At 63.0% G+C, this 56650-nt stretch carries 54 protein-coding genes and 1 tRNA gene (1 of these 55 cut by a window edge); 18 read left to right on the forward strand and 37 right to left on the reverse strand.

Annotated features, from left to right (window positions below):
• The 3 genes from BKY26_RS08225 to BKY26_RS08235 form a co-directional block, all read left to right on the forward strand.
• The coding region (locus BKY26_RS08225) for a ferritin-like domain-containing protein (RefSeq protein ID WP_071689921.1) at positions 1–777 on the forward strand (777 nt) is incomplete at its 5' end.
• 180 nt (positions 778–957) lie between these two features.
• Entirely contained in the window at positions 958–2298 is a 1341-nt protein-coding gene (locus BKY26_RS08230) for a M23 family metallopeptidase (RefSeq protein ID WP_071689982.1), read from the forward strand.
• Positions 2288–2824, forward strand: coding sequence for a bactofilin family protein (locus BKY26_RS08235; RefSeq protein WP_071689922.1), 537 nt, complete (start codon positions 2288–2290; stop codon positions 2822–2824). Before BKY26_RS08230 ends, BKY26_RS08235 begins: the two co-directional genes overlap by 11 nt.
• A gap of 66 nt (positions 2825–2890) precedes the next feature.
• Here BKY26_RS08235 and BKY26_RS08240 read toward each other — a convergent pair whose 3' ends face one another.
• The 3 genes from BKY26_RS08240 to BKY26_RS08250 form a co-directional block, all read right to left on the reverse strand.
• Entirely contained in the window at positions 2891–3682 is a 792-nt protein-coding gene (locus BKY26_RS08240) for a DUF2189 domain-containing protein (protein ID WP_071689923.1), read from the reverse strand.
• Between the two features lie 76 nt (positions 3683–3758).
• Positions 3759–4886 carry a peptide chain release factor 2 gene (gene prfB / locus BKY26_RS08245; RefSeq protein WP_071689924.1) on the reverse strand — a complete coding sequence of 376 codons (1128 nt, stop codon included), beginning with the start codon at positions 4884–4886 and terminating at the stop codon, positions 3759–3761.
• Positions 4887–4973: 87 nt separating this feature from the next.
• A complete protein-coding gene (locus BKY26_RS08250; protein WP_071689925.1) occupies positions 4974–7589 on the reverse strand; it encodes a penicillin-binding protein 1A in 2616 nt (871 codons plus the stop codon).
• A gap of 131 nt (positions 7590–7720) precedes the next feature.
• Between BKY26_RS08250 and BKY26_RS08255 the strand changes: the two genes are divergently transcribed.
• Positions 7721–8326, forward strand: coding sequence for a class I SAM-dependent DNA methyltransferase (locus tag BKY26_RS08255; RefSeq protein WP_071689926.1), 606 nt, complete (start codon positions 7721–7723; stop codon positions 8324–8326).
• On the opposite strand, the gene BKY26_RS08260 is transcribed toward BKY26_RS08255, so the two are convergent.
• Positions 8302–8724: a PaaI family thioesterase gene (locus BKY26_RS08260; RefSeq protein ID WP_071689927.1), complete on the reverse strand. Its 423-nt coding sequence runs from the start codon at positions 8722–8724 to the stop codon at positions 8302–8304. The genes BKY26_RS08255 and BKY26_RS08260 overlap by 25 nt on opposite strands.
• 65 nt (positions 8725–8789) lie before the next feature.
• Here BKY26_RS08260 and BKY26_RS08265 point away from each other — a divergent pair, with 65 nt between their 5' ends.
• Entirely contained in the window at positions 8790–9599 is an 810-nt protein-coding gene (locus BKY26_RS08265) for an enoyl-CoA hydratase (RefSeq protein WP_071689928.1), read from the forward strand.
• A 2-nt stretch (positions 9600–9601) separates the two neighbouring features.
• Here BKY26_RS08265 and BKY26_RS08270 read toward each other — a convergent pair whose 3' ends face one another.
• The 4 genes from BKY26_RS08270 to BKY26_RS08285 form a co-directional block, all read right to left on the reverse strand.
• The gene (locus BKY26_RS08270; RefSeq protein WP_071689929.1) at positions 9602–10792 is read right to left on the reverse strand and encodes an MFS transporter; all 1191 of its coding nucleotides are present in this window, start codon (positions 10790–10792) and stop codon (positions 9602–9604) included.
• Position 10793: 1 nt separating this feature from the next.
• Positions 10794–12266, reverse strand: coding sequence for a carboxypeptidase M32 (locus BKY26_RS08275; protein WP_071689930.1), 1473 nt, complete (start codon positions 12264–12266; stop codon positions 10794–10796).
• A 1-nt stretch (position 12267) separates the two neighbouring features.
• On the reverse strand, positions 12268–13401 hold the full coding sequence (ctaA, locus tag BKY26_RS08280) for a heme A synthase (RefSeq protein ID WP_071689931.1): 1134 nt from the start codon (positions 13399–13401) through the stop codon (positions 12268–12270).
• A gap of 81 nt (positions 13402–13482) precedes the next feature.
• The gene (locus tag BKY26_RS08285) at positions 13483–14226 is read right to left on the reverse strand and encodes an RNA methyltransferase (protein WP_071689983.1); all 744 of its coding nucleotides are present in this window, start codon (positions 14224–14226) and stop codon (positions 13483–13485) included.
• Positions 14227–14327: 101 nt separating this feature from the next.
• Between BKY26_RS08285 and BKY26_RS08290 the strand changes: the two genes are divergently transcribed.
• Positions 14328–14954 carry a thiamine phosphate synthase gene (locus BKY26_RS08290; RefSeq protein WP_071689932.1) on the forward strand — a complete coding sequence of 209 codons (627 nt, stop codon included), beginning with the start codon at positions 14328–14330 and terminating at the stop codon, positions 14952–14954.
• Here the strand turns inward: BKY26_RS08290 and olsA are convergent.
• The 3 genes from olsA to BKY26_RS08305 all read right to left on the reverse strand — a co-directional run bounded on the left by olsA (position 14935) and on the right by BKY26_RS08305 (position 16836).
• On the reverse strand, positions 14935–15735 hold the full coding sequence (gene olsA / locus BKY26_RS08295; protein ID WP_071689984.1) for a lyso-ornithine lipid O-acyltransferase: 801 nt from the start codon (positions 15733–15735) through the stop codon (positions 14935–14937). The genes BKY26_RS08290 and olsA overlap by 20 nt on opposite strands.
• 20 nt (positions 15736–15755) lie before the next feature.
• Positions 15756–16526 carry an L-ornithine N(alpha)-acyltransferase gene (olsB, locus tag BKY26_RS08300; RefSeq protein ID WP_071689933.1) on the reverse strand — a complete coding sequence of 257 codons (771 nt, stop codon included), beginning with the start codon at positions 16524–16526 and terminating at the stop codon, positions 15756–15758.
• A 130-nt stretch (positions 16527–16656) separates the two neighbouring features.
• Positions 16657–16836, reverse strand: coding sequence for a DUF3553 domain-containing protein (locus tag BKY26_RS08305; protein WP_071689985.1), 180 nt, complete (start codon positions 16834–16836; stop codon positions 16657–16659).
• A 120-nt stretch (positions 16837–16956) separates the two neighbouring features.
• Between BKY26_RS08305 and BKY26_RS08310 the strand changes: the two genes are divergently transcribed.
• On the forward strand, positions 16957–17484 hold the full coding sequence (locus tag BKY26_RS08310) for a histidine phosphotransferase family protein (RefSeq protein WP_158514317.1): 528 nt from the start codon (positions 16957–16959) through the stop codon (positions 17482–17484).
• Here the strand turns inward: BKY26_RS08310 and BKY26_RS08315 are convergent.
• From BKY26_RS08315 to BKY26_RS08325, 3 genes are read right to left on the reverse strand one after another with little or no spacing between them, the layout of a single operon-like run.
• A complete protein-coding gene (locus BKY26_RS08315; RefSeq protein ID WP_071689935.1) occupies positions 17481–18002 on the reverse strand; it encodes a gamma carbonic anhydrase family protein in 522 nt (173 codons plus the stop codon). The two genes, BKY26_RS08310 and BKY26_RS08315, sit on opposite strands and share 4 nt — an antisense overlap.
• Complete coding sequence (gene gmk / locus BKY26_RS08320) at positions 17999–18652, reverse strand: guanylate kinase (RefSeq protein ID WP_071689936.1); 654 nt, start codon at positions 18650–18652, stop codon at positions 17999–18001. Before gmk ends, BKY26_RS08315 begins: the two co-directional genes overlap by 4 nt.
• A 2-nt stretch (positions 18653–18654) precedes the next feature.
• Positions 18655–19533 carry a YicC/YloC family endoribonuclease gene (locus tag BKY26_RS08325; protein WP_071689937.1) on the reverse strand — a complete coding sequence of 293 codons (879 nt, stop codon included), beginning with the start codon at positions 19531–19533 and terminating at the stop codon, positions 18655–18657.
• Positions 19534–19689: 156 nt separating this feature from the next.
• Between BKY26_RS08325 and BKY26_RS08330 the strand changes: the two genes are divergently transcribed.
• Positions 19690–20343: a PAS domain-containing protein gene (locus tag BKY26_RS08330; RefSeq protein ID WP_071689938.1), complete on the forward strand. Its 654-nt coding sequence runs from the start codon at positions 19690–19692 to the stop codon at positions 20341–20343.
• 115 nt (positions 20344–20458) lie between these two features.
• On the opposite strand, the gene BKY26_RS08335 is transcribed toward BKY26_RS08330, so the two are convergent.
• Positions 20459–21829, reverse strand: coding sequence for a class II 3-deoxy-7-phosphoheptulonate synthase (locus BKY26_RS08335; RefSeq protein ID WP_071689939.1), 1371 nt, complete (start codon positions 21827–21829; stop codon positions 20459–20461).
• Positions 21830–21987: 158 nt separating this feature from the next.
• Here BKY26_RS08335 and BKY26_RS08340 point away from each other — a divergent pair, with 158 nt between their 5' ends.
• Positions 21988–22977 (forward strand): GlxA family transcriptional regulator, encoded by a 990-nt coding sequence (locus BKY26_RS08340; RefSeq protein WP_227434967.1) that lies wholly within the window; start codon positions 21988–21990, stop codon positions 22975–22977.
• Positions 22978–22981: 4 nt separating this feature from the next.
• Here BKY26_RS08340 and BKY26_RS08345 read toward each other — a convergent pair whose 3' ends face one another.
• Both BKY26_RS08345 and BKY26_RS08350 read right to left on the reverse strand, forming a co-directional pair.
• Positions 22982–23248, reverse strand: coding sequence for a hypothetical protein (locus BKY26_RS08345; RefSeq protein ID WP_071689941.1), 267 nt, complete (start codon positions 23246–23248; stop codon positions 22982–22984).
• Positions 23248–26043 (reverse strand): [protein-PII] uridylyltransferase family protein, encoded by a 2796-nt coding sequence (locus tag BKY26_RS08350; protein WP_071689942.1) that lies wholly within the window; start codon positions 26041–26043, stop codon positions 23248–23250. Before BKY26_RS08350 ends, BKY26_RS08345 begins: the two co-directional genes overlap by 1 nt.
• A 94-nt stretch (positions 26044–26137) precedes the next feature.
• Here BKY26_RS08350 and BKY26_RS08355 point away from each other — a divergent pair, with 94 nt between their 5' ends.
• On the forward strand, positions 26138–26608 hold the full coding sequence (locus BKY26_RS08355; RefSeq protein WP_071689987.1) for a YbaK/EbsC family protein: 471 nt from the start codon (positions 26138–26140) through the stop codon (positions 26606–26608).
• Here the strand turns inward: BKY26_RS08355 and lpxB are convergent.
• From lpxB to pyrH, 13 genes are all read right to left on the reverse strand, one after another.
• The gene (lpxB, locus tag BKY26_RS08360) at positions 26605–27768 is read right to left on the reverse strand and encodes a lipid-A-disaccharide synthase (protein WP_071689986.1); all 1164 of its coding nucleotides are present in this window, start codon (positions 27766–27768) and stop codon (positions 26605–26607) included. The genes BKY26_RS08355 and lpxB overlap by 4 nt on opposite strands.
• Before the next feature lie 2 nt (positions 27769–27770).
• On the reverse strand, positions 27771–28553 hold the full coding sequence (locus BKY26_RS08365) for an LpxI family protein (protein WP_071689988.1): 783 nt from the start codon (positions 28551–28553) through the stop codon (positions 27771–27773).
• Between the two features lie 5 nt (positions 28554–28558).
• Complete coding sequence (gene lpxA, locus BKY26_RS08370) at positions 28559–29359, reverse strand: acyl-ACP--UDP-N-acetylglucosamine O-acyltransferase (RefSeq protein WP_071689943.1); 801 nt, start codon at positions 29357–29359, stop codon at positions 28559–28561.
• 11 nt (positions 29360–29370) lie between these two features.
• The gene (gene fabZ, locus BKY26_RS08375) at positions 29371–29835 is read right to left on the reverse strand and encodes a 3-hydroxyacyl-ACP dehydratase FabZ (protein ID WP_071689944.1); all 465 of its coding nucleotides are present in this window, start codon (positions 29833–29835) and stop codon (positions 29371–29373) included.
• Positions 29836–29903: 68 nt separating this feature from the next.
• Positions 29904–30479 carry an OmpH/Skp family outer membrane protein gene (locus tag BKY26_RS08380; RefSeq protein WP_071689945.1) on the reverse strand — a complete coding sequence of 192 codons (576 nt, stop codon included), beginning with the start codon at positions 30477–30479 and terminating at the stop codon, positions 29904–29906.
• Positions 30480–30488: 9 nt separating this feature from the next.
• A complete protein-coding gene (gene bamA, locus BKY26_RS08385) occupies positions 30489–32738 on the reverse strand; it encodes an outer membrane protein assembly factor BamA (RefSeq protein WP_227434968.1) in 2250 nt (749 codons plus the stop codon).
• Between the two features lie 270 nt (positions 32739–33008).
• Positions 33009–33134, reverse strand: a complete 126-nt coding sequence (locus BKY26_RS20775; RefSeq protein ID WP_281249823.1) for a hypothetical protein — start codon at positions 33132–33134, stop codon at positions 33009–33011.
• A gap of 157 nt (positions 33135–33291) precedes the next feature.
• Positions 33292–34623 carry an RIP metalloprotease RseP gene (gene rseP, locus BKY26_RS08390; RefSeq protein ID WP_071689947.1) on the reverse strand — a complete coding sequence of 444 codons (1332 nt, stop codon included), beginning with the start codon at positions 34621–34623 and terminating at the stop codon, positions 33292–33294.
• Entirely contained in the window at positions 34620–35804 is a 1185-nt protein-coding gene (gene dxr / locus BKY26_RS08395; RefSeq protein ID WP_071689948.1) for a 1-deoxy-D-xylulose-5-phosphate reductoisomerase, read from the reverse strand. Before dxr ends, rseP begins: the two co-directional genes overlap by 4 nt.
• Positions 35801–36622, reverse strand: a complete 822-nt coding sequence (locus BKY26_RS08400) for a phosphatidate cytidylyltransferase (RefSeq protein WP_071689949.1) — start codon at positions 36620–36622, stop codon at positions 35801–35803. Before BKY26_RS08400 ends, dxr begins: the two co-directional genes overlap by 4 nt.
• Entirely contained in the window at positions 36619–37344 is a 726-nt protein-coding gene (locus tag BKY26_RS08405; protein ID WP_071689950.1) for an undecaprenyl pyrophosphate synthase, read from the reverse strand. Before BKY26_RS08405 ends, BKY26_RS08400 begins: the two co-directional genes overlap by 4 nt.
• Positions 37345–37376: 32 nt before the next feature.
• Entirely contained in the window at positions 37377–37943 is a 567-nt protein-coding gene (gene frr, locus BKY26_RS08410) for a ribosome recycling factor (RefSeq protein ID WP_071689951.1), read from the reverse strand.
• 47 nt (positions 37944–37990) lie between these two features.
• A complete protein-coding gene (gene pyrH, locus BKY26_RS08415; RefSeq protein ID WP_071689952.1) occupies positions 37991–38719 on the reverse strand; it encodes a UMP kinase in 729 nt (242 codons plus the stop codon).
• Between the two features lie 162 nt (positions 38720–38881).
• Here pyrH and miaA point away from each other — a divergent pair, with 162 nt between their 5' ends.
• The 6 genes from miaA (at position 38882) to BKY26_RS08445 (ending at position 47343) form a co-directional block, all read left to right on the forward strand.
• Complete coding sequence (gene miaA / locus BKY26_RS08420; RefSeq protein ID WP_071689953.1) at positions 38882–39754, forward strand: tRNA (adenosine(37)-N6)-dimethylallyltransferase MiaA; 873 nt, start codon at positions 38882–38884, stop codon at positions 39752–39754.
• Between the two features lie 69 nt (positions 39755–39823).
• Entirely contained in the window at positions 39824–40630 is an 807-nt protein-coding gene (locus tag BKY26_RS08425) for an AraC family transcriptional regulator (protein ID WP_071689954.1), read from the forward strand.
• 227 nt (positions 40631–40857) lie between these two features.
• On the forward strand, positions 40858–42498 hold the full coding sequence (locus BKY26_RS08430) for an ABC transporter substrate-binding protein (RefSeq protein WP_071689955.1): 1641 nt from the start codon (positions 40858–40860) through the stop codon (positions 42496–42498).
• 142 nt (positions 42499–42640) lie between these two features.
• A complete protein-coding gene (locus BKY26_RS08435; protein WP_071689956.1) occupies positions 42641–43726 on the forward strand; it encodes an ABC transporter permease in 1086 nt (361 codons plus the stop codon).
• Between the two features lie 13 nt (positions 43727–43739).
• Positions 43740–45257 carry an ABC transporter permease gene (locus tag BKY26_RS08440; protein ID WP_071689957.1) on the forward strand — a complete coding sequence of 506 codons (1518 nt, stop codon included), beginning with the start codon at positions 43740–43742 and terminating at the stop codon, positions 45255–45257.
• Positions 45258–45261: 4 nt separating this feature from the next.
• Positions 45262–47343: a dipeptide ABC transporter ATP-binding protein gene (locus tag BKY26_RS08445; RefSeq protein ID WP_071689958.1), complete on the forward strand. Its 2082-nt coding sequence runs from the start codon at positions 45262–45264 to the stop codon at positions 47341–47343.
• Between the two features lie 312 nt (positions 47344–47655).
• Here BKY26_RS08445 and BKY26_RS08450 read toward each other — a convergent pair whose 3' ends face one another.
• From BKY26_RS08450 to pdxH, 6 genes are all read right to left on the reverse strand, one after another.
• The gene (locus BKY26_RS08450; protein WP_071689959.1) at positions 47656–51357 is read right to left on the reverse strand and encodes a vitamin B12-dependent ribonucleotide reductase; all 3702 of its coding nucleotides are present in this window, start codon (positions 51355–51357) and stop codon (positions 47656–47658) included.
• A 520-nt stretch (positions 51358–51877) separates the two neighbouring features.
• Complete coding sequence (locus BKY26_RS08455) at positions 51878–52831, reverse strand: glycosyltransferase (protein ID WP_071689960.1); 954 nt, start codon at positions 52829–52831, stop codon at positions 51878–51880.
• A 110-nt stretch (positions 52832–52941) separates the two neighbouring features.
• Positions 52942–53018: transfer RNA gene (locus BKY26_RS08460), tRNA-Pro, on the reverse strand.
• Positions 53019–53063: 45 nt separating this feature from the next.
• On the reverse strand, positions 53064–53528 hold the full coding sequence (locus BKY26_RS08465) for a DUF192 domain-containing protein (RefSeq protein WP_071689961.1): 465 nt from the start codon (positions 53526–53528) through the stop codon (positions 53064–53066).
• A gap of 1 nt (position 53529) precedes the next feature.
• Positions 53530–54048 carry a cold-shock protein gene (locus tag BKY26_RS08470; RefSeq protein ID WP_071689989.1) on the reverse strand — a complete coding sequence of 173 codons (519 nt, stop codon included), beginning with the start codon at positions 54046–54048 and terminating at the stop codon, positions 53530–53532.
• A 187-nt stretch (positions 54049–54235) separates the two neighbouring features.
• The gene (pdxH, locus tag BKY26_RS08475; RefSeq protein ID WP_071689962.1) at positions 54236–54841 is read right to left on the reverse strand and encodes a pyridoxamine 5'-phosphate oxidase; all 606 of its coding nucleotides are present in this window, start codon (positions 54839–54841) and stop codon (positions 54236–54238) included.
• Between the two features lie 145 nt (positions 54842–54986).
• Here pdxH and fabI point away from each other — a divergent pair, with 145 nt between their 5' ends.
• Both fabI and gpt read left to right on the forward strand, forming a co-directional pair.
• Positions 54987–55799: an enoyl-ACP reductase FabI gene (gene fabI / locus BKY26_RS08480; protein ID WP_071689963.1), complete on the forward strand. Its 813-nt coding sequence runs from the start codon at positions 54987–54989 to the stop codon at positions 55797–55799.
• Positions 55800–55802: 3 nt separating this feature from the next.
• Positions 55803–56312 (forward strand): xanthine phosphoribosyltransferase, encoded by a 510-nt coding sequence (gene gpt, locus BKY26_RS08485; RefSeq protein ID WP_071689964.1) that lies wholly within the window; start codon positions 55803–55805, stop codon positions 56310–56312.
• 90 nt (positions 56313–56402) lie between these two features.
• Here the strand turns inward: gpt and aroB are convergent, their stop codons facing one another.
• On the reverse strand, positions 56403–56650 hold the end of the coding sequence (gene aroB, locus BKY26_RS08490; RefSeq protein WP_071689965.1) for a 3-dehydroquinate synthase. Its footprint extends 871 nt past the window's final position; only the last 248 of its 1119 coding nucleotides appear in the window; the start codon falls outside the window, past its right edge; the stop codon is at positions 56403–56405.

A 56650-nucleotide genomic window follows, 5' to 3' on the forward strand; every position in this document is an offset into this window, starting at 1 on the left:
AAAACGACACTCAGCCGCCGCTACGCCGCCCAGTGGTTTGCCGCGCGTCGCGGCGAGGCCCCCGAGATTGCCATCGGCACCGCCAGCCCGCCCCTGCGCCCGGCACGGCCCGCGAAGCCAGAGCTTCTGGACCCGCGCGACGTGCCCCGCCGACGTCCCGGCAGCCCCGAGGGGCGCAAAGCGCTGCTGCATGCGGTGGCGCATATCGAGCTGAATGCCGTCGACCTGCATTGGGACGTTATCGCCCGGTTCGGGGGCCGGGTGCGGATGCCTATGGGGTTCTATGACGATTGGGTCAAATCTGCGGACGAGGAGTCGAAGCATTTCCAACTGGTCAGCGCCTGTCTGGAAACCATGGGCAGCCACTATGGCGACCTTGCCGCCCATGCGGGCATGTGGCGCGCGGCAGAGGATACGGCCGAGGACATCATGGGCCGGCTTGCCGTGGTGCCCATGGTACTGGAGGCACGCGGCCTGGACGTGACACCGGGCATGATCGAGGTCTTCCGCAAGGCGGGCGATGACGCGGCCCGGCAGGCTGTAGAGGCGCTGGAGGTCATCTATGCGGAAGAGGTGCATCACGTGGCCTATGGCTCCAAGTGGTTCCATTTTCTGTGCGGACGTGAAGATATCGACCCGAAGGACGCGTTTCACCGGCTGGTCCGCACCTATTTCCACGGGGCGCTAAAACCCCCGTTCAACGAGGAAAAACGGGCAGAGGCCGGGTTGCCACCCGATTTCTACTGGCCACTGTCCGAGACCGGTTCGGTCGGCTGACCCTGCGGGAATGGGCAAAAACCTGCCAAAAACCGGCGAATAGGCCCGTTTATCCACAGCCGGGCAGAAAAAGGTTTGAGCCTCGCGGGGCTTTCCCCTAATCCCTAGTTTACCGGTGCGGCGGGTTGTGGGGACAGGACGGCGCGCAGGGCAATGACAAGGGTAATGGGGCACAGCGACGTGAAGACACGCCTGACCGACCGTTTCAACGGCGCGCTGGAACGGTATTTGCCGGAACAGCGGCTATTCCTGAAATCAGACCAGGGCATGCGCTATGTGCGGCTGCGGCCTGCGACACAGGCGATCATGCTGACGGGGAGCTCGCTTTTCGTTGGCTGGACGGTAATTGTCACGGCCATCTTCCTGATCGATTCCATCAGCGCGGGCGGGGTCCGCGAACAGGCGGAACGGGCGCAGGTCGCCTATGAACAGCGCCTGAATGCCATGTCCGAGGAACGCGACGCGCGCGCGTCAGAGGCGCAGGCCAGCCAGGAACGGTTCTCGGTCGCCATGGGCGAGGTCTCGGCGATGCAGTCGCGTCTGCTGGCATCAGAGGAACGCCGCCGCGAGCTGGAAACCGCGGTCGAGGTGATCCAGACCACCCTGCGCCGGGTCATGACGGAACGCGACGACGCCCGCGCACAGACCGCCGCCCTGCTGGCCGAGATCGAGGCCGAAAACGGCTCGGTCCAGACCGCCGCCGGCAGGCAGCGGGAACTGGAACGGACGCTGGAATACCTGACCATGGCGCTTGCCCGCGCCGCCGATCAGCGCGACGACGCGGTCGAGATCGCGGAAGATGCCGAAGAAGAAATCGACGAGCTGGAATTCACCCAGGCCCTCGCCGATGAACGTAACGAGCGGATTTTCGCGCAGCTTGAAGACGCCGTGGAAATGTCGATGGCGCCGCTTGACCGGATGTTCTCGGCCGCAGGTCTGTCGACCGAGGATCTGGTGAACCAGATGCGCGCCAGCTACAATGGCCAGGGCGGGCCGCTGATGCCGATCACCATGTCGACGCGCGGCGAAGACCCGGATTCCGCCTCGCTGCGCGCCAACGAGGTTCTGGCACAGCTCGATAACCTCAACCTTCACCGTATGGTCGCGGAAAGACTGCCTTTTTCTCGGCCCGTCTTTGCCAGCTACCGGCTAAGCTCGCCCTTCGGATACCGCCGTGACCCGTTCAATGGTGGCAGCCGCCTGCATACCGGTGTCGATATGGCGGGCCCCACCGGCACCCCGATCCACGCCACCGGCGACGGCGTTGTCAGCTTCGCCGGACGGCAGAGCGGCTATGGCAATATCATCGTCATCCAGCACGCCTTCGGCTTCGAGACCCGCTATGCACATTTGCATCGTATCCGCGTCACCGAGGGCCAAAGGGTCTCGCGCGGGGATCGCATAGGTGATATGGGAAGCACCGGACGGTCGACGGGGCCCCATCTCCACTATGAGGTTCGCACCGGTGATACGCCCCGAAACCCCATGAACTACATCACGGCAGGTAGAGATGTTTTCTAAGTCAAAAATCAATGAACCCGGTCCCAAACAGGCTGGCGCCGCTGATAGCAAACCCGAAACCGGGGCAGATGCCCCCAAGGCAGGATCCTCGGACAAAAGCTCAATGCCCCTTACCTCGAACAAGCCCAAACCGCCCGCATCCTTGCTCAGCTCTGACCTGACGATCACCGGCAATCTGCGCACCACCGGTGACATCCAGGTGGAAGGCACCGTGCATGGCGACATCCGCGCGCATCTGCTGACGGTTGGCGAAGGCGCCACCATCGAGGGCGAAATCGTTGCCGACGACATCGTCGTGACGGGCCGCGTCGTGGGCCGTGTCCGTGGCCTGAAAGTGCGCCTGACCGCGACCGCGAAGGTCGAGGGCGACATCATCCACAAGACCATCGCCATCGAGAGCGGTGCGCATTTCGAAGGCTCTGTTCAGCGCCAGGAAGACCCGCTGTCCAATGGCGGCGCCAAGCGCCCTGCCCCGGCAGCCGCAGCGCCCAAGCCAGCGGCCAGCAACGGCACCGCAGAAGCCTGATCCTTTCCGGCTGACGGCAGTTCATGGCGGCCCCGATCTTTCGGGGCCGTTTTCGTTTGTGAGGGATCAGCCATGCTCCAACGCGCGCCGGTAGATATGCCAGCTGGCATGGCCCAGAACCGGCAGCGCGATGAACAGGCCCAGAAGGGCCGGGATCATCGCCGCAAAGGTCAGCACCGAAATGGTCACGCCCCAGGCGATCATGACCCTGGGATTGCGTTTGACAACCGCGATCGAGGTCAGCATGGCGGTGACGAAATCCAGCTCCTTGTCCAGAAGCAGCGGCAGCGAAATTGCGGTCAGGCAAAACAGGACAAAGGCGAACGCCGCCCCGAATGCGGTGCCGACCAGCAGCATCAACAGACCTTCGGGCTGAAGCAGATAGGCATAGCTGGAGCTGACATTCATCAGAACCGATGGCCCCATGAACAGCGCGAACAGCATATGCGCGAAAAAGGACCAGAACAGGAAATAGACGATGATCACCCAGGACATCAGCGGCAATTGCCGAAGGCGCTGACGCCAGACCACGCCGAAAATGTCATTGCGGCGGAAATCCGTGTCGCCTTGTTCCAGCCGGTGCGAGACCTCGTAAAGCCCCACGGCCAGAAACGGCGCGATCAGGGGGAAGCCCACGGTGATCGGCAGAGACAGCCAGATCTGCTCGGTCACGAAAAAGAGGATATAGAGCAGCCAGCCGCCGATCACGTAGATATGGGCAAAGAACAGCCCCATCATCGGCTTGCGGCGGAAATCCTGCCACCCGGCGCGCAGCGCGTAGCCGATATCGCCCATATCCATCTGCCGGACCTCCGGCACTTTCGACGCTTCGGGCAATGCCTGACTTGTGTCACTCATCACGAAATCCTCCCTCGGGGAAATGCTAAGGGAGGATGCTTGACCGTGCCAAGGGAAATCTGGAGCTGCGTGCCGTTCAGTCCTCGGCCTGCGCCTGTGCGCGGGTCTTGCCAGAGACATCCATGGCCAGCACGCTGGCCATCAGCCCGTCCAGATCGCCATCCAGAACGCCCTGTGTGTCAGAGGTTTCGAACCCGGTGCGCAGGTCCTTTACCATCTGGTAGGGTTGCAGAACATAGGACCGGATCTGGTTGCCCCAGCCCGCATCGCCCTTGTTCTCATGCGCCTCGTTGATGGCTGCGTTCCGGCGGTCAAGCTCCTGCTGGTAGAGCCGCGATTTCAGCGCCTTCATGGCGATATCGCGGTTCTGGTGCTGCGATTTCTCGGAACTGGTCACGACGATGCCCGTGGGAATATGGGTTATCCGAACCGCGGAATCCGTGGTGTTGACGTGCTGACCGCCCGCGCCGGACGACCGATAGGTGTCGATGCGGATGTCAGAGGGGTTCACCTCAATCTCGATATTGTCGTCCACGACCGGATAAACCCAGACCGAGCTGAAGGAGGTGTGCCGCCGGGCGGCGCTGTCATAGGGGCTGATCCGCACCAGGCGGTGCACGCCCGATTCCGATTTCAGCCAGCCATAGGCATTGTGGCCGGAAATCTTGTAGGTGGCGGATTTGATGCCCGCCTCTTCGCCCGCGCTTTCGGACTGAAGCTCCACATCATAGCCCTTTTTCTCGGCCCACCGGACATACATCCGCGCCAAGATGGACGCCCAGTCACAGCTTTCGGTGCCACCGGCGCCGGAGTTGATTTCAAGGAAGGTGTCATTGCTGTCGGCCTCGCCGTCCAGCAGCGCCTCCAGTTCTTTCGCGGCGGCGGTCTTGACCAACTCGGCCAGCGCTTCCTCGGCCTCGGCGATCACCTCCTGATCGTCCTCCATCTCGCCAAGCTCGATCAGTTCCACATTGTCGTTCAGTCCGGTCTCGATGGCCTTGTAGGTGCCCATCTTGTCGACCAGCAACTGACGGTCGCGCATCAGCTTCTGCGCCTTTTCCGGGTCGTTCCACAGGTCCGGGTCCTCGACGCGGGCATTGAATTCCTCCAACCGATGGGGGGCCGTCTCAAGGTCCATCCGCTGGCCCAGAAGGGTCAGGGATTTGCGGATTTTCTCGATATGGCTCTGGGTTTCGGCCCGCATGGTCTGCTCGCTCGGCTCTGGAATGGGTTGTCACAGGGATGTAGACCAGCCCCCGCGCCGCTGCAAGCGGGCAAGGGCCGGTGATGGTCAGTAAAGCCCACCGGAGGTCAGTTCGCCAAAGCCCGTGCCAAGCGGCACTCGCGCGGTTCCACCAGTCGAGGTTTCCACGGTACTGTCCGTGGGCGGTAACGGATCGCCGTCGACGATTTCCCCGCCGCCGGTGCCCGGTTCCTGACCGCGCGCGAACATCGGCAGGTTCGACCCCATGCCGAAGCCCCCGTCGACGATGGACAGCATGCCGAAGAACGGCTCTTCCCCGTCGCGGAAATATTCCATCACCACATCGGGGCCGGAGGCGCCGGATTCGAGACGCTGACCCGAATAGCGGTCGATCGGATAAAAATGGCCGCCCGGCGGCACTTCGAACTCTCCGCCGCCATATTCGGCAATCGCCTCGCGCATGAATTGCGCAAAGACCGGCCCGCACATTCCACCGCCCGAGGCACCCCGGCCAAGGCTGCGCGGCGTGTCGAAGCCGATATAGCACCCCGCAACGATGGTGTTGGAAAAGCCCACGAACCACACATCGCGCGCGTCGTTGGTGGTGCCGGTCTTGCCAGCCAGTGGCACGCCGAGCCCGGCATTGCCGACGCTGCCCGCTGCCGTACCGCGCTGAACCACGCCGCGCATCATCGAGGTGATCTGGTAGGCGGTGATTGCATCAATCACCCGTTCGCGGTTCGAGACGATCCGGGGCGCGCGTCCGCTTTCAAGATCGCTCAGCAGACAGTCCTGACAGATGCGCTGATCATGGCGATAGACGGTAGCACCGAAGCGGTCCTGCACCCGGTCAACCAGCGTGGGTTCCACCCTCTCTCCGCCATTGGCGAACATCGCATAGGCCGCAACGACCCGGTAAAGCGTGGTTTCCTGCGACCCGAGCGAATTGGCCAGATAGGGCTGCAATTCATCATAGACGCCGAAGCGTTCCGCATACCGGGCGACGGTCTCCATCCCGATATCCTGTGCCAGACGCACGGTCATCAGGTTCCGCGACCGTTCGATGCCGGTACGCAGAGGCGCGGGGCCATAGAATTCGTTCGAGGCATTGGTGGGCCGCCAGATTCCCTCGCCCGTATCGACCTCGATCGGGGCGTCGATGACAATGGTGTTGGGGCTGTAGCCGGTATCAAGTGCGGTCGCATAGACGAAGGGCTTGAAGACAGACCCCGGCTGGCGCGTCGCCTGCGTGGCGCGGTTGAAGCTGGAATACTGGTAGGAAAAGCCCCCCTGCATCGCCAGAACCCGGCCCGTGTTCACATCCATCGCCATGAACCCGCCCTGCACCTCGGGGATCTGGCGCAGGGTCCAGCGGATGAAACTGCCGTCACTGTCGCTGGTCATGGCGCGTACATGGATCACGTCGCCCACATCCAGCAGGTCGCCAGCATTGCGCGCGGTATCGCCCCGGTTGCCATCGGCGTCCACGGGCCGCGCCCATGTCACGTCTTCCGGCGGAATCCAATGGCCGTCCTCGTCATCCTCAATGCCTTCGATACCGATCCGGGCATGGGTGTTGCCCACCTCCAGCACCACGGCGGCATGCCAGCCGTCGATATCGCGGGGGAAGGTCACATCAGCCAGCAGGTCGCGCCAGCCCTCGCCCTCGGCTTCGGCCAATAGTTCCGGATCAATCGTCGCCAGCGGGTCGCGCCACAGGCCCCGGTCGCGGTCATAGCGTTCCAACGCCCGGCGCAGGGCCTGAGCAGCGGCATCTTGCAAGCTTTCGTCCATCGTGGCGCGCACGGTGTAGCCGCCCGACAGGAACCCTTCGGTACCGAAATCGCGGCTGAGCTGGCGGCGGATCTCATCGGAGAAGTAGTCACGCGATGGCAGCTGCGCCCGGAACGGTTCGATATGGCCGCCCTGCACGGTTTCCAGCGGCGCGGCCTGCGCGGCCTCCATCTCTTCCAGCGAGAGATAGCCGTTTTCGTACATCTCGCGCAGCACGTAGTTGCGGCGGCTGATCGCGCGGTCATAGTTGCGCACCGGATGCAGCGCGGTGCCCCCTGATTGCGGCAGCGCCGCCAGGTAGGCGGCCTGTTCGGGGCGCAGATCAACAAGGTCGGAGTTGAAATAGGTCTGAGCCGCTGCGGCCACACCGAACGATCGCTGACCAAGCTCGATCTCGTTTAGATAAAGCTCCATGATCCGTTCCTTGGACAGCGTCTGCTCGATCCGCGCGGCCAGGATGATCTCGCGGATCTTGCGTTCGATCCGGCGCGAACCATCGAGCAGGAAGTTCTTCACCACCTGCTGCGTGATCGTGGAGGCCCCGCGCACATCCCGCCCCCGCGACCGGATCGCCTCAACCACCGCGGCCCCGATGGCGCGGGGGTCATAGCCCGAATGGTCAAAGAAATTGCGGTCCTCGGCGCTGACGAAGGCATGCACGACGACCGGCGGAATCTCCTCATAGGACGCATAGATCCGGCGTTCAGCGGCGAACTCGTCCATGATCTCGCCATCGCGGTTGTAAATCCGGCTGATCGTGGCGGGCGAATACTGTTGCAGCGTCTGGTAATCGGGCAGATCGCGGGTGAAGGAGAAGATCACGCCCCCGGCAATCAACGCGCCCATGACGAGCCCATTGGTCACGAGGCTGAATATTGCCCCCAAAAAGGAAAAAATGAATCGGATCATGCCCGCGACTCCTGTGGCGCCTTCGCCTTATAGGCCGCGCGGCAGGGGGGGTCAAAAGCAACGCCACGAAAGCGGCGGGAATTCGCGCCTCAAGGGGTTTTCCGAGAATGGGTAGTGACGCAGGATAAGGCATGGACTTCAACGACATCCTTCCCGCCTATGACCGGGTGGCCGATCACTGGGCCAAAACGCGCAACACGTCCCTGTTCGAGGTCGGAGCTTTGACGGCGGCTCTGGACGGTCAGAAGGACGCGACGGTGCTCGATCTGGGCTGCGGGTCGGGGGTGCCGATTGCGGCATGGTTCACGGATCAGGGTTGTGCCGTGACGGGTGTCGACGGGTCAAAGCGCATGCTGGATCATTTCCGGGGCAATCTTCCCGACGCAAGAGCGGTTCTCGCCGATATGCGCGGACTGTCATTGGGCCAGCAATTTGACGTGATCGTCGCGTGGGACAGTTTCTTTCACCTGTCGCGCGGGGCTCAACGCACCATGTTTCCAGTGTTCAAGGCCCATGCCGCCCCCGGCGCGCGGCTTCTGATGACAACCGGCCCGTCGGACAGCGAAGCCATGGGCCAGGTCGGACCGGAACCGGTGATCCATGCCAGCCTGTCGCCGGACGCCTACCGTGCGCTCTTTGCCGAGCACGGGTTCGAGGTGCTGTGGTTCCGCCCGGAAGACGCGGAATTCCACGGCCATTCCGTCTGGCTCGCTCAGCGGTCGGGCGGGATCGCGTAGGTCATCGAGGCGCGAGCCACCGGGGCCTCCATGCCGTCGGACCGGATCAGGCAATCGCCCACGGCCAGTGTCTTGCCCAGTTTCAGCAACCGGCAATCGCACAGAAGGTCGGTCGCGGCGGCGGGTTTGCGCATGAAATCCATCGAGATATTGGTGGTGACCGCCAGTGCCTTGGGGCCGACCATCGCCAGCACCGCCAGATAGATCGACACATCGGCCAGCGCGAACATCGACGGCCCGGATACGGTGCCGCCGGGGCGCAGGTGCCGCTCATCGACCTTGAGCCGCACGAGGATGCCCATCTCTCTGACCTCTTCGATGGTGAAGTCGTCTGCAACTTGCGCGAATTCCGTTTGCAGGAACGTGGATAGCGCGGATTTGTCCATGGCCAGTGCCATTGCCCCTCCTCCCTCTTTCGGCCTAGCATTCAGCGTCTTGGATGCAATTGGCAAGGGAGGGCCAGATGTCGGACGCTACGTCACAGGATATTCTTATCCGCGAGGACCTTGGCCCCATCACCCGGCTGACGCTGAACATGCCCGGCGCGCTGAATGCGCTGTCGGACGCGATGCTGGCGCGGCTGAAAGCGGAATTCACCGATCTGTTGGGATCGGACACGCAGCGCGTTGTGGTGCTGCGCGGCACAGGCAAGGCGTTCTGCGCGGGCCATGACCTGAAGGAAATGCGCGCCAAGCGGCAGGCCCCCGACAAGGGCGCGGCGGCCCTGCGCGATCTCTTCAACCGCTGTGGAGAGGTCATGCAGATGATCCCGCGTCTTCCGCAGCCGGTGATTGCGCAGGTCCACGGCATCGCCACGGCAGCGGGCTGTCAGCTGGTGGCGTCCTGCGATATGGCCGTTGCCGCAGATGACACGCGGTTCGGGGTGAACGGCGTCAATATCGGGCTCTTTTGTTCCACGCCCATGGTGGCTCTGTCCCGCAATATCCCGCGCAAACAGGCGATGGAGATGCTGACCACGGGCCGGTTCATCAGCGCCGACCGGGCCGAGGCGCTCGGGCTGATCAACCGCTCCGTTCATGCCGACCGGCTGGAGGAGGAGGTGATGGACATGGCGCAGACCGTGGCCGACAAGCTCGGCAGCGCGGTCAGGATCGGCAAACGCGCCTTCTATGACCAGATCCAGATGAGCCTCGCCCAAGCCTATGATTACACGGGCGCGGTGATGGTGGAAAACATGCTCGATGACGACACCGCCGAGGGGATCAACGCATTCATCGAAAAGCGGGCACCGGACTGGACACAGCCGGGCTGAGGTCACCCCAATCGCCTTAGCAAGATGGCCAGCATCCCAAGGCTGGCCATCAGAACCAGAAGCGAGAGGCCAAGCAGGCCGGGCACACCGAACCCTTCCAGCATGAAGGCCCCCAGAACCGGGGCAATTGCCCCTGCCATAATTGCAGGAATCTGGATCGTGCCCGCAATGGCACCATAGCCCGCCGGTCCCATGACCTCGGAGATCAGCACCGGACGCAGGATGGTCATGACCCCGATTGCACCGCCCTGGATGGCGGTAAAGGCGAAAATCAGCCAGGGCTGCACCCCCGCCAGAAACAGTGCCAGCGTGCCCGCGACCATGGCCAGAAAGGTGATGCGGGTGGCTGCCGCGGTGCCGATCCGCGCCTCGTATCGCATCAGGACCAGTCGTCCGGCCACCTGAGCGGGTCCAACGGTAGAGGCCGCGAACACCGCCAGCGGCTGGTTCGCGCCCTGTTCAACGAAGATCGGCACCGCATATTGGATCAGCATCCAGTGATTGAGCGAGACAAGCGACAGGACGACCGCCAGAAGCCAGAAGCTAACTGTGCGCAACGCCCGTCCCAACGCCCCCCTGTCAGCATCTTTCGTATCGGGCGCGCCTTCGACCCGGCGCAGCATCCGGCCCGCGATGGCGAAGAGTGGCGCCAGACCGAATGCCATCACCGCCGCCGCAACCCAGACCGCCCCACGCCAGCCAATCGAAGCGCTGAGCGTCGCGCCCGCCGGAAAGGCAAGCGTCGAGGCGAAGCCCGCGACCAGCGTGACGCGAACGATTGCTGCCCTCGCATGCGGTCCAAGGCGGCGAATGAGAAAGGCAAAACAGGTTTCATAGAGAGTGACGGACTGGGCCAGCCCGATCAGGGCCCATGCGGCCAGATACGCTGTCGGCGTCTGACTGAGCGCCAGCACCACCAACGCCCCGGCCCCGATCAGAGCGCCCGCCACCATCGCCTCGGGCCCTTTGCCAAGATCCACCAGCCGTCCGGCGAACGGGGCCAGCACTGCGGCAATCACGATGGCCAGGAACGGCCCGGTGGCCAGCACGGCCCGGTCCCAACCAAGATCGGCCTCCCAGCTCAGGATGAGTGCAGCAAAGATGTAGTAGAGGCAGGCGTAGCTGAGCGTCTGGCCTACCGCCAGCATCCAGACCGCCGGGCCGCGTGCGGCCTGATCTGGCCGCACCCCCATTCTAAACCCCGTAAATCGCGCCGAACTTGGCGTCGAGATAATCGAGAAGCGGCGCTTCGCTGACCGGTGCACGCGCGGCGCGTTCCACCACCTCGCCCGGCTCGTATAGCCCGCCATGGGTTTGCAGGTTCTGCGCCATCCAGCCGGTTGCGCCGCTCAGATCGCCCTTTGCCATCTGCGCATCCACATGCGGCAGATCCTCCCGCAGGGTCTTGAACAGGCAGCCCGCATAGACATTGCCAAGCGTGTAGGTCGGGAAATAGCCAAAGAGCCCCACCGACCAATGCACATCCTGCAACATCCCGTTCGAAGGCTTATCGACCGCCACACCGAAATCGGCGGCAAAGCGGTCATTCCAGGCGGCTTCCAGATCGGCCACTTGCAGGTCACCGGTGATCAACGCCCGCTCCAGATCGAAGCGCAGCAGGATATGCAGGTTGTAGTGGACCTCGTCGGCCTCGGTGCGGATATAGCCTGACTGGACCCGGTTCACCGCCGCATGGAAGGCATCGGCATCCTTGACGTTCAGATTGCCAAAGGTCTCGGTCATCTTGCCGAAAAGCCAGCCGGTGAAGGCACGGCTGCGGCCCATCTGGTTCTCATAGGACCGGCTCTGGCTTTCATGCACGCCCATGGACACGCCGCCGCCGAGGATGGTCAGCAGGTAGGCATCGTCAATATTGAGCTCATAACAGGCGTGGCCGACCTCGTGGATGGTGGAATAAAGACAGCCGAACGGTTCGCTTTCATCCACCCGCGTCGTGATCCGCGCATCGTGACCGGACCCGGAGCTGAATGGATGCACCGCCTTGTCAATGCGGCCCCGGTCGAAGTCATAGCCGAAGACCGCCGCCAGTTCTGCGGACAAGGCCAGTTGCGCGGCTTCGGGAAAATGGCCCTTCAGCGGTTCAGGGTTGTAGCCTGACGACAGGACACGCCCGCGCAGATCGACCAACCGGGGGCGCATTCGTGAAAAAAGCGCCTCCAGCTCGGCACCGGTGATCCCCGGCTCATAATCCTGAAGGAGCGCATCATAGGGGTCGGCGTCCCCGGCGATGGCAGCGGCTTCCTCGCGCCGGAGACGCAGGATTTCGGCCAGCGTCGGCAGGAAGGCCGCCACGTCTTCATTCGCCCGCGCCTCGGCCCAGATGCCTTGCGCGCGGGAGGTGGCCTTGGCAAGTGCCTTGGCCAGATCGGCGGGCACCTTGGTGGCGCGGTCGTATTCGCGGCGGATCAGACGCAAATTGGCACGCGCCACGTCACCGGAGGCCTCCGCCCGGTCCAGCCAGTCGCCCACACGCGGATCGGTGCGGCGGGCATGGAGCACGCTTTCCATCGCCGCCATTTCCTCGGCCCGCTGATCGGCGGCCCCGCGTGGCATCATCGTTTCCTGATCCCAGCCGAGACGGCCCATCACTTCGGACAGGGCCTGCGTGTCTTTCTGGTGGGCGATCAGATCGTCATAGGCGGACATGTCAGGCCCCTCTCACAGATTGGGCATGGGGATGCATCGCGGTGAAGCGCGCGCGCAGGATCAGCACGATGGTCACGACTGCGCCCAACTGGTGCAGAAGCGCCAGGGCCAACGGCGAGGAATGCATGACCGTGACAATCCCCAGAACCGCCTGAACGAAGATCATCGCCGCCGCTACCTGCGCAGCGCCCCTGACGCTGCGATTGGCGGATTTGCGGGCGGCCATAAGGATACCGATCGCCATCAGCACCAGCACATAGCCCACGATCCGGTGGATGAACTGCACCGTGCCCGCGTTCTCAAAAAAGTTCCGCCATAGCGGCTCGATTTGCCACATATCGGGCGGGAAGAAACCGCCGGACATCAGCGGCCAGTCGGGGAACATGCGGCCCGCGTCTATCCCCGCGACCAGAGCCCCCAGAAGGATCTGAATGAAGGACAGGTGCAACAGCCCCGTCACCATCCCCTTGGTCTTACGGTCCATATTGCGGCGGGCCTGCATCAGCTCCGCCTCGTCACGCATCAGGCGCAGCACATACCATGCAATGAGCGCGAGGATCAGGAAGGCCAGCCCCAGATGTGTCGCCAGCCGGTAAGAGGCCACGTCGAGCATCCCTTCCTGCAGCCCGGAATGCACCATCCACCAGCCAATCGCCCCCTGCGCGCCGCCAAGTGCGCCAAGCAAAAGGAAGCGTCCGGTCCATCCTGTTGGCATCCGTTTCGTCGCCAGCATGAAGGCAAAGCCGAGCGCCCAGACAAGGCCGATGGTCCGGCCAAGCTGCCGGTGGCCCCATTCCCACCAGTAGATGTACTGAAACTCGGCGAGGCTCATCCCTGCATTCTGCAGCCGGTATTCATCGGTTTGCTGATAGGCTTCGAACTCCGACTGCCAGTCAGCCTCGTTCAGGGGCGGCACCGCGCCCGAGATCGGGGCCCATTCGGTGATCGACAGGCCCGAATCCGTCAGCCGGGTCAGTCCGCCCACGGCGATCATCACCACGACCATCGCGAAAAGCACCATCAGCCAGACCCGCGCAAAGCCGCGCCCCCTGCCCCGGCCCGCCGTCAAAGCGCCCGGCGTCGCGGCGGGTTTCTGGGTTTCGGTGACCTCTTCGAAGATACTGCGTCCGCTCATGCCTCGGGCTCCCATTTCCGTCCCGCCAGACCTAGCCCCGCCCCACGGGAGGATCAAGCGCCACGGCAATGCGTCGCGGGGTCAGCCGCGTTCTTTCCAGCGCACCATCTGGCGAAGGACACCGTGGAGCGTCTGCACATCGGCGCGCGTAAGCGGCAGGCGCGACCACATGTTACGAAGGTTGAGGCGCATGCTGTCTGCCTTGGCCTCGGGGAAGAAGAACCCGGCATCGTTCAGGCGTTCCTCGAAATGGTCGCCCAGTTTTTCCACTTCCAGCCCGGTGGCGAACTCGGTCCCGGCCAGTTCCATCACTTCCGCCACGATCTCTTCCGTCGCGCGGCGCCATTCATAGGCGGTCAGCAACACGCATTGGCCAAGATTGAGCGAGGCAAAGTCCGGGTTCACCGGCACCGAGATGATGGCGTTGGCCTGCACGATATCCTCGTTTTCCAACCCCGCCCGCTCGGGACCGAACAGCACCCCCACCTTGCCGCCCTCCGCATGGATCGCACGGGCCTGTTCCATCGCGCGCTCGGGCGTCACAATCGGTTTCGTCAGGCCCCGTTGCCGGGCCGTGGTGGCAAAGACATAGGTGCAATCGCGCAGCGCTTCTGCCGTGGTTTGAAAAAGGCCAGCATTGTCCAGAAGCCGCCCCGCCCCGCTGGCCAGCGCCACGGCGCGTTCATTGGGCCAACCATCGCGCGGGGCGATGACCCGCATATGATCCAGCCCGAAATTCCACATCGCCCGCGCGGCGGCACCGATGTTTTCGCCCATCTGCGGGCGCACGAGGATGAAGGCGGGTTGCGGGTGCTTGCTGTCCATGGGCTGCCGCATAAATCCGGGGGGGCCGCGATGCAAGCGCCCCATTGTTCCCGGCGCGGCGACCGGCTATCACCGCGCCAGAAAAGACGAAGGATATTCCCATGCCGCAGGACGCCCCCGAGCAGCCGCAGATCTACCTGATCACGCCGCCCGCCTTCGAAATCGACGCCTTCGCGCCGAAGCTTGCCGCCGTGCTGGACGGGATGGAGATCGCCTGCCTGCGGCTGGCCCATGCCTCCTCCGATGCCAATGACGTGGCCCGCGCCGCCGATGCGTTGCGCGTCATTGCCCATGAGCGGGACGTGCCGATTGTGATCGAAAAGCATCTGGGAATGGTGGAACGGCTCGGGCTTGACGGGGTTCACCTGACCGATGCCGCACGGTCCGTCCGCAAGGCCCGCAAGGAACTGGGGGCCGATCCCATTGTCGGCGCGTTCTGCGGTGCCTCCACCCATGAGGGGATGACGGCGGGCGAAGTGGGCGCAGACTACATCGCCTTCGGTCCTGTCGGTGACAGCCCGCTTGGGGACGGCACCCGCGCCGAACATGACCTTTTCGCCTGGTGGTCGCAGATGATCGAGCTGCCCGTTGTGGCGGAAGGTGCCTTGACGGTCGATCTGGTGGCGCAGCTGGCCCCGGTCACGGATTTCTTCGCAATCGGGCAGGAGATCTGGAAGGCGGATAATCCGCTGGCCGCGCTGACCGCCCTTACCGCGCCGCTTCGGTGAAGCCCATCCGGACGGCTTGTTCGCACGCTGCCGCCAGAGATTTACGATCGGGGAAGTCCGAGACCCTTAGCGGCGGGTGGTAGGTCACGTCGACGCGGCCCTGTCGCCGGACGGCCAGCACCTTCAGCAGCCCATAGCCGAAACCCATATCGCCCCACCAGCCGTAGAATCTCGGGTCTTCGCCCTCGGGCGCATGATAGCGCAGGGAGATGGGCTGAACGGTCAGGAAGTCGCGCAAGGTCTCGGTGGTGAAGGCCGCGAAAAGGGTCGTCTTGAAGGGCAGAACCCGTTGTCCATCGGTGCTGGTGCCTTCGGGGAAAAACAACAGGTGGTGGCCTGCGCGCAGCCGGTCCTCGAACACGTCCTGCTGCCGCTTCGCTTCGCGCCGGTCGCGGCGGATGAACACCGTGCCGGTGCCCCGCGCCAGCCAGCCGATGCCGGGCCAGCCATGCACCTCGGCCTTGGCAACGAAGTAGATGCGTTTCGACGCGTTCAGCACGAAAATGTCGAGCCAGCTGGAATGATTGGCCACATAGGCCCCACGTTGCGGGCTTGGAACACCACTAACATTCCGCTTCAACCCCATCATCCAACAGGTTGATATACATACGAATTGTGTAATCCAGGGAGTGATGGGGCGACGATAACCCCAGATCCACTTCTCCGGCAGCCGCAGGAGCAGAAGCAGCGGAAAGCAGACAAGCAGGAGCAGGATGACAGGAATACCCCTGCGACCGGCCCTCAGCCACCCGGCAAGGGCAATGGGGCTGTCCACCGGCATCTCGCCATCATCCCAGACCGTCACCGCCGCACGCCCTTGGCATAGAGGCCGAACTGCTTCTGCGACACCCGTTTCACATCCATCAGCAGGCAGATATCGGTGGTGTTGAAAGGCCGGTCTATATAGGCCCCCTCGCCCACGAACCCGCCCATCTTGAGATAGCCCTTGATCAGCGCAGGTATCGCGCGGGCGGCGGCGACCCGGTCCAGATCGGGCTCGGCGATCAGGTCCATGCGCTGAAAACTGTCCTCGCGCGCGCGTACCCGAATCTCCGGCGGAGAAAGGTAACGGTGATGAAGCAATGATAAGGGCGCGGCAAAGGCAGCGGCATCGGTGCCATGGAAGGACGCAACGCCGAACATCAGGTCGATCCCGTGATCCTCCACATAGGCCGCGAGCCCGTTCCAAAGATGCAGCATCGCCGTGCCGCCGCGATAATCGGCGTGCACGCAAGACCGCCCCAGTTCCAGCAGCTTCAGCGGACCCTGTTTCAGAACCGTCAGGTCATATTCATCGTCGCAATAGAACTGTCCTGCGGCGGCGGCCTGGTCTTCTCGCATCACACGGTAGACGCCGACGCATTGATTGCCCTGCCGCGACCGATCCAGCAGCATCAGATGGTCGAAGAACGGATCGAACCTGTCCGCCTCCAGCCCGTTTGCGTGATCGACGAGGTCGCCATCGCCGCCCAGTTCCCGGATGAAAACCTCGTAGCGCAGGGCCTGTGCAAGCCTCAGATCGGCCTCGCCTCGGGCCAGACGCAGTTCAAGCTGGGTGTCGTCAATCACCATGGGTCGCCCGCCAAGAAACCTGCGCGCGAGGTAAGCGATTGACCGGGCCAATGCAACCTCAAGCCCCCACCCGTTAGGAAACTGTTAACCGCAAGCGGGCTAGCGTTACCGGGCAGAAGATCCGAGGAGATCAGAACTCGATGACAAGGCCCACCCGTTCGCCATTGATCACCACCTTTCCGGCATTCTCGAAATTCACCGTGATCCGGCCCGCGATATTCGATTGCACCTGCCCCAGCCCCCAATCAGGCTGGCCGGGGTGCCGCACCAGCATTCCCGGCTCCAGCATCGCGTTGAGATCATTGACCATTTCAGGGGGCCTTTCGTGATGGATGATCGCCATGATTTCCCAGTACCGGATCTTGCCGAGCTGGTTGGATCGCGGCTTTGCCATGACCTTGTAAACCCGCTGTCAGCGATTTCCAACGGGATGGAGCTGATTGGCCTGTCCGGCGCGCCCCGGACACCAGAGCTGGAGCTGATCGGATCGGCCATAGAAGACGCCATGGCCCGCATCCGCTTTTTCCGGGTGGCTTTCGGCGCGGCGCGGGCGGGCGAAACCCTGTCGGAACGCGAATTGCGCGAGATCGTGACCGCGATCTATGGCGGCGGTCGGCTATCGGTGGAGTGGCGGGTAACGGGCGACCTGCCCCGGCAGGACGCGAAGCTCGCTTTCCTGCTGCTCAACTGTGCCGAGACGGCTCTTCCGCTTGGGGGCGTGTTGACGGTTCAGCGCGACGGGGAGGACTGGGACATCTCGGGCGAGGGTCGCAAGCTGACCATCGACGCGGAGATCTGGCAGGTTCTGGATCAGCCGATATCATCTGACCTATTGCCGCCGCCCTCTCGCGTCCAGTTCGCATTGCTGGCCAAGGAAGCTGCAATCAGCGGAAGACGCGCCCGGCTATCGCTGTCCGCGGATAGACAGCAATTCACGCTGAGCCTGACCCGGGCCTAGCCCAAGGCGACCAGCCCATTGCGGAAACGGCGCATGTTCTGCCGGTAATGCTCGGCCGAGGCCAGCAGCCCGGCCTGTGCCGCCTCATCAAGCTGTCGCACCACTTTGCCCGGCGCGCCCATGACCAGCGAGAAATCGGGGATCTCCTTGTTTTCCGTGATCAGCGCCCCGGCCCCGATCAGGCAACCTTTGCCGATCTTCGCCCCGTTCAGCACCGTCGCCCCCATGCCGATCAGGCTGCCATCCCCGATTGTGCAACCGTGCAGCATGACCTTGTGGCCGATGGTGCAATTCGCCCCGATGGTCAGCGGGCAGCCGGGATCGGTGTGGAAGACGCAGTTTTCCTGCACATTCGACCCGGCCCCGACCCGGATTTCTTCATTGTCACCGCGCAGGGTGCTGCCGAACCAGACCGAGGCGCCTGCCTCCAGCACCACCCGGCCGATCACATTCGCATCGGGCGCTATCCAGGTATCCTCTGCGATCTCTGGTGCGATGCCGTCCAGGGCGTAAATCACTGTTCATCCTCCTGAAACTCGGACTGCAGCCCGCGCACGAAGCCCACCAGACCCGGCTGCTGCGGCTGGCGCAGACGTTCGGCACTGACGATGGTTTTCAGCCGCTCGAAGGTCACGTCCAGATCGTCGTTGACCAGCACGTAATCATAACCGTCCCAATGGCTGATCTCGTCCCAGCTTTTTTGCATCCGCTTCTGGATCACCTCCGGCGCATCCTGTCCGCGGCTGACCAATCGACGGCGCAGTTCCGCGATGGATGGCGGCAGAACGAAGATCGACAATACATGGTCGCGCAAGGCACTGGTCTTGATCTGCTGCGCCCCCTGCCAGTCGATGTCGAACAGCACGTCGCAGCCGCTGTCGATGGCCTCTTTCACGGGTGCCATGGGCGAGCCGTAGAAATTGCCGAACACATGGGCGTGTTCCAGCATCGCGCCGTCCCGAACCATGTCCTTGAAGGCGGTTTCTGTCAGAAAGTGGTAGTCCGTGCCGTCCACCTCGCCCGGCCGTGCCGCGCGCGTCGTGGCAGAGACCGAGAAGCTTAGGGACGGGTCCCATTCCATCAGCCGCTTGGCCAGCGTCGATTTTCCCGCGCCCGAGGGCGAGGACAGGATGATAAGAAGGCCACGGCGGCTGTCGGTCTGGGGCATGGTCACTCCACGTTCTGAACCTGCTCGCGCATCTGATCAATCGCAACCTTGAGGTCAAGGCCGGTCTGGGTCAGCGCCGCGTCGCTGGATTTCGAGCAGAGCGTATTGGCCTCTCGATTGAACTCCTGCATCAGGAAATCGAACCGCCGCCCGACCGGGCCGTCAGCCGTCAGCAGGGCCTTTGCAGCGGGGATATGGGCATTGGCCAGCCGGTCAATCTCTTCGGTCACATCCGACTTGACCGCCTGAAGGGCGAGTTCCTGCGCCAGCCGGTCGGGGTCCATACCGTCAGCGGTGTTCAGGATCTTTAGCAAGTTTTCCGCCAACCGGTCCGCTGCCGTGCCTTTTCGGGCTTCGGCCTGCGCGGCGGCCTGTGCAACCAGCGGATCCATGGCGTCGATCTGGTCGCTGAGGGTCTGGCGCAAAGCCGCCCCTTCTTCGGCGCGGGAGGCCAGGAAGGACGCCAGCAAGTCGTCGAACTCCGCCAGCAGGGTTTCGTCTGATGGAAAACTCTCCTCCGCCGCGCCATTGGACATGACACCGGGCAAGGTGAGTATACGGGCGGGATCGACGGGGCCGACGGGCAGGCCCTGCGCCTCGGCGCTGCGCTGCACATGGGCGAGAGCCGATAGAGAGGCCAGCAAAGCCGCTTCATCTATGGAGGCCGCCGCGCCGCTGTCTTCCTTGCTGATCCGCAGATTCAGCGTCACCGATCCGCGCGCGATGGCTTTCTTCAACCGCTCCCGCAGCATGATATCGAGCCGCCCCAGCCGATCCGGCAGGCGCAGCCGCATATCCAGCCCCCGGCCATTGACGCTGCGCAATTCCCAACTGCGCAGAACGCCATCGGAGGCCACATCGCGGGCGGCATATCCCGTCATCGAGTTAACCACTTAAGCTTTTCCCCCCTGCTCGTCGAATTGTTCGGATGTTATTAAGGGTTGGGTAAGGATCTCCGGTTCAGCGTTAACACAAGTCAGGGTGCGACGCCAACGCCGGGCAGGGTCGCTTCGGGGGCGTGAGTGCAGGAGTGCAAGATGAAAACCTGTTCGGAACAGCCGCGAAACGTGGTGCCGCTTTGGCATCGCAAGGATCATCAGATGGGATCGGTTGTCAGCACCGTCATGACCCACTGGACCAGCCTGCGGCGCAATGGCGGGATTCCCCGGCGCGCCGATCTGGACCCGCAGGCACTGGCCCCGGCATTGCCCAATGCCTTCCTGCTGGAACGCCCGCGCCCCGATGCGGTGCGGTTTCGGCTGGCCGGGCAGCATCTGCATCACACGATGGGGATGGATGTTCGGGGCATGCCCTTGCGGGCGTTCTTCGAAATCCCGGACCGTAAGCGATTGATGGAAAAGGTCTCTCAGGTCTTTTCCGACCCCGCTGTTCTGGATCTGGAGCTTGTGTCCGACGCGCAGGGCCGGGCGGTTCTGGAAGGCCGCATGTGCCTCATGCCGCTCACTGGACCGGAGGGGAAGATCAACCGCGCGCTAGGCGTTCTGGTCACCGACGGGCTGGTTGGCCTCCCGCCACGCCGCTTCCGCATTCGTCATCTGAGCCAGACACGTCTGGCCGGCGGCCCTGACAGCACGGGCGCGATCCCGAGCCAACCCGGTCAATCCGCCGAACCAGCCCGCCCGTTTCAGGAGCGCCCGGCCTTGCGGCTGGTCCAGGGTGGGCTGAGCTGAGCCAATACCAGGTTCGTTAACCTCGATCCGAGCCAGCTCCAGGTGACATGGTTAACGACAACGCCCCGGAACCGATCAGGCTCCGGGGCGTTTCAATTCAGGCGTTAACCTTGTCTCAACCCGCCGCTGCGGCTGCCTTGCGGCCATCGCGGCTCAGTTCCTCGGCGACAAGGAAGGCCAGTTCCAGCGATTGCGAGGCGTTGAGACGCGGATCGCAGGCGGTGTGGTAGCGGTCGGACAGATCTTCGTCCGTCACCGCCCGCACACCGCCGGTGCATTCGGTCACGTCCTTGCCAGTCATCTCGAAATGTACGCCGCCCGGAACGGTGCCCTCGGCGCGGTGGATCGCGAAGAACTCCTGCACCTCGCGCAGCACCGAATCGAAGGGCCGGGTCTTGTAGCCAGAGGCCGCCTTGATCGTGTTGCCGTGCATCGGGTCGCAGGACCAGACCACATTCGCGCCCTCGGACTGAACCGTCTTGATCAGGCGCGGCAAGTGATCACCCACATTGCCCGCGCCGAACCGCGCAATCAGGGTCAGGCGACCGGCCTCGTTCTTGGGGTTCAGCTTGGCCATAAGAACCTTGAGGTCGTCCTCGGTCGTGGTGGGGCCGCATTTCAGGCCAATGGGGTTTTGCACGCCGCTGGCAAATTCCACATGCGCGCCTTCGGGCTGGCGGGTGCGGTCCCCGATCCAGATCATGTGACCCGACCCCGCGACCGGCAGGCCAGAGGTCGAATCGATCCGGCACAGCGCCTCTTCGTATTCCAGCAGCAGCGCCTCGTGGCTGGTGTAGAAATCCACCGTGCCAAGCTGATGCGCGGTTTCGGAATTCAGACCGGCGGCGGTCATGAAGTCGAGCGCATCGGAAATCCGGTTCGCCATATCCCGATACCGGTCCGCGTCATCGGCATCGGTAAAACCGAGCGTCCAGCTATGCACCCGGTGGATATCCGCAAACCCGCCCTGGCTGAATGCGCGCAGCAGGTTCAGCGTGGCGGCTGCCTGCGTATAGGCCTGCAGCATCTTCTGCGGGTTCGGCAGGCGGGCGGCTTCGGTGAAGTCCAGCTCGTTGATAATGTCACCGCGGTAGGAGGGCAGCTCCACCCCATCCTTGACCTCGGTCGGCGCGGAACGGGGCTTGGCGAACTGGCCTGCCATGCGGCCCACCTTGACCACGGGCACCTTGGCGCCGAAGGTCAGCACCACGGCCATCTGCAGCATGACCTTGTAGGTGTCGCGGATGGAATCAGCGGAAAATTCGGCAAAGCTTTCGGCACAATCGCCACCTTGCAGCAGAAACGCCTCGCCGCGCGACACGGCGGCCAACTGACTGCGCAGTTTGCGGGCCTCACCGGCAAAGACAAGCGGCGGATAGCTGGCAAGCTGAGCCTCGACCGCTGCCAATGCTTCCGCATCGGGATAGTCGGGCATCTGAATCCGCGGCTTCGCGCGCCAATCCGATTTCGTCCATGCCTGTGCCATAACGCAACTCCTGTCAGTGTCAGACCTTGCTTATAGGGCGGAGAAAAGCGGGGGCCAATGCGAAATTCATCCCCTCGGGGGATTGCGAAACGCAAAAAATGGTGGTTTCGCTAGAAAAAGCGGCAAAACCAATCCGGCCGCAAAGGAGAAATAGCGCAATGGTCACTCTGCTTCATGGCGTCCCCCGCCAACCCCGGCGCTTTATCTTCGTTTTGCTCGATCAATTCACCCTGCTCAGCTTCGCCGGGGCGGTCGATACGTTGCGGATCGCCAACCGGCTTGGGGGGGCTGACCTGTACAAGATCCTCTATGCAGGCGAAGAAGGCGACGAAGTGCAATGCAGTTCCTATGCGCGGATCAAGCTGCATATGAATTTCGAAGAGCTCAACCGCGAGGACACGATTGTCATCTGCGGTGGCATCGACGTGCAGAAGGCCACCACCAAGAAGCTGATCAACTGGCTGCGCCGCGAGGCCCGGCGCGGGGTGACCATCGCAGCGCTTTGCACCGGGGCCTATGCCATGGGCAAGGCCGGGCTGCTCGATGGCAAGCGCGCAACGATCCACTGGGAAAACCAGGACAGCTTTTCCGAGGAATTCGAAGAGGTGAAGCTGACCAAATCGGTCTTCGTGATTGATGGCAACCGGATGACCACGGCGGGCGGGACGGCCTCGATCGACCTTATGCTGACGATCGTGGCCAATGACCATGGCGAGGAATTGGCCAGCCAGATCGCCGACCAGCAGATCTACACCTCGATCCGCACCGACCAGGACTCGCAGCGCTTGTCGATTCCGACCCGGATCGGCGTGCGACATCCCAAACTGAGCCAGGTCATCCGGATGATGGAACAGAATCTGGAGGAACCAATCAGCCCGTCAACGCTGGCCCACGAGGTCGGCATGTCGACGCGGCAGTTGGAACGGCTGTTCCGCCGGTATCTGAACCGCAGCCCCAAGCGCTATTACATGGAACTGCGTCTGCAGAAGGCGCGCAACCTGCTGATGCAGACGGATATGAGCGTGATCAACGTGGCACTGTCCTGCGGCTTTGCCTCGCCCTCGCATTTCTCCAAATGCTACCGGGCGCATTACGACACCACCCCCTACCGCGAACGCGGGGCGCAATCGACGCGGGTGAAGGACTGATCGCTCAGCCCTGCCCGATCCGTCCGGCACGCCCGCCCCTGCGTTTTGCAGCGGGGGGATTGGCCAACCCCAGTTCAAGGACTGCCGTCATCGGATGATCCGGCGCATCGGTCCGGTAGCGGTCCAGCAGCGCCCGGATATGCGGCAGCGGGTCGGGGTCCGCGAGGCTCAGCGCCCAATCCATGAAGATCGAACGGCATTCGCCATCGGTGATTCCCTCGATCCGGTAGGCTTCCCGGATCAGGTTCTTGGGGTCGCTTGCGTCTTTCATCAGGTTTCCTCACTGGATGGCGGATGTGCCAGCGCCGTGTTGATGATAGCCTCACAACGGGTACGCAGGCTCTCGGCTTTCGCGGCCAATTCAGCGCCATCTGCGACACCGGCTTCGCGGGCGATGAAGCTGCGCCCGCCCGATCCGATCTCGTCCAGATCGAGGCGCCGGTCGGTCAAGAGCCGGGTCGCGTGATTCAGGCGGCCATAGAGGTGATGGGCCGCGGCAAGGGTGCGGGCGTCATCCGCACTGATCCAGCCGATGGACACACCGGCCTCCAACTGGCCTTCCACGTCACGGGCGGGCACACCGGCAATCAGCGCGGCGGTTTCTGCCAGCAGTTCCACGTCCTTCATCCGTCCGGGGCCTTCCTTGGCATCCAGCCCCTCGCCCACACGCCCCGCTGCCGCCAGCCGGTCGCGCATGTCCTGTGCATCCGCGACGATCTTCACCGGATCGCGGGGCGTGGTCAGAACCTCCATCCGGATCGCCTCAATATCGGCGCAGAGGCTGGCATCGCCTGCCACGGGCCGCGCGCGGGTCAGCGCCAGATGTTCCCAGGTCCAGGCCTCTGTCATCTGGTAGTGCCGGAAGCCTTCCAGCGCCGTTGCCACCGGCCCCTGACGGCCAGAGGGGCGCAACCGCATATCCACGTCATAGAGCTTGCCCTCACCCGTCGGCGCGGTCAGGGCGGTGATCAGAGTCTTCGTCGCCTTGGCGAACCAGCCGCGCGGGTCCAGTGGGCGGCGGCCCTCGGTAAACTCGACCCCGCCGGGATCGTAGATCACCAGAAGGTCGAGGTCAGACCCCGCCGTCAGCCGCCCCGCGCCAAGGCTGCCCATGGCCACAACCGCGCCACCGCGCCCCGGTGCGGGACCATGACGGCGCGCGACCTCGTCACAGACACGCGGCCAGAGCGCCCGCAGGATCACCTGCGCCAGCATGGAATACTCAGCGCCTGCTTCCTCGGCATGGATCAGCCCGCGCAGATGATGCACGCCAACGCGGAAATGCCATTCCTTCAGCCAGCGGCGGGCAGTGTTCAGGACCCCTTCATAGTCCAGCCCCTCAAGCTGCGCCTCCAGATGCGCAGAGAGGGTGTCCCGATCCGGCCAGCCCGCAAAGAAATCGCCGCCGATCACCGCGTCCAGCACCCCGGAATTGCGCGACAGGTAGCGCGACAGGCCCGGCGCGGTGCCGCAGATATCCACGATCAGATCGACAAGCGGCGGGTTGGCCTCGAACAGCGAGAAGAGCTGCACCCCGGCAGGCAGGCCCCTGAGGAACCCGTCAAAGTTGCCAAGCGCCTCTTCGGGTCGCGGGGTGGCCGCGAAGCGCGCCAGAAGATCGGGTTTGAGCCGCGCAAAAATCGCCTGGCCACGGGCAGAGCGGAGCGCAGGGTAGCCGGGCCAGCGGGCAACGATCTCTTCGGCGGTTTCCGACAGGTCGGGCAGATCGGTTTCGGTCTTCTCGGGCTTGAAAAAGGGCTCGCACAGCCGGTCGACCTCGGCCAGACGGTCGCGCAGCATTGTGCGAAGGGCTGCTGTATCGCCCTCGCCACAGAACCGTGCCAGCCTGTCGAACCCTTCGTCCGAGTTGGGCAGCAAATGGGTTTGCGCATCATTGACCATCTGAACGCGATGCTCGATTTCCCGGTGCAGCCGGTAATGCCGGGTCAGCCGGTCGCGCACATCCGCCTCGATCCAGCCTTTTTCCGCCAAGGCAGCCAAGGCTGGAACCGTGCCACGACAGCGCAAATCCGGGTCGCGCCCGCCCGAGACGATCTGGCGGGTCTGGGCAAAGAACTCTATCTCTCGGATGCCCCCCGCACCGAGCTTCATATTATGACCTTCCAGCGTGATCGGCCCGTGCAACCCCTTGTGACGGCGGATCTTCTCGCGCATCTCGTGGGTGTCCTGAATGGCGGCAAAATCCAGATGCTTGCGCCAGACGAACGGGGTGAGGGTGTTCAGAAACCGCTCCCCCGCCGCGATATCGCCCGCACAGGGCCGCGCCTTGATATAGGCCGCGCGCTCCCAGTTTCGCCCCTCGGCCTCGTAATAGCGTTCGGCGGCCGCCATAGAGATGCAGACCGGCGTGACCGAGGCATCGGGGCGCAACCGCAGATCGGTGCGGAAGACATAGCCATCGCGGGTCACATCGGCGAGGGCCGCCGTCATGCGGCGGGTCACCTTGATGAAGCTCGCCCGTGCCTCCATCTCGTCGCCCGGCTCAAACCGGGTTTCGTCAAACAGCACGATGAGGTCGATGTCGGAGGAATAGTTCAGCTCGCCCGCGCCCATCTTGCCCATGGCCAGCGCCACCATCCCCGCGCCGGTTTCCGCGTCTTCCTCGGTCATGCCGGGGATTTTGCCGCGTTTGGCCTCCGCCGCCACCAATCGACGGATCGCAACATCGACGGCGGCATCCGCGAAATCGGTCAGCAAGCCCGTCACCTGTTCTAGAGGCCAAACGCCCCCCAGATCGGCCAGTGCTGCATAAATCGCCACGCGGCGTTTCAGGCGCCGCAATTCCGGGGCCAGATCGCTCAGGGCAACCGCGCCGGTTTCCAGCAGCAGCCCCCGGCGCACTTCGTCAGGGTCTTGCGTCAGCGCCTCGGCCAGCCAGTCCTTTTCCTTGCCGATAAGGCTCAGCAGGTAAGGGCTGCACCCGCCGGTGCCTTCGATCAGCGGGCGCAGCTCCGGGGCCATATCGGGCAGATGCGCCAGCGCGTCGGCACCGCGATCGGGATCGAAGGGAATGGGATGGCGGGTCAGTCGGGATGCAAAGCTCATGGCTTCCGTGATGGCGGGCGGCTTCGGTTTCGTCAATTGCTTGCACGTCGCAGGGGGACCGGGCAACAAGGGGTCGGAAAACGGAGTGAAGAATATGAGCAAGAGCCTCAAGCGCGTGATCAGGGCATTGCAAGAGGCCGGCCTGCCCGCCGATGTGATGGAAATGGATGGCAGCACCAGAACGGCGGTTGAGGCGGCAGATCAGGCGGGCTGCGAGATCGACCAGATCTGCAAATCGGTGATTTTCCGGGGCGACGACAGCGGCGCGGCGCTGCTCTTCATCACGGCGGGCGGCAATCAGGTGGATGCGGCCAAGGCCAGCGATTTGGCGGGGGAGCCACTGGGCAAAGCGGATGCGGCCTTGATCCGGACGCAGACGGGGTTTGCCATTGGGGGCGTTTCGCCCGTGGGGCACCTGAACCCGATCCGCGCCTGGTTCGATCCGCGTCTCTCTGCCTTTGACAAGGTCTATGCGGCGGCAGGCACCCCGCGCCATATCGTGCCGGTCGCACCGGAGGACCTGCTGCGCCTGACAGGGGCGGTCCCCGCCGATTTCACCGCCTAGAGATGCGCCAGAACCGAACGGGCCGCGCGGAGGCCCGGTGCCTCGCCCCCTGCCCCGATGCGGTCCATGGTCAGGGCCATTGCCTCGATCTGCGCCGCGCGCGTGCCTGTGTCGGTCAACAGCTTTTCCAGAGCCGGAACGATCAGGTCAGGACGGCAGTCCGGTGACAGGAAGTCGGGCACATGGCGGGTGTCGGACACCAGATTGACAAGTGTCACCGTGTCGATCAGCGCTGCCCGCTTCATCAGGAAAAACGACAGCCGGTTCATGTCATAGGCCACGACCATCGGCGTCGCATTGGCGGCCAGTTCCAGCGACACGGTGCCAGAGGCCGCAAGCGCCACGTCGGCGGCGCGGAAGGCCGCGCGCTTGTCGGAGGCGTAGCTGTCGGGGGCGTCGCTCGGGTCCAGCAGGATCGGCCTGATGGGCCAGCTTTCAAGGGCGTCCCGCAAGGCCGGTGCCACATGGGCCACCGTCGGCACTACGGCCTGCACCCCCGGCACACGCGCGGAAAGCTGCGCCAGAACCTCGCCAAAGACCGGGGCCAGCCGCGCCACTTCGCTGCGCCGCGAACCGGGCAGCATCAGCAGCAAGGGCGCGTCGGGGGCAATGTCATACCGGGCGCGGAAGGCGGCGGCCTCGGCCTCGGTCGCCACCGGTTCGTTCACCACCGGATGGCCGACGAAATCGCAGGTCATGCCTGCGGCCTCCATATAGGGCGGCTCGAAGGGCAGCAGGGCCAGTACGTGATCCACATGCCGCGCCATTTTGGCCGCGCGACCGGGACGCCAGGCCCAGACAGAGGGCGCGACGTAATGCATGGTGCGGATAAGCGGTGCGGTTTCTCGCACCTGCCGGGCCACGCGAAGGCAGAAATCGGGGCTGTCGATGGTGATCAGCGCATCGGGGTTCAGCGCCACGACCGCTTCTGCCGCCTGACGTTTCAACGCAAAGAGATGGCGCAGCTTGGGCAGCACCTCTGCAATGCCCATGACCGCCAGTTCCTCCATCGGGAACAGGCTATCGAGCCCTTCGGCCTGCATCAGCGGCCCGCCAACCCCGTGAAAAATCACATCCGGATGAAGCTCCTTGACCCCCCGCATCAGTGCGGCCCCAAGCCTGTCGCCGGACGACTCTCCCGCAATCAGGAAGAGCGTCAGGGTCATGGCGCGGCCCACAGTGCGATGCCGGACGCCTCGCAGGCCGCTTCCACCGCGTCGCGATCCAGGATCAGAACCGATCCGGCGGCGATCTCTATCCCCGACAGCCCGGCCTCTGCGGCCTTCATCACGGTCGCGGGGCCGATCACGGGCGTGTCCATGCGCAGATCCTGCCCCGGCTTCGGCCGTTTGACCAGCACTCCGCCCGAACCGGGCTGCGACATGCCGACAAAGCGCAGCATGGCATCGGTGCCTTGCAGCGTTTCAATGCCGATGACCTGTCCCTTAGCCGCAACAGCGCCCTGCCCCACATCGAGCGGTCCGAGCGCATCCAGCACGGACCGGGCCCGCGCGGCATCGCGCAGGTGCGCGTCCGACGCGTCGCCGCTGATTGGACCCTCTGCCGCAACAAGATCGGGGCGCAGGTCCAGCGCCCCCACCACGCGAAATCCCTGTTCCTCGAAGATTGCTGCAATGGTGCGCAGAAGCGTATCGTCCCCCTGCGCCATCGCCCCGGCCACGCGCGGCATCAGCGCCATGGTTTCCGGGTCCATCAGGGACGGATCGAACGCCGGACGGCTCAGCGCCCCGGCAAAGGCCAGTTCCTCGACGCCCGCCGCGCGCAGATCCGCGAACAGCGCCCCGAACTGTTCGAACCGCGCAGGGATGTCGGGCGCGTCGAGCGGTTCGCTTTCAACGCCTGCCAAGCGCACGACATGGGCAGGCCCCGCCTGTAGCAAAAGCCCCGGAAGCACGCCCGATCCTGCGATGATTGCCCGCGCCAAGCCGATCACCTCGGCGTCAGGAAAGACCGGTCGGTCTGACCCATGATGAAGTCGACGATCTGGGTGACATGGGGCGAATCCGGGTTGTCCTCGGACAGCCGCCGGGCGCGATCCATGAAGGTGCCCTCGCCCTGCGCCAGTTGCTGAAAGGCGGCACGCAGCGCGGTGATCTCGGCCCTATCGACGCCGCGGCGTTTCAGGCCGACAAGGTTCAACCCGTCCAGTTCCCCGCGCGGGCCTTGCACCAGCCCATGGGGGATCACATCATTCGTGACCATGGACAGCGCGCCGATGATGGCGCCCTTGCCGATCCGCACCCACTGATGAATGCCGCACAGCCCGCCGATGATCACATCATCCTCGATCACGCAATGGCCCGCGACGGCAGCAGAGTTCACCACGATCACCCGGTCGCCCACCTGGGCGTCATGGGCGATATGGCAACCCGCCATGAACAGCCCGTCATCCCCGATCCGCGTGACGCCGCCACCGCCTTCGGTGCCGCAATTCATCGTCACATGCTCGCGGATGCGGTTGCGTCGGCCGATGATCAGCCGGGTATTCTCACCCTTGAATTTCAGATCCTGCGGGATCTCTCCGATAACAGCGAAGGAAAAGACGGTGGTCTCATCCCCGATCTCGGTCTGGCCGGTCACGACGACATGGGGTTTCAGCACCACGCCACGCCCCAGAACAGCTTGCGAGCCGACCACGCAGAACGGGCCGATCTGACAATCGGGACCGATACTGGCACCCGGTTCGATCACGGCCGAGCTGTGAATCTCGGCACTGGCATCAATGGCCATGGGGCGCTCTCCTAGGCGGGCAGATCCATCATCGCGGTAAATTCGGCCTCACAGGCCAGTTCGCCCTCAACCTCGGCGCGGCCCGAGAATTTCCAGACCTTGCCGCCGGGCTTGCCGCGAATGACCGAGACATGCAGTTCCAGCACGTCGCCGGGGCCAACCTTGCGGCGAAACTTCACCCCGTCGATGCCCATGAAATAGACCAGCATGTTCTTGTCCGCGAGGTCGGCGGACACACCTACCATGATCGCCGCGGCCTGCGCCATCGCTTCGATGATCGTGACGCCAGGCATGATCGGCACACCAGGAAAATGGCCCTGAAAATGCGGCTCGTTCATGGTGACGTTCTTGATGCCCACGGCGCTTTTGAACGGAACGATGTCGCGCACCTTGTCCACCAGAAGGAACGGGTAGCGATGCGGGATGATCCGCTGGATCAGGTCGATATCGGCGGTGGTGGGCGTGTCGGCCGTCATGGGGCTGCGATCCTTCTTGTTTACCTGACTTGGTGGTAGCAATTCGGGCCGGGGCCGACAAGCAGCGCTTACGGGGCGCTTGAGTTGACCCGGTCGAGGATCGGCTCTTCTCCGCCATCGCCAAGCTCGGCATTGACGCGCTGTAGCGCCATATCCGTGACATCACCGCCTTCGGCCACATAGATGACCACGCGCGAATCGAGAACGGCCGCTGCGCCGATATCGTTGAGCAGACCGCTCAGAATGGGGGTGATCAGCTCGAAGAAGAGTTGCTCTGCCCCGTCGGCCTGCGCCCGAAGGCGGCGCAGACGTTCGGCCTGAACCGCGCGGATTTCCTCGGCCCGCCTGTCGAAATCCTCGGCCAGCGGGCGGAATTCCTCGGCGCTCATGGTGGCGCGCTGTTCGGTCAGGGATTGTTCTTCTTCCAGAAGCGCCGTTTCCAGTTCGCGGTTCTGGCGCGACAGGGCGCTGGAGGCCTCCGCCAGTTCTTCCTGAACGCGCTGCCCAAAGAGAGAGTCCGAGAACAGCCGTTCCTGGTTGAGAATGACGATCGGCGGCCCGTCAACCCTGCCAATGGACAGCGGCTGCGCGAAAACTGGCCCAGAGAGGGCCAGCATCGCAAGACTTATCAGGATCAGGCGCATGGCCTGGCTTCAGAACCGCGCTTCGACGGTAAAGTCAAAGCTGCGGGTCCGGTCGTATTCCTGCGCGTCCAGAACGTGGCTGAAGTTGAAGCGCAGCGGTCCGATCTGGGTGTCCCAGAAGATCGAGACCCCAACCGTCTGACGGATATGCATGTCGTCATCGACCACGCCACCAAGGGTGTTGTCGAGCCCCCAGACAGAACCGATGTCGTAGTACAGACCACCGGTGATGCCGTATTCCTCGGGCAGGCCGATCGGGAAGGCGGTCTCGAAACGGGCAGCGAAGTAGTAGTTGCCGCCCAAAGCATCCGCCGCAGTTCCGGCATCGGTCAGGTCACGCGGACCAACCCCATTGCCCTCGAACCCGCGCAGCTGGCGCGAATTCAGGCCAAAACGGTCGATCCGGCGGCTGTTGCCGGACAGCATGTTCAGCGCGCCGCCTTCCAAAGTGGCCCGCAGTGACACCTCTTCGCGCATGATCGTGGTTTCCGCCACCATCGCGGCCGTTGTGCGGATATATTCGTTATCCCCGCCAAGCCCTGCAAAGTCCTGTCCGAAGCTGAAGCTGAAGCCGGCATTCGGGTTCAGGCCGGTGCCAAGCGTGCTGTAGCTGTAGGTATAGCCCACGGAGGATGTCAGGCGAGAGCCTTCCTCGGCCTGAAGGATCGCAGACGAAGTCGCCGGTACATCGAAAATGCCATCATCGGAGATCCGGTAGTTCAACGCCAAGCGGCTGTTTTCGGTCAGCGGGAAGGACACCGAAGGGCTGAACCCGACGCTGCGCGTGTTGTAACTCGCGTTCTGTTGGCTGGTTGTTGTGTAGTACGCAGCCAGGCCAAGTTGCAGATCGCGGCCCAGGAAAGCCGGTTCCGTGAAGGAGAAGTTGAAGCTCCGGGAACCCTCGGACGTATCGAACCCGAAGCGCAGTGCCTGACCACGTCCAAGGAAATTGCTTTCAGAGAAGTTGACGGCCAGACCCACACCGGTATCGGTCGCGAAGTTCACACCAAATCCGAGCGATCCCGTCGGCTGTTCAACCACATCCACGTCAAGGATCACCTGATCGGGGGTAGACCCCGGACGGCTCTGCACCGTCGCATCCGAGAAGAACCCGAGGGCACGGATACGCTCTGCGCTTTGACGGATCTCGCGCGGGTCGAGCGGATCGCCTTCGGCGCTGCGGAACTGACGGCGGATCACGCGGTCGAGCGTCGTCGCGTTGCCCTCAATGTCGATGCGCTCGACGAAAACACGGTCTCCTCGGGTGATGACGAACTCGATATCGAGGGTCAGGTCCGCATCGTTGCGGGTGACACGCGGCTCCACCCGGACAAACCGCAGCCCCATGCTGGAGGCGAGATTTTCCATCCGCGTGATCGTGTTGTCCACCAGCCGGGGCGAATAGGTCACCCCCGGGCGCACGGCGATCGTGTCCTGGAAGGGCTGTGCATCCACGTCAGCAATCTCGCTAACGGTGGTGATCTCGCCGAACGAGAAGCTTTGCCCTTCGCGGATGTTGAAGGTGATGAAATAGGCGTTGCGTTCGCGCGCCAGTTCCGACGTCACGCTTTGAACGGTGAAGTCGATATAGCCCCGCTCGCGGTAGAAATCGGTCAGCAATTGCTGGTCAAAGGCCACGCGGTCGGCCACGAAAGTGTCAGACCCGATCAGCTGCCGGAAGATTCCAGCCTGCGTGCTTTCCATGACCCTGCGCAGACGGCGGTCGCTGAAGTCACGGTTGCCGACGAAGGTAATGCGCTCGGTTTCCACGACGCGGCCCTCGGTCACTTCGAAGACCAGATCGACGCGGTTTTCATCACGGCGGATGATGACAGGGGTCACGGTGGCAGTCAGGCGGCCCTGCAACCGATAGGCTTCGGTGATGGACGCGGCATCCTGCTCCGCCTGCGAGGGCGAATAGACGCGGCGTGGCTGCGAAGTGACAACCGTCATCAGCATATCGTCTTCGAGCCGGCGGTTGCCCTCGATATTGATGCGGTTGATCGTCGGGTATTCCTGCACGATGGCCACCAGACGCGATCCGCGCGGATCAAGCTCCGCACTCTCGAACAGGCCCGAGTTCTGGAGGCGCTGATAGGCATCGTTCAGCTGCGCGGCCGTGATCGTCTGCCCTGCCGGGATGTCGAGAAAGGCAAGGATCGTGGCAGGATCGACACGGTCATTTCCTTCGACGGCGAAAGACGTGAACCGGTAGGTCTGCGCATTGGCGTTGCCGGGCAGCAGAATCATCCCTGCCATCAGCACCGCAAGAACGGCAGCAAAATGCCTGAATCTACCGGAAAATCCCGTTTTCACATACATCGAATCCGCCCCGCCAAGTATCTAAGCTACCGAAAGCTCTATCGCGCGCGGGTAGGCTTGTCAAAACGCGTTAACCCACGGTGTAGGAGTAATTTCCGACCGTGGCACAAGATATACATAATTCGGGCTGGAATCGCCAAACCGGCAGCCAGTCGGGATGCCGGTTTACAGATGTTCGGCAGGGCAAAAGCCCTGAAAGCGAGACGATCAGAGCGTGACCAGCCAACCGGCCACGGTCAGCGCGCCGACGATCATCACCGGCACAAGGAAGCGGTCGATATTGACTTCCACAAAGAAGCTGAAGCTGCGGTAGCTTTCGTTGATCATTCTCATTGGTCTCGCCTCGGTCTGCTTCTTGGGGCGCATGGCCCCTTGCAGATCCAAGACTCGCGCTCAATTTGGGCGCGAATGCGGCACCGCCTTGACGCTTTTGCGAATTGTTAAGCTTTTGCAGCCATATACCTGCGACAGCCTGTCCCGCCCTGCCCGCTTACGGGCAAAACAGGTCGTTCGTCAGCGCAAACAGCATCAGCGACAGGATCAGCGTCAGCCCAACCGTCATGAAGATGCGCATCGCCTTGTCCGAGGGCGGGCGTCCTGTAACGGCCTCAAACGCGTGGAACAGAAGATGTCCGCCATCCAGCACCGGGATCGGGAACAGGTTCAGCAGGCCAACGGCGGTCGACAGCACCGCCACGAACCAGAAGAAGCTTTCCAGCCCCTGACTGGCCGCCGCGCCGGAGGTTTCGGCGATACCGATCGGGCCTTGCAGGTTGCAGCTGGAAATCGCGCCGGTGATCATGTGCCACAGACCCGACAGCGAGGTCTGGATCACGTTCACGACCGTGGCCGCGCCGCCGGTTATGGCCGGGCCAAGACCCACGCGGGTGATTTCGGGGTCGAAGAACAACCCGCCGGTGACGCCGATCAGCCAGCGGGTTTCAAAGCCCCCTTCGGGCGACGGCAAATCCATGCGGCGCGGGGCAAGGGTGATGTCGATCATCTCGCCATCGCGCCAGACCTCCAGCGCCAATTCCGCCCCTTGCGACGCTTCCACAGCGGTGCGCAACTGTTCAAAGGCATAGACCGGATCGCCATTGATGGTGCGGATCACGTCGCCGCGTTCCAACCCGGCATCCATCGCGGCAGATCGTGGCGTGACGCTGTCCACCACGGGAATCAGCGGGAAACTGGCCTCTAGGCTCAGATCGGAGCCATTGCGCTGAATGTCATATGTCAGGGTTTCTGCGGGCGGCAGCGTACGACCGAGCTCGAACACATCGGCCAGATTATCCACCGTCTCCCCCTCGATGGCGGTGATCAGATCGCCCTGCTGCAAAAGCTGCATTTCGGACGGCATCGGGCGCAGATCGCCCACCACCGGATCCTCTGACGCCTGACCGGACAGCATCATCACGCCCGCAAAGATCAGGATCGACAGGATGAAATTGAACACCGGCCCCGCCGCCACGGTCGCCGCCCGCGCCCACAGGGGCGCGCCATGCATCGATCGGCGGCGTTCCTCGGCATCCAGCGCATCGACCGCCGCAGCATCCTTGCCCGAGGCCGCATCCGCATCGCCCAGGAATTTCACGTAGCCGCCGAAGGGCAGCGCCGCGACCTGCCACTTTGTGCCATGCCGGTCGACCCGCGAAAACAGGACCGGCCCGAAGCCAAGCGAGAACACCTCCGCATGAATACCCGACCAGCGCCCCACGATGTAATGGCCATATTCATGGATCGCGACGATGATCGACAACGCCGCCACGAAGGCCACAAGGGTAAAGGCAAAGCCACCGAAGGTGGGGATTAGGTCGGTCACGCGGTCTGCTCCTGTCTGCTGTTGGCCAGGTCTTCTGCCCGTACCCTCGTCAGATGGTCGGTTTGCAGCACTGTCTCAAGGCTGTCCATGGCATCGGTAAGGCAAATTTCGCGCGACATCGCGTCAAGTGTCGCCTCGACCAGCCCGGCCATGTCGGTAAAGCGGAGGCGCCCGGCGATGAAATGATCCAGCGCCACCTCTTTCGCGGCATTGAACACGGCCCCTGCCCGGCCGCCCGTCGCCATCACCTGCCGCGCCAGTGTCAGCGCGGGAAAGCGGGCCTCGTCGGCGGTGCGGAATTCCAGCGTGGCAAGCTTGGCGAGGTCGATCCGCTCCACCGGCAGATCGCGCCGTTCGGGCCAATGCAGCGCGTAGCCGATGGCGTGGCGCATGTCGGGCGCGCCCAGATGGGCCATCAGCGCCCCGTCAGAGAAGCCCACCAGAGCATGCACGATGCTTTGCGGATGAATGACGGTGTCGATCTTTTCCGGTGCGATCCCGAAGAATTCGCGCGTTTCGATCAGCTCCAGTGCCTTGTTGAACATGGAGGCCGAGTCGATTGTGATCCGCTGGCCCATGTCCCAATTGGGATGCGCGCAAGCGTCGGCGACGGTGGCCTGGGCCAGCCGGTCAAGCGGCCAATCGCGCAACGCGCCACCCGAAGCGGTGATGATGACGCGTTCGACCGCTGCCATATCCTCGCCTACGAGGGCCTGAAACACGGCGGAATGCTCACTGTCCACGGGCAGGATCCGGGCGCCATGGGCACGAGCCTCCGCCATCAGAAGCGGCCCGGCGGTGACAAGGCTTTCCTTGTTGGCCAGCGCCAGCGTGCGGCCATGGCGCAGCGCGTGAAAGCCGGGTGCCAGACCCGCCGCGCCGACAATCGCGGACATGGTCCAGTCGGCGGGCCGGTCGGCGGCCTCGATTAGTGCCTCGGCCCCGGCGGCCACGGCAATGCCTGTGCCTGACAGCGCCTCTCGCAGCGCGGGCAGGCAGTCGTCGAAGCAGGTCACGGCGATTTCGGCGTTGAACTCCCGCGCATCAGCAGCCAGCTGCGCCACATTGCGCCCGCCGGTCAGCGCCACGACGCGATAAGCCCCCCGGTCGCGCCGGATGAGGTCGAGCGTGCTTTGCCCGATCGACCCGGTGGCCCCGAAGATGCTGACCGACCGGCTCACATCAACAGGCCCCCAACCGTGGCCATGGCCAGCGTCGCAACCGCGCCCGCGCCGGTCATGCCGTCGAACCGGTCCAGCACCCCGCCATGGCCGGGAATGAGGTTCGAGGCGTCCTTGACGCCCACATGCCGCTTGATCGCGCTTTCCACCACATCGCCCATCTGCGAGGCGAGCGACAAAAGCGGCGCGATGATCAGAACCATCACGGGTTCGAATCCCAGTAGGCCCCAGGCGACAGCGGCGGAGGCAATCCAGCCCGCAACGGTGCCCGACCACGTCTTCTTTGGGCTGACCTGCGGCCAGAATTTCGGCCCGCCAATGATGCGGCCCGCGAAATAGCCCGCGATATCCGTGGCCACCACGACGCCGACAAGGAAGGCCACGAAGATCAGCCCATACATGACGCGCAGATAGAACATGCCCGCCACGGCGAAGAGGAAGAACATGCCGTAAAGGACGAAGATCCAGCGGTTTTGCGCCTCGACCGTCTGCACCCCTCCCCAGATCGCCAACCCCAGGAAGGGAACGATCCACGGCGTCAGGAAGATGGAGTCGAGGAATCCTTCGCCGGTGGCAAAGGTGAAGATCTGCGCGACGCAGGTGGCCAGCACAGCCGTCGCCGCCAGCCCGCCCGCCCGGATCGGGGTCTCGCCGCCAAGCAGGCGATGCAACTCCCAGATGCCGAAGCCGCCAAGAGCCACCAGCCCGAGGAGCAACGGATAGCTGCCAACATAGATCAGGCCGAAACCGACAGCAGCCAGCACCACGCCAGAAACCACGCGCGGCCCCAGATCGCCCCATTTGCCAGCAGCGCTCATGCCTTCACCGCACCGAAACGGCGGTCACGCTGGCCGTAGCGGGCCAGAACCCTGGCAAATTCCTCGGACGAGAAATCGGGCCAGAGCGTGTCGATGAATTCATATTCCGCATAGGCCGACTGCCAGAGCAGGAAGTTGGAGATCCGCGCCTCTCCGCTGGTGCGGATCACCAGATCGGGGTCGGGCAGGTAACACGTATCGAGGTAGCGCGGCAGGGTTTCGCCATCGACATCCTCGGGCTTCAGCTTACCCGCCGCCACATCCTGCGCCAGCCGTTTTGTAGCGCGCGCCACCTCGTCCCGGCCGCCATAGTTCAGCGCAATGGTCAGGTTCACCCCGGTGTTTTCGGCGGTCAGCAGTTCCAGGTTGTCCATCATGTCCTGAAGCCGCGGCTCCAGCCGGACCCGGTCGCCGATGAAGCGAACGCGCACGTTCTTGGCGTGCAATTCCTGCGCCTTGTTGGTGATGAAGCGCTTGAACAGCCGCATCAGCCCGGCAACTTCGGTCTGGGTGCGTTTCCAGTTCTCGGTCGAAAAGGCAAAGATCGTCAGGTACTTGACGCCAAGAGGTGTGCAGGCTTCAACAATTTCCTGCACGCGGCGCGCCCCGGCATGGTGGCCCACCAGACGCGGGCGACCGCGCTGCTTGGCCCACCGTCCGTTGCCATCCATGATGATCGCCACATGGCGCGGGGTGTTGCTTGACTGGTCCTTCGGGGCCATCGGCCTTCCCCACCGGGCGATCACACAGGTCCTCAGACCTGCATGATCTCTTCCTGTTTCGTCGCGAGAAAGGCGTCAACCTTGGCGATATGGGCGTCGGTGAGATCCTGCACTTCGCTTTCCCATAGCTTCTGGTCATCCTCGGACATGCCGTCGGCCTTGGCCTTCTTGATCTGATCCATGCCGTCGCGGCGCACATTGCGGATCGCAACGCGGGCGTGCTCGGCATAGTTTCCGGCCACCTTGGTCAGTTCGCGGCGACGTTCCTCGTTCAATTCCGGGATCGGCAGCATGATGATGGTGCCGTTCATCTGCGGATTGATGCCAAGGCCGCTTTCGCGAATGGCCTTTTCCACCTTGTTCACCATCGACTTGTCCCAGACATTGATGGTGACCATGCGCGGTTCGGGCACGTTCACCGTGCCCACCTGGTTGATCGGGGTCATCTGGCCATAGGCCTCGACCTGCACCGGCTCCAGCATCGAGGCCGAGGCCCGGCCCGTGCGCAGCGATGCGAATTCCGTTCTGAGGGACGCCAGCGCGCCGTCCATCCGGCGGCTCAGATCGTCCAGATCAATCTCGATATCGTCCTCGGACATGCCCGTTACTCCGTCAGGTCTTGATCGTTAAGGGGGTTCTACCGCGTTCACTGCACCTTTGTATAGGTGCCTTCCCCGGCGAGGATGCCTTTGAAGCCGCCGGGCTCATCGAGGCTGAAGACGATGATCGGCATGTCATTCTCGCGCGCGAGCGCGATGGCCGAGGCATCCATGACCCCCAGATGCTGCGCCAGCACGTCGTCATAAGAGATCGTGTCGTAGCGCGTGGCGTCGTCATGCTTGACCGGGTCCTTGTCATAGACGCCGTCCACCTTGGTGCCCTTGAAAATCGCCTGGCAGTTCATCTCGTTGGCGCGCAGCGTCGCGGCGGTATCCGTCGTGAAATAGGGGTTGCCGGTGCCGGCGGCGAAGATCACCACGCGCTTTTTCTCAAGGTGGCGCACGGCGCGGCGGCGGATGTAAGGCTCGCAGACCTGATCCATGGGAATGGCGCTGATCACACGGGTATGGATGCCGAGTTTCTCCAACGCGCCCTGCATGGCCAGCGCGTTCATGACCGTGGCCAGCATCCCCATGTAGTCGGCCGTTGCCCGCTCCATCCCCTGGGCGCTGCCCTGCAGGCCCCGAAAGATATTGCCGCCACCGATGACCATGCAGATCTCGACCCCCATGGAATGCACCGACTGCACTTCCTTGGCGATGCGTTCGACGGTTGGCGGGTGCAGCCCGTATCCCTGATCGCCCATCAGCGCCTCTCCCGAGATTTTTAGCATGACGCGGGAATAGGCGGGTGCGTGCGCGGTATCGGAGGGCATGGCGAATCCTTGATTGGTCTGGGCATGGCTGGCGCAAGGGGCAGCACCAGTTTGGGCTGCTTTGCGACCGGGGGCAACATGGCCTAAATAACAGGCAGGTTCAACGGGCAATCAGCCCTGCCTTGAAACCGGAAAGCGACATCAGGAACGGCGTGTAGAGCATTGATAAACATAAATTCCCTCTCCGCTGAAAAGCCGATTCTGATTGCCGGACCAACCGCATCGGGCAAAACCGCGCTGGCGCTGGAAATCGCTGCGCGTCAAGGCGGACGGATTATCAATGCCGATGCGTTGCAGGTCTATGACGGCTGGCGTGTCCTGACCGCACGCCCTTCCCCCGAAGAGGAAGCCGCCGCACCGCATGCCCTGTTCGGTCATGTGCCGTTCGATGCCGAGTACTCGACAGGCCATTGGCTGCGCGAGGCGGCTGCGCTGCTGTGGCAGGGGCCGCGCCCGATCATCGTGGGCGGCACCGGGCTTTATTTCACCGCCCTGACCGAAGGGCTGGCCGATATTCCCGCCACCCCGCCCGAGATCAGGGCAGAGGCCGACGCAATGACGGCAGAGGCCATGCTGGCGGAGCTTGACCGCGAGGACCCAGAGATTGCCAACCGGATCGACCGGCAAAACCCGATGCGCATTCAACGGGCCTGGGAAGTGCTGCGCGCCACCGGGCGGCCGCTCTCCGCCTGGCAAGCCGAGACACCGGCGCCCGTGCTACCGCTTTCAAGGACGCAGCCCCTGCTGCTGGACGCAGACCGCGATTGGCTGGCAGAGCGAATCGAGCGGCGCTTCGACCTGATGCTGGCGGGCGGTGCACTGGAGGAGGCCCGCGCGCTTGAACCGGTCTGGCACCGCGCGGCGGGCGCAAAGAAGGCCATTGGCGGGCCAGAGCTGATTGCCGTCCTTCGCGGAGAGATGACTCTGCAACAGGCACGCGAAGCCGCCATCATCGGCAGTCGCCAATACGCCAAGCGGCAGCGCACCTGGTTCCGGGCCCGGATGGGCAACTGGCAGGCGATCCCCCTGCCCTGACCCGGGCCAGAAGCGATTTCACCACGAGATCACTTTCCTTGCTGCGCTTCTGCGCCTAGGCTCCGCGCCATGACACAGGTGTATCGCGTCACATCGCTGGCCAAACTGCGCAGCGCTGCTCCTTGGCGGCATGCGACCCTGCATTCGCATCCGCGACCGCAGCTTTTCTGGTTCACGCGCGGCCAGGGCCGGTTTTCCATCGGGGCGGTGACGCGGGGCTACGGGCCAAATACAGCGGTCTTCATCCCGGCCTCGACGATCTTGTCGCTGGAGATTTCCGGCCAGGTCCAGGGCGAGCTTCTGGAATTGCCGCTGGACCCGTCTCTGAACCTGCCGACCGTTCCGTTCCACATCCGGGTGACGAGCGTCGAGGCGCAGTCACAGTTTTCGGGCTATCTCGACAAGATCGAGCAGGAAATCGCGGCCCATGCGGCTGCACGGGACGAAGCCCTTCGCGCCTATGGGTTGTTGGTATCGGTCTGGATCGCCCGTCAGTTGACCATCCATGACGGCAGCATCCTGCGCGACCGGACCCATGTTCTGGCCGAGAAATATGCAGCCCTCGTCGAACGCGGGTTTCGCAGTGGCAAAGGGGTCGCGGATTACGCGGAACAGCTCGGGGTGACGCCGACACATCTGTCGCGCATCTGCCGCGATGCTTCGGGCCGCCCGGCCCTGGCCATTCTGCAGGAACGCATTGTCCACGAAGCCTGCAAGATGCTGGTCGATTCCGACATGGCCGCGCGCGATATCGCCTCGGAACTCGGGTTTTCCTCCGCCGCATATTTCACGCGCGCGTTCTCGAAACTGACCGGGCGAACCCCGTCGGAGTTCCGAAAGCTTCCCCCGGCTCAACAGATTCTCGTGACCGGCTGACCTGTCGCCCTTTCGGCAATGCTGCAGGTGCATGCGGGCGATCGCAAAGCATATGTCGCATTTCAACATTCCGCATGTCGCAAAATGACAAAAAAAGTCATGGCCGCACCATTGACGGGTGGCAGGGAAAGGTGCGGTAATGATCGCTGTAACTCATCTTCGGGATCGGCTGCTCTCCGACCTGAAGACGGGCAAAGAAGATAAGAGTGTGTCACAGGGAGACGACAATGACGCAACAATCCACCTCTTTCCTCAAAACGCATCCCGCAGCGGAAATGTATGCAGAGGAATACAAAAAAGGCCAGATGAGCCGCCGCGAATTCCTGACCCGTGCCTCGGCACTCGGGGTCGGAACCGTCGCCGCCTATTCGATGATCGGCCTGTCGCCGGCTCAGGCCGACGGCCATATGGCAACCCCGTCCATGGGCGGCACCCTGCGTATCCAGCAGACCGTGCGTCCGGGCAAGGACCCGCGTTCCTACGACTGGTCGGAACTGGGCAACATGTCCCGCGGCCTGACCGAGTACCTCGTGGAATACAACCGCGACGGGTCCTTCACCGGCCGCCTGCTGGAAAGCTGGGAAGCCAACGCAGACGCAACCCAGTACACCCTGCATGTGCGTCAGGGCGTGACCTGGAATAACGGCGATGCTTTCGACGCTGAAGACGTGGCCGCGAACTTCCGCGGCTGGTGCGACAGCTCGGTCGAGGGTAACTCGATGGCATCCCGCATGGGCGGCCTGGTCGACCCCGACACCGGCATGGCCCGCGAGGGCGGCATCGTTGTCGTCGACAGCCACACCGTGCAGCTCAACCTGCCCTCGGGCGACATCTCGATCATCGCAGGCGTGGCGGACTACCCTTCGGCCGTTCAGCACCGCGACCTGATCGGTCAGGACCCGCTGGTTCACGGCGTGGGCACCGGCGCTTACATGCTGGAAAGCCACGAAGTGGGCGTGGGCGCTGTCTGGGTCAAGAACCCCAACCACACCTACTGGGGCAATGCCTATCTCGACCGCGTCGAATTCGTTGACCTCGGCACCGATCCGGCGGCCTGGCTGTCCGGCGCGGAAGCCGAAGAATTCGACATGACCTACGAGACCACCGGTGACTTCATCGACATCTTCCAGGCCATCGGCTGGGAAACCTCGGAAGCCACCACAGCGGCCACGCTGGTCATCCGCATGAACCAGGACAACGCCCCCTATGACAACGCGATGGTGCGTCAGGCCGTGAACATGGCTGTCGATCCGTCCGTGGTTCTGGAACTGGGTTATGCTGGTCGCGGGACGCTTGCGGAAAACCATCATGTCTGCCCGATCCACCCGGAATATGCGGAACTGCCCGCACGCACCGTGGACAAGGACGCCGCATATGCGCTGCTCCAGGAATCGGGCCACGCGGACCACGTGTTCGAGATCGTGTCGCTTGACGCGGGCTTCGAGCGGGACTCGACCGACGCCCTCGCCGCGCAGCTGCGGGACGCAGGCTTCAACGTCGATCGCCGCGTGATCCCGGGCTCGACCTTCTGGAACGATTGGGCAAGCTACCCGTTCTCCTCCACCACCTGGAACCACCGCGAACTGGGTGTCATGGTGCTGAACCTGGCCTATCGCTCGGGTGTGCCGTGGAACGAGACCGCCTATTCGAACCCGACCTTCGATGACCTGCTGACCCAGGCCAGCGGTATCCCGGACGCCGATGCGCGCCGTGAAATCATGGCCCAGATCGAGCAGATCATGCAGGACGATGCGGTTGTGAACCAGTCCTACTGGCGCTCGCTCTATCGCAGCTACGTGCCGGGTCTGGTCAATGCAGACATGCATCCCAAGTTCGAGATCAACATCCACCACATCGGTTGGGCGTAATGTGATCTTTGGGGCGGCGATGTGAATCGCCGCCCTTTTTGCCTGCTGATACGGGGGTGGTCAGCACGACCATGCCTGTGCCCAACGGTTCACCAAGAAACCGGCCAACCCGCCTCAGGCGGCACTAGCGACAGGGAAACCCATGGGACTCTTCATTCTACGCCGGCTCGGCGTCATGATCCTGACCGCGCTTTGCCTCACATTCGTGGTCTTCTTCCTCACCAATCTCGGCCCCAACCTCGAAAAGCTTGCCAAGACGCAGGGCAACGCCCGTATGACGGACGCAGAGGTTGTGCAGTGGCTCGACAATCGCGGCTACAGCCGCCCGCTGCTGGTGCGCTATGGCGAATGGCTCGGCGTGGCGCCGGGCTGGACGCGGGTTGCCCCCGACGGAACCGAGACCGGGCGCTGTGTCGAACCGGGTGGAACCATCGCGGAATCGCCCACTTTCTGCGGGGTGTTCCAGGGGGATCTTGGCTATTCCACCGTCTCCGCCGATGATGTGTCCAATGTTGTTGGCGGTCGCCTGGCGCTGACCGGCTGGCTGATGTTGCTGGCCTTCTCGGTCATGGTGCCCGCCGCGCTGATTGTCGGCATCCTCGCCGGGATGCGCGAAGGCAGTCGACTTGACCGTAGCCTTTCCACCTTCTCCATCGCGTCAACCGCGACGCCTGAATACGTGTCCGGGGTGATCTTCATCATCCTTCTTGCCTCCTCCACCTCGGGCCTGTCGCCGTGGCTGGCGGAAAACGGCTGGATCGACGGGCGCACCTTGTTCCTTGGCTCGGCCCGGTCGGCAATGAATGACATCACCTTCTGGAACTTCACCCTGCCGGTGATCACCATCGCGCTTTACGGCATGGGCTACATCGCCCGGATGACCCGCGCCTCGATGGCCGAGGTCATGACGGCGCAATACATCCGTACCGCGCGCCTCAAGGGTGTCAGCTTCCGCAACATCGTGCTGAAGCATGCGCTTCGGAACGCGCTGATCGCGCCCTTCACCGTCATCATGTTGCAGATCCCATGGCTGCTGACCGGTGTGGTGATCGTCGAGACGCTCTTCAACTACAATGGCTTCGGCTGGACGCTGGTTGAAGCGGCGGGGAACAATGACATCGAAATGCTGCTGACCTGCTCGGTCGTGGCTGTCTTCGTGGTTCTGCTGACGCAGCTGATTTCAGATATCGGCTATGTCTACCTGAACCCGCGTATCCGCATCTCGTAAGGAGGACCGAGCAATGGAACAGCTTACCTGGACCGGGACCCTCGGGACCTTCCTGAACCCCATCATGCTGTGGGCGGTCTATGCCTTCTTCGCAGCTTTCGTCATCAACCTCGGCATGTCCCTGATCGGCATGCGGCAGGCCGACCCGATCGTGAATCCCGATCACACGATCAGCTACCAGTATGGGCCTGTCGATTATGCGCTGCTGGTCATGAAATACGCGGTCTTCGTGTTCCTCGGGGCGTTCGTCGTGCATATCATCGGCGGCATCGTCCAGCCGAGTCACGAAGCACGGGGCATCATCGGCGGACTTGGCGCGCGCTTCCTGCCCGTCTGGATCGCGCTGATCGTGTCTTTCGTGCTGTCGATCCGCTTCAAGCGGCGGCTTGGCCTTTATGGCAAGCTCTTCGACAACCTCATTGGCATGATCGGCTTTGGCCTGGCGATGTTCTGGCTGTTTACCGCCATCTTCGCCCCGATGATCGCCACTCATGGCGCCATCGACCAGGTGGCATCCATGCGCAACGCGGTGCCCGGATCGGCCGTGTCCGGCGGGGATGAGGGCCTGTTTGCCTACTACCTTCTGGGCGGTGACAACCTGGGCCGCGACGTGTTCAGCCGGATGATCTTCGGGGCGCGCGAGGTTCTGACCATCGCCCCTGCCGCGACGCTCTTCGCCTTCATGGTGGGGATCACGCTCGGCCTGCCTGCAGGCTATATGGGTGGTCGGTTCGACACGCTGATCACCTTCGTGGCCAACCTCGTTCTGGCCTTCCCGGTGATCCTGCTCTTCTACCTGCTGGTGACACCCGAGATCGTCGAGGCCGGGGTGCCGGTCTATATGGCGGCGGTGCTGTTCATCCTGCCGGTGGCCTTTGTCTGGGTGCTGCTCTATTCGCGCTACCGCGCGCAGCCGAGCATCATCAAATGGGTTGCGGTCCCGATCACGCTGGTGCTGCTGCTGCTCTATCTGGGCACGGTGTTCCAGTTCGATCCCTTCGTGTGGCTTGCCACGTCGTTCATCGGCTATCTCAATCAGGGCAACCCGGTTGCGGAGTGGATGGCAACGACGCAGGGCGAATATGAGCCACTGATCGGCATCCCGATCGACGGCAACCTGCTGATCGTCTTCGTGTCGGTGGTCTTCGTGAACAGCCCCACGGTGTTCCGTATCGTTCGCGGCCTCGTTCTGGATATCAAGACGCGGGACTACGTGGCTGCGGCCCAGACCCGTGGTGAAGGCCCGTGGTACATCATGCTGTGGGAGATTCTGCCCAATGCGCGGGGTCCGCTGATCGTCGATTTCTGTCTGCGCATCGGCTACACCACGATCCTTCTGGGGACCCTGGGTTTCTTCGGCCTCGGTGTTGACCCGGAAAGCGCCAACTGGGGCTCGACGATCAACGAGGGCCGGGCGCTTCTGCGGCTCTACCCACATCCGCCCCTGCCCCCGGCGCTGGCCCTTATGACGCTGGTGCTTGGCCTTAACCTGCTGGCCGATGGCCTGCGTGAAGAAAGCCTGAAGGACTGATCCCATGACCGAGACATATGACGGACCGATCCTGGAAATCGAAAACCTCTCCATCAGCTTCTTCACGCGCCTGCGCGAGATTCCGGCGGTGATGGATTTCTCCTGCACGGTGATGCCGGGCGAGGCCATGGGTCTCGTCGGTGAATCCGGCTGCGGGAAATCCACCGTGGCGCTTGGGGTCATGCAGGACCTTGGCGTGAACGGGCGCATCGTGGGCGGCTCGATCAAGTTCAAGGGAAAGAACCTGAACGAGATGTCATTGCAGGAACTTGCCAAGATCCGCGGCAAGGAAATCGCGATGATCTATCAGGAGCCGATGGCCTCGCTGAACCCTGCGATGAAAATCGGCAAACAGCTGATGGAAGTGCCCATGATCCACGAGGGCGTGTCGGAAAAGGAGGCCTACAAGCGCGCCCTGGAAGTGGTCACCGATGTGCGCCTGCCGGACCCGGAACGGATGCTGGATGCCTATCCGCACCAGCTCTCTGGTGGTCAGCAGCAGCGGATTGTCATCGCGCTGGCGCTGATGGCAAACCCCTCGCTTCTGATCCTCGACGAGCCCACCACCGCGCTTGACGTGACGGTGGAGGCCGCGGTGGTCGAGATCGTCAAGGATCTGGGCAAGAAATACGGCACCTCGATGCTGTTCATCTCGCACAACCTGGGCCTGATCCTGGAAACCTGCGACCGGCTTTGCGTGATGTATTCGGGCGAAGCGGTGGAAACCGGGTCTATCAAGGACGTGTTCGACAAGATGCGCCACCCCTATACACAGGCGCTGTTCCGCTCGATCCCTCTGCCAGGGGCCGACAAGAACAGCCGCCCGCTGGTGGCCATTCCGGGCAACTTCCCCCTGCCCCATGAACGCCCGCCGGGCTGCAATTTCGGCCCCCGCTGCGACTATTTCGAGGGCGGTCGATGTGACGCCGGTGATATCAAGATGGACGGGATCGAGGGCGATGACCGACACGAGTCCCGCTGTCTGAAATTCCGGGAAATCGACTGGGAAGCGCCGATCATCGCCGGGGCCCAGACCGAAAAGGCGCAAGTGGGCGAGGTGGTGCTGAAGGTCGACAACCTCAAGAAATACTACGAGGTCGCGGCCAGTGCGCTGTTCAGCCATGGCGAGAAGAAAGTGGTGAAGGCCAACGAGACGCTCAGTTTCGAGGCCCGCGAATCCGAAACGCTCGCCATCGTGGGGGAATCGGGCTGCGGCAAGTCCACGCTCGCCAAGGTGCTGATGGGGCTGGAAACGGCCACCGACGGCCATGTGGTGCTGGACAACAAGGGCATCGAAGCGGTGCCGATTGAGGAACGCGACACCAAGACGGTGTCATCCATCCAGATGGTGTTCCAGAACCCGTTCGACACGCTGAACCCTTCAATGACCGTCGGCCGGCAGATCATCCGCGCGCTGGAGATCTTCAAGATCGGCAAGAACGAGGCCGAGCGGCGTCAGCGCATGCTGGAACTGCTGGACCTGGTGAAACTGCCCCGCGCCTTTGCCGAGCGGATGCCACGGCAGCTGTCGGGTGGCCAGAAACAGCGCGTCGGCATCGCCCGCGCCTTTGCCGGTGATGCTCAGATCGTGGTGGCGGACGAACCCGTCTCGGCGCTTGACGTGTCTGTACAGGCCGCGGTGACCGATCTGCTGATGGAGATTCAGCGCGAACAGAAAACGACGCTTCTTTTCATCAGCCACGACCTGTCCATCGTCCGCTACCTGTCGGATCGGGTGATGGTGATGTATCTGGGCCATGTGGTTGAAATCGGGACGACCGATCAGGTCTTCAGCCCGCCCTACCACCCCTATACCGAGGCCCTGCTGTCGGCTGTTCCGATTGCCGATACCTCGGTCGAAAAGGAACATATCGTTCTGGAAGGTGACATCCCCTCTGCCATGAATCCGCCGACCGGATGCCCGTTCCAGACGCGCTGCCGCTGGAAGAAGGACGTGCCGGGCGGGCTGTGTGAACGGGATGTGCCGCCGATGAAGAAACTGGCGGATGGGCACCAGATCAAGTGCCATCTGGCGGATGATGTTCTTGCCAAGATGCGGCCCGTCATCAAGATCGCTGCGGAGTAACTCCCGTCCATAGAACGACGTTGAAAGGCCCTCCTCTCGGGGGGCCTTTTCACATGAAAACTACCGTGCAGAGCGCTGCTTTTCATGGAAAAAAGGGGGCCCGAAGGCCCCCTTGAGTCTCGCTGTTCAGGCTCACTGTTTATACCGCCCGGAGTTTTCTGCCTGCGGCCTGAACCGCGTCAGGGGCGAGCGCACCCGCCCCGTGTTTCAGAACCCGCGCCGGGGCAATTGGCGCGAATCCCGATCGTGTTGCGCGGGGAAAACTCTTCGAAGAGTTTTCAGAAAGGCCCTTCGAAGGGCCTTCCCCCGCGCTTAGCTGCACCCGCTTGTCGCCCCGCAGGTGTTGCACTTCATGCAGGTGCCGTTGCGCACCAGCGTGTAGTTTCCGCAATCGCCGCAGGCCTCGCCCTCATAGCCCTGCATCTTCGCCTTGGTGCGTGCATCCATCCCAACGGTGCCAGAGGCCACGGCGGTGGTCGTCGTGGAGCTGACAGCGACGGTGTTGCGGGCCACTTCCGGCACCAGCGTTTCCAGCGTCGCCACCGGATCGCCCGCGCCATTCAGCGCCGTGATCGCCCCGGCCCCGCCTTGCAGGACCACCAGTTCCTGCGGCACCCGCTTGCGCAGATAGCCGGTCGAGGAAATCTGGCGCAGCACGTCAATCGGCGACGCCCCATGGCTGTCCGGTACTTCCTCGAAATTGCGCACGCCCTCTTCCTGGCCCCGGCCGAGGCTGTCGAAAGTCGCGCCTTCCGGCTTCACATGCGCGAGGTCCGTGCGGTCCAGGTAGGACACCGCCAGTTCGCGGAAGATGTAGTCGAGGATCGAGGTGGCGTTCTTGATCGAGTCATTGCCCTGCACCATGCCCGCCGGTTCGAACTTGGTGAAGGTGAAGGCATCGACAAACTCCTCCAGCGGCACGCCGTATTGCAGGCCCACGGACACGGCGATTGCGAAGTTGTTCATCATCGCGCGGAAGCCGGCGCCTTCCTTGTGCATGTCGATGAAGATCTCACCAAGCGAACCATCGGCATATTCGCCGGTCCGCAGATAGACCTTGTGACCGCCAACAACCGCCTTTTGGGTATAGCCCTTGCGGCGTTCCGGCATCTTCTCGCGGTGGCTGCGGATGAGTTCCTTCACCACCACCTTCTCGATGATCTTTTCGGCAAGAACCTGCGCCTTTTCAGCAGGGGTGCCGGTTTCCAGCACCTCGGCAGCTTCGTCATCATCCTCGACAAGCGCGGCTGCGAGCGGCTGGCTGAGTTTCGACCCGTCGCGATAGAGCGCATTGGCCTTCACGCCGAGCGACCAGCTGAGCTCATAGGCCTTCTGGCAATCCTCGATGGTCGCGTCATTGGGCATGTTGATCGTCTTGGAGATCGCGCCCGAGATGAAGCTCTGCGCCGCCGCCATCATCGTGATGTGGCTGTTGACGCTGAGGAAGCGCTTACCCTTCTTGCCGCAGGGATTGGCGCAGTCGAAGACGTGGTAATGCTCTTCCTTCAGATGCGGCGCGCCTTCCAGCGTCATCGTCCCGCAGACATGGTCATTCGCGGCTTCGATATCCTTCCGGGCGAAGCCGAAATGGCGCAGCATGTCGAAGGTTGGGTCATTGAGCTTCGCTGCCGGAATGCCGAGCACCTTGGTGCAGAACTCCTCGCCCAGGGTCCACTGGTTGAACACGAAGCGGATGTCGAAGGCGGACGGCAGTGCTGCCTCGATTTTCTCAATCTCTGCATCGCCAAAGCCATGGCCTCGCAACGCGGTGTGGTTGATGATGGGCGCATTGCCCAGGGTGCCGTGACCGACCGCGTGCGAGGTGATTTCCTCGATCTGCGAGGTGGAATAGCCCAGTTTTTCAAGCGCCGCAGGCACCGACTGGTTGATGATCTTGAAGTAGCCACCACCGGCCAGCTTCTTGAACTTCACAAGCGCGAAATCGGGCTCGATCCCGGTCGTGTCGCAATCCATGACCAGACCGATGGTCCCGGTCGGGGCAATCACCGACACCTGCGCGTTGCGGTAACCGTGCTTCTCACCAAGCGCCAACGCCTCGTCCCAGGCCTGTTCGGACAGGGCAATCAGCGTCTGGTCGGGGCAGCTGGCGTGATCCAGCGGGACCGGCTTCACGGCCAGGTCCTCATAGCCATCCGCAGCGCCTTGGGCCGCGCGGCGGTGGTTGCGGATCACGCGGAGCATGTGCTCACGGTTGCGCTCAAAGCCCGAGAACGGCCCAAGCTCGCCTGCAATCTCGGCCGAGGTCGCGTAGGCCACACCGGTCATGATCGCGGTCAGGGCGCCGCCCATGGCCCGGCCCTCGTCCGAGTCATAGCCGAGACCCATATTCATCAGCAGACCGCCGATATTGGCGTAGCCAAGGCCAAGGGTGCGGAAGTCGTAGCTGAGCTGCGCGATTTCCTTGGACGGGAACTGCGCCATCATCACCGAGATTTCCAGCGTCAGCGTCCACAGCCGCGTGGCGTGCATATAGCTTTCCGCGTCGAACTTGCCGTCGCTGTAAAAAGTCAGCAGGTTCATCGAGGCGAGGTTACAGGCCGTGTCATCAAGGAACATGTATTCCGAACACGGGTTCGAGCCCCGGATCGCGCCATCTTCCGGGCAGGTGTGCCAGGAATTCACGGTATCATGGAACTGGATGCCCGGATCGGCGCAGGCCCAGGCCGCGTGGCCGATCGTATCCCACAGCTCGCGCGCCTTGACCGTCTTGGACACCTTGCCATTGGTGCGGTTGATCAGGTCCCAATCGCCATCTTCGTCCACGGCCTTCAGGAAGGCATCTGTGACGCGGATGGAGTTGTTGGAGTTCTGGCCGGAAACCGAGTTATAGGCTTCCGAATCCCAATCCGTGTCATAGGTCGGGAATTCGATGCTGGTGTGACCCTGCTTCGCGTAATCCAGCACCCGCTTGATGTAAGTCTCGGGGATCGCGCATTTTTTCGCGCTACGGATGGCGGCTTTCAGGGTCTCGTTCTTGGCCGGGTCAACCGCGTCTTCCAGCTTGCCGTCCCACGCGGCGATGGCCGAGAAGATATTGTTCAGCTCGCGCTCATGCATCTTGGAACCGGCGACGATGGAGGCAACTTTCTGCTCCTCCAACACCTTCCAGTTGATGAACTCCTCGATATCGGGGTGGTCGGCATCAACGATGACCATCTTGGCCGCGCGCCGCGTGGTGCCGCCCGACTTGATCGCGCCCGCTGCCCGGTCGCCGATCTTGAGGAAGCCCATAAGGCCCGAGGACTTGCCGCCACCCGACAGCGCCTCGCCTTCGGCCCGCAGGGAGGAGAAATTGGTGCCAGTGCCGGAGCCGTATTTGAACAGACGCGCCTCACGCACCCACAGGTCCATGATGCCGCCTTCATTCACCAGATCATCGCTGACCGACTGGATGAAACAGGCATGGGGCTGCGGATGTTCGTAGGACGAGGTGGATTTGGTCAGTTTGCCGGTCTTGTGGTCCACGTAGTGGTGGCCCTGCGCGGGACCGTCGATGCCATAGGCCCAATGCAGGCCAGTGTTAAACCACTGAGGAGAGTTCGGCGCCGCCATCTGGCGGGCCAACATCAGCTGCATCTCATCGAAATAGGCGCGGGCATCTTCTTCGGTGGTGAAGTAGCCCCCTTTCCAGCCCCAGTAGCACCAGGCCCCGGCCAGACGGCGGAAGACCTGCTTGGCCGAGGTTTCCCCGCCGAACCGCTGATCCTCCGGCAGATCCGCCAGCGCGACCTCATCAGGCACATGACGCCACAGGAAGGACGGCACGCCCTTTTCCTTGACCGGTTTCAGGATCGCGGCGACCCCGGCCTTGCGGAAGTATTTCTGCGCCAGAACATCAGACGCGACCTGGCTCCAGCCGACGGGTACTTCAACGCCATCCAGCTTGAACACGGTGGTGCCATCAGGATTGCGAATCTCGGAAGATGTCAGGCTGAATTCCAGGTCCGCATAGGTGTCCTGGTCCGCTTTGGTGAAACGGCGTTCGATCTTCATGGTCTGCCTCTAGTCCCTGTGCGTGCGCGGCGTGCCAGCGTGTCCCCGCTCTTGCCGTCGTGGTTCCCTTCATGTCGGGCAGCAAGTCGACGTGCCGTGGCCCCCCAGAACCCGGTTACGGCTGCAAAGCCGTTCTGTCTTAGATGTGAAGACCATCTGCCCCTTGGTGCCTGCGGCCACTACATTTAGTGCTGCCCCGCTCGACAGCTACAAACTGACGTATCCACGCATAGGGCGTCAACGGGTTTTTTTTACTTTACCGTTACAAATATCCCTTGCATTGAGGGCAATCCACAGCCCCGCCTGCGGCCATCCGATTCACGCGTATCCTTTTGGACAGGTTTTCCGCTGACAACAGCGGCAGTTACGCGGTGAAGGGAAAGTGTCGCCTTGGATCGCGTTAGGAAACACTAATTGTGGGGGTGTCAAATCGGCCACATCTATATCTGGTGGCAGATGCGATTCCCCGCCGTCCTGCGGGCTGCAATGTCACGGTTTCCGCGAATCCCGCACCGTCGGGCTATAGCCGCCCGAGGGACACCGCGAGCCACAGGGCGGCCTGCCCGGCGCGGCCCTGTCGATAGATGCCCAATTCCCGAAAGCTGCGCAGGCGGGACACCATATCTTGTGTCCGGATACAGGTGAACCGATCCAGCAGCGCGCGGTTCTCTGGCGTCAGGCGATGCGCGGACACCGACAAAGCGCGGGCATTGCAGGCGGTCCAGACGGCCAGATCGCCCGAGGTGACCATCCTCAACCTCTTCAGCGCTGCACGCGTTCCAAGGTTCGTGCCGAAGAGGTTGTCGCCATGCTGCCGGTAAAGCACTGTGGGCTGCTCGCCGCGGATGACCTGCCCGCCTGCACCACTGATCAACTGGTAGAGCCACCAGTCATGGGTCACCGGCAGGCAATCCGCCGCCAGCGCCTCTGCCGCCGCGGCGCGGGCCAGATCCACTCCGGCCCGGTTCAGAAGCATCGTGTTGCCACCGGCGATGCTTTGCACCAGGGCATTGCGAAATCCGGGCGGGCGAGAGAACCGCGGAGACTGACGGCGATCGCTCAGATCCTCTTTGACAATCCAGGTGGCGCTGCCAAAGAGCGCCGGCACCTCTGGCGGGATTCCCGACAGCGCCTCCTGGCCCCGTTCCAGCCGGTCGGGCAACCAGACATCGTCCTGATCGGACAGGGCCGCCCAGTCAGTGCCTTCGGTCAGTCCCGCCAGCAGCGACAGGAAATTCGCGGCAACACCCCGGCCCGGCCCGGCGATCAGGGCTACGGAGCGTCCCTTTTCGTGCTGCGCGCGAGCAAAATCCGTCACCATCCGCGGCCCCATATCCTGCGATCCATCGTCGCTGACGATCAGATCCCAATCCGGCACGGTCTGATTGGCGAAACTGGTCAACTGGTCATCCAGAAAGGGGGCTCCGTCGAACAGCCCCATGAGAATCGCGGTGCGGCCCGTCCCGCCAGCCATGTTCCTGCTTTTCCGGGTTTCCATCACATCACCAGCCGTTCAAACGTCGCCGCACCTACCTGCCCTCAGGGATCACCCGGTGCAAGCCTCGTGCCGCTTTGTGTGGAGAATGGTCGGGGAGGCGAGATTCGAACTCACGGCCTTCTGTACCCAAAACAGACGCGCTACCAGGCTGCGCTACACCCCGACTGGCGCTTCCTCTACCGCGCTCTGCGCGAGGATGGAAGCCCGATTATTCGCACGGCCACACCGCAAGGGTCTGATCAATGCCGGGATGACGCATTTCCGAGCCGACGGTGATGCCAAGGGTCTCTGTCATGCCGCCATTCACCTCCAGCACATACTGGATGTCATTGCCGCCGGGAATCGGCGTGCGATCCAGCGGCACGGCGTTTTCATGAATATGCTGAACCGTACCGCTCTCATCCATGAAGATCATGTCGAGCGGAATAAGCGTGTTTTCCATCCAGAAGCTGACCCGTTGCGGCCGTTCATAGATGAACAACATCCCGGCAGCGGAAGCCATGTGTTCGCGGTGCATCAGGCCAATGCTGCGCTCTTCGGGGGTGTCCGCGATCTCAACCCGGAACCGGGCCGTCCCCCAGTCCCCCCGCAGTTCAAGGCGTCCCTCATTGCATGCGGCCGCTGCGGCCCCTGCTATGAAACTTGCCGCAATCGCCAGATGCAAGACGCGCATCCTAATCCTCCTGAACGTAGTCCCACGGGCGCACTTCACCGGCCATCTGACCGCGCGGCCCCTGCACCACCCGCAAGACCACGGCTTCGCCGGGTTGCAGATCGGCAAGGCCAAAGCGGCGCAGCACCTCGATATGCACGAACACATCGGCAGGATGCCCGAAGACATTGGCAAAGCCAAAGCCTTTCGCCTTGTCGAACCATTTGACGCGGGCCGGCACGAAGGGCGTGCCCTCCGGTATCTCGATCATCATGCCCGAAGCATCCGGGGCTTCCTCGGGATCGGGCGGATCAATGGACAGGATTTCCTGCGCCTGGATTCCGCGTTCGGTCTTTTGGACGACCACGGAAATACGGGAATGATCCGCCACCGAACCTTGCCCAAAATTGCGCAAGACATTGGCGTGCAACAGAATATCGGGACCGCCTTCATCAGAGATGATGAACCCGAATCCCTTGGCATTGTCGAACCACTTGACCGTTCCGGCCACAACAGGCGCAGCCTGTCGCTCGTCTTCCATCATGACGCCCCAACCTCAGCACGTGCAGCTAGTCTTATTGTCCCCGTAAACTAACCTGACGGTTAGTCTGGTCAGGTGCAAGGATAATAAAGTGATAAGTATCAATATGTTATCAGGCGGGTATCAATTGATCCACAGATTCTGTTAACCATTGTTAACCATCACGGCCCCTGCAAGGGGCAAGGCTTCAGGGGTTCAGGCGCGTAATCTCCCAGTTCGACGAGACATCCGGCCGTTGCCAGCGAAACCGGTCATGCAACCGGAAGGCACCGTCAGCCCAGAACTCGATCTCCAACGGGGTGATCCGATAGCCTCCCCAGAATGGCGGGCGTTCGGGATTCGGGCCATGCTGAGCCGTGATTCTGGCGACCTCGGCCATTAGTGCCCCCCGAGACGCCAGTGGCCGCGACTGCTGCGACGCCCATGCCCCGAGCCGGCTTTTGAGAGACCGGGATTTGTAATAGGCATCCGCCTGCGGCCCTTCCTCCTTGCTGACAAGACCGCGCACACGGATCTGCCGACGCAGGCTTTTCCAGTGCATCACGAAGCCCGCCTTGCCTGCCTGGCCGATCTCTTGCGCCTTGGCGGACTCGTAATTGGTGTAAAAGACAAAAGCCCCGGCCTCGATCTCCTTCAGCAACACCATGCGGGCATTGGGCAACCCGTTGGCATCGACGGTAGCCAGGGCGATGGCGTTCGGGTCGTTGGGTTCGGTCTGCTCTGCCTCTGCCAGCCAGGCTCGCGCGATGGCGAAGGGATCGTCGCCCGCAAATAGTCCGCTTCTGTCGCTCATGGCACTCTCCGCCTCAATGGGTTGCCGCCACGCTACCCGCGGACCCGATCCGCCGCAAGGCGATGCGCCTGCCGTCTTGATGCAGGCGCGACTATGCCCTAAAGGGTTGCCGATACGCGCAAAGAGCCGCCAAAGGGGAGCTGACATGGGTTTGATGACGGGCAAGCGGGGTCTCATCATGGGGCTCGCCAATGACAAATCCATCGCGTGGGGCATAGCAAAGGCCTGCGCCGATCAGGGCGCCGAACTGGCCTTTTCCTATCAGGGGGAACAGTTGCTCAAGCGGGTCTCGCCCTTGGCCGCCCAGATCGGCTGCGACACGATGCTGGAATGCGACGTGACGGATGAGGCCTCGATGGATGCGCTCTTCGCCGCGCTGGAGGCCAAATGGGGCAAGCTCGATTTCGTCGTTCACGCCATCGGCTTTTCCGACAAGTCGGAACTGCGCGGCCGCTATGTGGACACGAGCGCCGGCAATTTCGCCATGACCATGAATATCTCGGTCTATTCCTTCACCTCGGTATGCCGACGCGCTGCGGCGATCATGCCCGATGGCGGGTCGCTGCTGACGCTGACCTATTACGGCGCCGAACAGGTCATGCCGCATTACAACGTCATGGGCGTGGCCAAGGCGGCGCTGGAAGCGTCGGTGAAGTACATTGCCGAGGATCTGGGCAAGGACGGCATCCGCTGCAACGCCATTTCGGCGGGCCCGATCAAGACGCTGGCAGCCTCGGGCATCGGCGATTTCCGCTATATCATGAAGTGGAACGAGTTGAACTCGCCTTTGCGCCGTAATGTGACGCAGGAAGAGGTCGGCAAGGCCGCGCTCTACCTGCTCTCCGATCTCGGCTCTGGCACGACAGGCGAGAACCTGCATGTGGATGCGGGCTATCACGTGGTCGGCATGAAGGCAATCGATGCGCCCGACATGACCCTTGAGAAGAAGGAGGGTTGAGCGATGACCGGCGCACAGCTGCCCCATGAAAAGGGCTTCCACATCTCCTGGGACCAGATTCACCGAGACTCCCGCGCGCTGGCCTGGCGTCTCGACAAGCGCGGCCCCGGCGAAGACGGGGCCTGGCGCGCTGTGGTGGCCATCACCCGCGGCGGCATGGCCCCCGCGATGATCATTGCGCGCGAGCTGGACATCCGCACGGTCGATACAATTTCAATCAAATCCTACAATCACCAGACGCAGTCCGAACCGGTCGTGTTGAGCAAACCCGATGCGGAGCTGATGGGCGATGGCGAGGGCGTTCTCGTGATCGACGATCTGGTCGATAGCGGCAAGACGCTGGAAGTGGTGCGCGCGATGTATCCCAAGGCGCATTTTGCGACGGTCTATGCCAAGCCCAAGGGTGAACCGATGGTCGATACCTTCATCACAGGGGTCAGCCAGGACACCTGGATTTTCTTCCCCTGGGATATGGCCCTGCAATACGTGGAACCCTATCGCGGCACAGACTGAAGAATTTTCCCGAAAATTCTTCGACTTAGACTGCATAAAAATCTTCCAGAAGATTTTTCAGGCTGCTGAAAACCTTTCCTGAAAGGTTTTCTATGCACGTGCGATCAACGCCTCTGACAACAGTTCGCGCACCGCATCCCTGGGGACATCTGCCGTCACGAAGGCCTCGCCGATCTGCCGTGCGAGGATGAAGCGCAACTGACCGTCCACGACCTTTTTATCCTGTCCCATCAGCTCCAGCAGCGCCTCCGCATCGGGCAGATCGCCGGGAATGTCTGCCAGATCCTTTTTCATTCCCATGGCCGCCAGATGCTCCCGCACGCGGCTTGGCTCTTCCT

The organism is Nioella sediminis, from assembly GCF_001879695.1.
Lineage (GTDB): Bacteria > Pseudomonadota > Alphaproteobacteria > Rhodobacterales > Rhodobacteraceae > Nioella > Nioella sediminis.

What these genes read in the sequence shown, in the direction of transcription:
- BKY26_RS08235 (WP_071689922.1), top strand. Translation starts at nt 2,288, where the DNA reads ATGTTTTCTAAGTCAAAAATCAATGAACCCGGTCCCAAACAGGCTGGC.
- BKY26_RS08240 (WP_071689923.1), bottom strand. Translation starts at nt 3,682, where the DNA reads ATGAGTGACACAAGTCAGGCATTGCCCGAAGCGTCGAAAGTGCCGGAG.
- prfB (WP_071689924.1), bottom strand. Translation starts at nt 4,886, where the DNA reads ATGCGGGCCGAAACCCAGAGCCATATCGAGAAAATCCGCAAATCCCTG.
- BKY26_RS08250 (WP_071689925.1), bottom strand. Translation starts at nt 7,589, where the DNA reads ATGATCCGATTCATTTTTTCCTTTTTGGGGGCAATATTCAGCCTCGTG.
- BKY26_RS08255 (WP_071689926.1), top strand. Translation starts at nt 7,721, where the DNA reads ATGGACTTCAACGACATCCTTCCCGCCTATGACCGGGTGGCCGATCAC.
- BKY26_RS08260 (WP_071689927.1), bottom strand. Translation starts at nt 8,724, where the DNA reads ATGGCACTGGCCATGGACAAATCCGCGCTATCCACGTTCCTGCAAACG.
- BKY26_RS08265 (WP_071689928.1), top strand. Translation starts at nt 8,790, where the DNA reads ATGTCGGACGCTACGTCACAGGATATTCTTATCCGCGAGGACCTTGGC.
- BKY26_RS08270 (WP_071689929.1), bottom strand. Translation starts at nt 10,792, where the DNA reads ATGGGGGTGCGGCCAGATCAGGCCGCACGCGGCCCGGCGGTCTGGATG.
- BKY26_RS08275 (WP_071689930.1), bottom strand. Translation starts at nt 12,266, where the DNA reads ATGTCCGCCTATGACGATCTGATCGCCCACCAGAAAGACACGCAGGCC.
- ctaA (WP_071689931.1), bottom strand. Translation starts at nt 13,401, where the DNA reads ATGAGCGGACGCAGTATCTTCGAAGAGGTCACCGAAACCCAGAAACCC.
- BKY26_RS08285 (WP_071689983.1), bottom strand. Translation starts at nt 14,226, where the DNA reads ATGGACAGCAAGCACCCGCAACCCGCCTTCATCCTCGTGCGCCCGCAG.
- BKY26_RS08290 (WP_071689932.1), top strand. Translation starts at nt 14,328, where the DNA reads ATGCCGCAGGACGCCCCCGAGCAGCCGCAGATCTACCTGATCACGCCG.
- olsA (WP_071689984.1), bottom strand. Translation starts at nt 15,735, where the DNA reads ATGCCGGTGGACAGCCCCATTGCCCTTGCCGGGTGGCTGAGGGCCGGT.
- olsB (WP_071689933.1), bottom strand. Translation starts at nt 16,526, where the DNA reads ATGGTGATTGACGACACCCAGCTTGAACTGCGTCTGGCCCGAGGCGAG.
- BKY26_RS08305 (WP_071689985.1), bottom strand. Translation starts at nt 16,836, where the DNA reads ATGGTCAATGATCTCAACGCGATGCTGGAGCCGGGAATGCTGGTGCGG.
- BKY26_RS08310 (WP_158514317.1), top strand. Translation starts at nt 16,957, where the DNA reads ATGGAGCTGATTGGCCTGTCCGGCGCGCCCCGGACACCAGAGCTGGAG.
- gmk (WP_071689936.1), bottom strand. Translation starts at nt 18,652, where the DNA reads ATGCCCCAGACCGACAGCCGCCGTGGCCTTCTTATCATCCTGTCCTCG.
- BKY26_RS08325 (WP_071689937.1), bottom strand. Translation starts at nt 19,533, where the DNA reads ATGACGGGATATGCCGCCCGCGATGTGGCCTCCGATGGCGTTCTGCGC.
- BKY26_RS08330 (WP_071689938.1), top strand. Translation starts at nt 19,690, where the DNA reads ATGAAAACCTGTTCGGAACAGCCGCGAAACGTGGTGCCGCTTTGGCAT.
- BKY26_RS08335 (WP_071689939.1), bottom strand. Translation starts at nt 21,829, where the DNA reads ATGGCACAGGCATGGACGAAATCGGATTGGCGCGCGAAGCCGCGGATT.
- BKY26_RS08340 (WP_227434967.1), top strand. Translation starts at nt 21,988, where the DNA reads ATGGTCACTCTGCTTCATGGCGTCCCCCGCCAACCCCGGCGCTTTATC.
- BKY26_RS08345 (WP_071689941.1), bottom strand. Translation starts at nt 23,248, where the DNA reads ATGAAAGACGCAAGCGACCCCAAGAACCTGATCCGGGAAGCCTACCGG.
- BKY26_RS08350 (WP_071689942.1), bottom strand. Translation starts at nt 26,043, where the DNA reads ATGAGCTTTGCATCCCGACTGACCCGCCATCCCATTCCCTTCGATCCC.
- BKY26_RS08355 (WP_071689987.1), top strand. Translation starts at nt 26,138, where the DNA reads ATGAGCAAGAGCCTCAAGCGCGTGATCAGGGCATTGCAAGAGGCCGGC.
- lpxA (WP_071689943.1), bottom strand. Translation starts at nt 29,359, where the DNA reads ATGGCCATTGATGCCAGTGCCGAGATTCACAGCTCGGCCGTGATCGAA.
- fabZ (WP_071689944.1), bottom strand. Translation starts at nt 29,835, where the DNA reads ATGACGGCCGACACGCCCACCACCGCCGATATCGACCTGATCCAGCGG.
- BKY26_RS08380 (WP_071689945.1), bottom strand. Translation starts at nt 30,479, where the DNA reads ATGCGCCTGATCCTGATAAGTCTTGCGATGCTGGCCCTCTCTGGGCCA.
- bamA (WP_227434968.1), bottom strand. Translation starts at nt 32,738, where the DNA reads ATGGCAGGGATGATTCTGCTGCCCGGCAACGCCAATGCGCAGACCTAC.
- BKY26_RS20775 (WP_281249823.1), bottom strand. Translation starts at nt 33,134, where the DNA reads ATGAGAATGATCAACGAAAGCTACCGCAGCTTCAGCTTCTTTGTGGAA.
- BKY26_RS08400 (WP_071689949.1), bottom strand. Translation starts at nt 36,622, where the DNA reads ATGAGCGCTGCTGGCAAATGGGGCGATCTGGGGCCGCGCGTGGTTTCT.
- BKY26_RS08405 (WP_071689950.1), bottom strand. Translation starts at nt 37,344, where the DNA reads ATGGCCCCGAAGGACCAGTCAAGCAACACCCCGCGCCATGTGGCGATC.
- frr (WP_071689951.1), bottom strand. Translation starts at nt 37,943, where the DNA reads ATGTCCGAGGACGATATCGAGATTGATCTGGACGATCTGAGCCGCCGG.
- pyrH (WP_071689952.1), bottom strand. Translation starts at nt 38,719, where the DNA reads ATGCCCTCCGATACCGCGCACGCACCCGCCTATTCCCGCGTCATGCTA.
- BKY26_RS08425 (WP_071689954.1), top strand. Translation starts at nt 39,824, where the DNA reads ATGACACAGGTGTATCGCGTCACATCGCTGGCCAAACTGCGCAGCGCT.
- BKY26_RS08430 (WP_071689955.1), top strand. Translation starts at nt 40,858, where the DNA reads ATGACGCAACAATCCACCTCTTTCCTCAAAACGCATCCCGCAGCGGAA.
- BKY26_RS08435 (WP_071689956.1), top strand. Translation starts at nt 42,641, where the DNA reads ATGGGACTCTTCATTCTACGCCGGCTCGGCGTCATGATCCTGACCGCG.
- BKY26_RS08440 (WP_071689957.1), top strand. Translation starts at nt 43,740, where the DNA reads ATGGAACAGCTTACCTGGACCGGGACCCTCGGGACCTTCCTGAACCCC.
- BKY26_RS08445 (WP_071689958.1), top strand. Translation starts at nt 45,262, where the DNA reads ATGACCGAGACATATGACGGACCGATCCTGGAAATCGAAAACCTCTCC.
- BKY26_RS08450 (WP_071689959.1), bottom strand. Translation starts at nt 51,357, where the DNA reads ATGAAGATCGAACGCCGTTTCACCAAAGCGGACCAGGACACCTATGCG.
- BKY26_RS08455 (WP_071689960.1), bottom strand. Translation starts at nt 52,831, where the DNA reads ATGGCTGGCGGGACGGGCCGCACCGCGATTCTCATGGGGCTGTTCGAC.
- BKY26_RS08465 (WP_071689961.1), bottom strand. Translation starts at nt 53,528, where the DNA reads ATGCGCGTCTTGCATCTGGCGATTGCGGCAAGTTTCATAGCAGGGGCC.
- BKY26_RS08470 (WP_071689989.1), bottom strand. Translation starts at nt 54,048, where the DNA reads ATGGAAGACGAGCGACAGGCTGCGCCTGTTGTGGCCGGAACGGTCAAG.
- pdxH (WP_071689962.1), bottom strand. Translation starts at nt 54,841, where the DNA reads ATGAGCGACAGAAGCGGACTATTTGCGGGCGACGATCCCTTCGCCATC.
- fabI (WP_071689963.1), top strand. Translation starts at nt 54,987, where the DNA reads ATGGGTTTGATGACGGGCAAGCGGGGTCTCATCATGGGGCTCGCCAAT.
- gpt (WP_071689964.1), top strand. Translation starts at nt 55,803, where the DNA reads ATGACCGGCGCACAGCTGCCCCATGAAAAGGGCTTCCACATCTCCTGG.